Annotated in this window: 47 protein-coding genes and 3 tRNA genes; 32 read left to right on the top strand and 18 right to left on the bottom strand. The window is 73.3% G+C overall.

Annotated features, from left to right (window positions below):
- The first annotated feature begins 32 nt into the window (after positions 1–32).
- Genes CPE01_RS13345 through CPE01_RS13335 form a run of 3 tightly spaced genes read left to right on the top strand, consistent with a single transcriptional unit; the run spans position 33 to position 2838 of the window.
- The gene (locus CPE01_RS13345; RefSeq protein ID WP_146807312.1) at positions 33–1007 is read left to right on the top strand and encodes a carbohydrate ABC transporter permease; all 975 of its coding nucleotides are present in this window, start codon (positions 33–35) and stop codon (positions 1005–1007) included.
- The gene (locus tag CPE01_RS13340) at positions 1004–1930 is read left to right on the top strand and encodes a carbohydrate ABC transporter permease (protein WP_186811541.1); all 927 of its coding nucleotides are present in this window, start codon (positions 1004–1006) and stop codon (positions 1928–1930) included. Before CPE01_RS13345 ends, CPE01_RS13340 begins: the two co-directional genes overlap by 4 nt.
- A 44-nt stretch (positions 1931–1974) precedes the next feature.
- Complete coding sequence (locus tag CPE01_RS13335; RefSeq protein ID WP_146807311.1) at positions 1975–2838, top strand: EamA family transporter; 864 nt, start codon at positions 1975–1977, stop codon at positions 2836–2838.
- A gap of 129 nt (positions 2839–2967) precedes the next feature.
- Here CPE01_RS13335 and CPE01_RS13330 read toward each other — a convergent pair whose 3' ends face one another.
- Positions 2968–3561, bottom strand: a complete 594-nt coding sequence (locus CPE01_RS13330; protein WP_146807310.1) for a bacterial proteasome activator family protein — start codon at positions 3559–3561, stop codon at positions 2968–2970.
- Between the two features lie 64 nt (positions 3562–3625).
- Here CPE01_RS13330 and CPE01_RS13325 point away from each other — a divergent pair, with 64 nt between their 5' ends.
- On the top strand, positions 3626–4858 hold the full coding sequence (locus tag CPE01_RS13325; RefSeq protein WP_146807309.1) for an AGE family epimerase/isomerase: 1233 nt from the start codon (positions 3626–3628) through the stop codon (positions 4856–4858).
- A gap of 49 nt (positions 4859–4907) precedes the next feature.
- On the opposite strand, the gene CPE01_RS13320 is transcribed toward CPE01_RS13325, so the two are convergent.
- Positions 4908–5945, bottom strand: a complete 1038-nt coding sequence (locus CPE01_RS13320) for an NAD(P)H-quinone oxidoreductase (RefSeq protein WP_146807308.1) — start codon at positions 5943–5945, stop codon at positions 4908–4910.
- Positions 5946–6163: 218 nt separating this feature from the next.
- Between CPE01_RS13320 and CPE01_RS13315 the strand changes: the two genes are divergently transcribed.
- The 7 genes from CPE01_RS13315 to CPE01_RS13285 all read left to right on the top strand — a co-directional run bounded on the left by CPE01_RS13315 (position 6164) and on the right by CPE01_RS13285 (position 14817).
- Positions 6164–10939 (top strand): ATP-binding protein, encoded by a 4776-nt coding sequence (locus CPE01_RS13315; protein ID WP_146807307.1) that lies wholly within the window; start codon positions 6164–6166, stop codon positions 10937–10939.
- 82 nt (positions 10940–11021) lie between these two features.
- Complete coding sequence (locus CPE01_RS13310; RefSeq protein WP_048342676.1) at positions 11022–11471, top strand: roadblock/LC7 domain-containing protein; 450 nt, start codon at positions 11022–11024, stop codon at positions 11469–11471.
- 14 nt (positions 11472–11485) lie between these two features.
- Positions 11486–11863 carry a DUF742 domain-containing protein gene (locus tag CPE01_RS13305; RefSeq protein WP_048342677.1) on the top strand — a complete coding sequence of 126 codons (378 nt, stop codon included), beginning with the start codon at positions 11486–11488 and terminating at the stop codon, positions 11861–11863.
- Positions 11844–12455 carry a GTP-binding protein gene (locus CPE01_RS13300; protein ID WP_146807306.1) on the top strand — a complete coding sequence of 204 codons (612 nt, stop codon included), beginning with the start codon at positions 11844–11846 and terminating at the stop codon, positions 12453–12455. Before CPE01_RS13305 ends, CPE01_RS13300 begins: the two co-directional genes overlap by 20 nt.
- Before the next feature lie 112 nt (positions 12456–12567).
- The gene (locus CPE01_RS13295) at positions 12568–13023 is read left to right on the top strand and encodes a PIN domain-containing protein (protein WP_222592929.1); all 456 of its coding nucleotides are present in this window, start codon (positions 12568–12570) and stop codon (positions 13021–13023) included.
- Between the two features lie 49 nt (positions 13024–13072).
- Positions 13073–14473: a DUF2252 domain-containing protein gene (locus tag CPE01_RS13290; RefSeq protein WP_146807304.1), complete on the top strand. Its 1401-nt coding sequence runs from the start codon at positions 13073–13075 to the stop codon at positions 14471–14473.
- A 253-nt stretch (positions 14474–14726) separates the two neighbouring features.
- Positions 14727–14817: transfer RNA gene (locus tag CPE01_RS13285), tRNA-Ser, on the top strand.
- A gap of 223 nt (positions 14818–15040) precedes the next feature.
- Here CPE01_RS13285 and CPE01_RS13280 read toward each other — a convergent pair.
- Complete coding sequence (locus CPE01_RS13280) at positions 15041–15373, bottom strand: SHOCT domain-containing protein (protein ID WP_146807303.1); 333 nt, start codon at positions 15371–15373, stop codon at positions 15041–15043.
- Between the two features lie 76 nt (positions 15374–15449).
- Positions 15450–16337, bottom strand: coding sequence for a DUF6325 family protein (locus tag CPE01_RS16645; protein ID WP_222592928.1), 888 nt, complete (start codon positions 16335–16337; stop codon positions 15450–15452).
- A gap of 181 nt (positions 16338–16518) precedes the next feature.
- On the opposite strand from CPE01_RS16645, the gene CPE01_RS13270 reads away from it, so the two are divergent.
- The gene (locus CPE01_RS13270) at positions 16519–19047 is read left to right on the top strand and encodes a helix-turn-helix transcriptional regulator (protein ID WP_146807302.1); all 2529 of its coding nucleotides are present in this window, start codon (positions 16519–16521) and stop codon (positions 19045–19047) included.
- A 43-nt stretch (positions 19048–19090) separates the two neighbouring features.
- On the opposite strand, the gene CPE01_RS13265 is transcribed toward CPE01_RS13270, so the two are convergent.
- From CPE01_RS13265 to CPE01_RS13255, 3 genes are all read right to left on the bottom strand, one after another.
- Positions 19091–20629: an MFS transporter gene (locus CPE01_RS13265; RefSeq protein WP_246783943.1), complete on the bottom strand. Its 1539-nt coding sequence runs from the start codon at positions 20627–20629 to the stop codon at positions 19091–19093.
- 134 nt (positions 20630–20763) lie between these two features.
- Positions 20764–23547: a cation-translocating P-type ATPase gene (locus tag CPE01_RS13260; protein WP_146807300.1), complete on the bottom strand. Its 2784-nt coding sequence runs from the start codon at positions 23545–23547 to the stop codon at positions 20764–20766.
- 109 nt (positions 23548–23656) lie between these two features.
- Entirely contained in the window at positions 23657–24154 is a 498-nt protein-coding gene (locus tag CPE01_RS13255) for a hypothetical protein (RefSeq protein ID WP_146807299.1), read from the bottom strand.
- Positions 24155–24270: 116 nt separating this feature from the next.
- Between CPE01_RS13255 and CPE01_RS13250 the strand changes: the two genes are divergently transcribed.
- The gene (locus tag CPE01_RS13250; protein WP_146807298.1) at positions 24271–24651 is read left to right on the top strand and encodes an SHOCT domain-containing protein; all 381 of its coding nucleotides are present in this window, start codon (positions 24271–24273) and stop codon (positions 24649–24651) included.
- Between the two features lie 74 nt (positions 24652–24725).
- Here the strand turns inward: CPE01_RS13250 and CPE01_RS13245 are convergent, their stop codons facing one another.
- Positions 24726–25256 carry a hypothetical protein gene (locus CPE01_RS13245; protein WP_146807297.1) on the bottom strand — a complete coding sequence of 177 codons (531 nt, stop codon included), beginning with the start codon at positions 25254–25256 and terminating at the stop codon, positions 24726–24728.
- A 192-nt stretch (positions 25257–25448) separates the two neighbouring features.
- Between CPE01_RS13245 and CPE01_RS13240 the strand changes: the two genes are divergently transcribed.
- Both CPE01_RS13240 and CPE01_RS13235 read left to right on the top strand, forming a co-directional pair.
- Positions 25449–26864, top strand: a complete 1416-nt coding sequence (locus CPE01_RS13240; RefSeq protein WP_146807296.1) for an RNB domain-containing ribonuclease — start codon at positions 25449–25451, stop codon at positions 26862–26864.
- On the top strand, positions 26864–27463 hold the full coding sequence (locus tag CPE01_RS13235) for a YdeI/OmpD-associated family protein (RefSeq protein ID WP_146807295.1): 600 nt from the start codon (positions 26864–26866) through the stop codon (positions 27461–27463). Before CPE01_RS13240 ends, CPE01_RS13235 begins: the two co-directional genes overlap by 1 nt.
- Positions 27464–27572: 109 nt before the next feature.
- Here the strand turns inward: CPE01_RS13235 and CPE01_RS13230 are convergent, their stop codons facing one another.
- Positions 27573–29150, bottom strand: coding sequence for an MFS transporter (locus tag CPE01_RS13230; protein ID WP_146807294.1), 1578 nt, complete (start codon positions 29148–29150; stop codon positions 27573–27575).
- 282 nt (positions 29151–29432) lie between these two features.
- Between CPE01_RS13230 and CPE01_RS13225 the strand changes: the two genes are divergently transcribed.
- From CPE01_RS13225 to CPE01_RS13200, 6 genes are all read left to right on the top strand, one after another.
- On the top strand, positions 29433–29825 hold the full coding sequence (locus CPE01_RS13225) for a YchJ family protein (RefSeq protein ID WP_146807293.1): 393 nt from the start codon (positions 29433–29435) through the stop codon (positions 29823–29825).
- Positions 29826–29907: 82 nt separating this feature from the next.
- Entirely contained in the window at positions 29908–31200 is a 1293-nt protein-coding gene (locus CPE01_RS13220; RefSeq protein ID WP_246783938.1) for a threonine/serine exporter family protein, read from the top strand.
- 62 nt (positions 31201–31262) lie between these two features.
- Positions 31263–31352: transfer RNA gene (locus CPE01_RS13215), tRNA-Ser, on the top strand.
- Between the two features lie 265 nt (positions 31353–31617).
- Entirely contained in the window at positions 31618–32499 is an 882-nt protein-coding gene (locus CPE01_RS13210; RefSeq protein WP_146807291.1) for a hypothetical protein, read from the top strand.
- A gap of 75 nt (positions 32500–32574) precedes the next feature.
- Positions 32575–33330, top strand: a complete 756-nt coding sequence (locus CPE01_RS13205) for a class I SAM-dependent methyltransferase (RefSeq protein ID WP_146807290.1) — start codon at positions 32575–32577, stop codon at positions 33328–33330.
- Positions 33331–33538: 208 nt separating this feature from the next.
- Positions 33539–34690, top strand: coding sequence for an LLM class flavin-dependent oxidoreductase (locus CPE01_RS13200; protein ID WP_146807289.1), 1152 nt, complete (start codon positions 33539–33541; stop codon positions 34688–34690).
- A 105-nt stretch (positions 34691–34795) separates the two neighbouring features.
- Here CPE01_RS13200 and CPE01_RS13195 read toward each other — a convergent pair whose 3' ends face one another.
- Positions 34796–35254, bottom strand: coding sequence for a GatB/YqeY domain-containing protein (locus tag CPE01_RS13195; protein WP_146807288.1), 459 nt, complete (start codon positions 35252–35254; stop codon positions 34796–34798).
- A 151-nt stretch (positions 35255–35405) separates the two neighbouring features.
- On the opposite strand from CPE01_RS13195, the gene CPE01_RS13190 reads away from it, so the two are divergent.
- The 5 genes from CPE01_RS13190 to CPE01_RS13170 all read left to right on the top strand — a co-directional run bounded on the left by CPE01_RS13190 (position 35406) and on the right by CPE01_RS13170 (position 40143).
- Positions 35406–35478, top strand: a tRNA-Arg gene (locus CPE01_RS13190).
- 179 nt (positions 35479–35657) lie between these two features.
- Positions 35658–38135 carry a glycogen/starch/alpha-glucan phosphorylase gene (locus CPE01_RS13185; protein ID WP_146807287.1) on the top strand — a complete coding sequence of 826 codons (2478 nt, stop codon included), beginning with the start codon at positions 35658–35660 and terminating at the stop codon, positions 38133–38135.
- Between the two features lie 210 nt (positions 38136–38345).
- Entirely contained in the window at positions 38346–39299 is a 954-nt protein-coding gene (locus tag CPE01_RS13180) for an aldo/keto reductase (protein WP_222592927.1), read from the top strand.
- A 29-nt stretch (positions 39300–39328) separates the two neighbouring features.
- Entirely contained in the window at positions 39329–39694 is a 366-nt protein-coding gene (locus CPE01_RS13175; RefSeq protein WP_146807286.1) for a MerR family transcriptional regulator, read from the top strand.
- Positions 39695–39762: 68 nt separating this feature from the next.
- Complete coding sequence (locus CPE01_RS13170) at positions 39763–40143, top strand: DUF5997 family protein (RefSeq protein WP_146807328.1); 381 nt, start codon at positions 39763–39765, stop codon at positions 40141–40143.
- A gap of 57 nt (positions 40144–40200) precedes the next feature.
- On the opposite strand, the gene CPE01_RS13165 is transcribed toward CPE01_RS13170, so the two are convergent.
- Complete coding sequence (locus CPE01_RS13165; protein ID WP_146807285.1) at positions 40201–41043, bottom strand: LysR family transcriptional regulator substrate-binding protein; 843 nt, start codon at positions 41041–41043, stop codon at positions 40201–40203.
- Positions 41040–41774: a tRNA (guanosine(46)-N7)-methyltransferase TrmB gene (gene trmB, locus CPE01_RS13160; protein ID WP_146807284.1), complete on the bottom strand. Its 735-nt coding sequence runs from the start codon at positions 41772–41774 to the stop codon at positions 41040–41042. Before trmB ends, CPE01_RS13165 begins: the two co-directional genes overlap by 4 nt.
- 57 nt (positions 41775–41831) lie before the next feature.
- Here trmB and CPE01_RS13155 point away from each other — a divergent pair, with 57 nt between their 5' ends.
- From CPE01_RS13155 to CPE01_RS13145, 3 genes are all read left to right on the top strand, one after another.
- Entirely contained in the window at positions 41832–43256 is a 1425-nt protein-coding gene (locus CPE01_RS13155; protein ID WP_146807283.1) for a chloride channel protein, read from the top strand.
- Positions 43253–44269, top strand: coding sequence for a cation diffusion facilitator family transporter (locus CPE01_RS13150; RefSeq protein ID WP_146807282.1), 1017 nt, complete (start codon positions 43253–43255; stop codon positions 44267–44269). Before CPE01_RS13155 ends, CPE01_RS13150 begins: the two co-directional genes overlap by 4 nt.
- A 220-nt stretch (positions 44270–44489) precedes the next feature.
- Positions 44490–46790, top strand: a complete 2301-nt coding sequence (locus tag CPE01_RS13145) for an Ig-like domain repeat protein (RefSeq protein WP_146807281.1) — start codon at positions 44490–44492, stop codon at positions 46788–46790.
- Here the strand turns inward: CPE01_RS13145 and CPE01_RS13140 are convergent.
- The 4 genes from CPE01_RS13140 to CPE01_RS13125 all read right to left on the bottom strand — a co-directional run bounded on the left by CPE01_RS13140 (position 46783) and on the right by CPE01_RS13125 (position 50205).
- Positions 46783–47652 (bottom strand): YhjD/YihY/BrkB family envelope integrity protein, encoded by an 870-nt coding sequence (locus tag CPE01_RS13140; RefSeq protein WP_186811540.1) that lies wholly within the window; start codon positions 47650–47652, stop codon positions 46783–46785. The genes CPE01_RS13145 and CPE01_RS13140 overlap by 8 nt on opposite strands.
- A 63-nt stretch (positions 47653–47715) precedes the next feature.
- A complete protein-coding gene (locus CPE01_RS13135) occupies positions 47716–48717 on the bottom strand; it encodes an alpha/beta hydrolase (protein ID WP_146807279.1) in 1002 nt (333 codons plus the stop codon).
- Positions 48718–48874: 157 nt separating this feature from the next.
- On the bottom strand, positions 48875–49528 hold the full coding sequence (locus CPE01_RS13130) for a histidine phosphatase family protein (protein WP_146807278.1): 654 nt from the start codon (positions 49526–49528) through the stop codon (positions 48875–48877).
- 92 nt (positions 49529–49620) lie between these two features.
- Positions 49621–50205, bottom strand: coding sequence for a TetR/AcrR family transcriptional regulator (locus CPE01_RS13125; RefSeq protein WP_146807277.1), 585 nt, complete (start codon positions 50203–50205; stop codon positions 49621–49623).
- Positions 50206–50334: 129 nt separating this feature from the next.
- Here CPE01_RS13125 and CPE01_RS13120 point away from each other — a divergent pair, with 129 nt between their 5' ends.
- Positions 50335–51171 carry an alpha/beta fold hydrolase gene (locus CPE01_RS13120; protein ID WP_146807276.1) on the top strand — a complete coding sequence of 279 codons (837 nt, stop codon included), beginning with the start codon at positions 50335–50337 and terminating at the stop codon, positions 51169–51171.
- A 178-nt stretch (positions 51172–51349) separates the two neighbouring features.
- Here CPE01_RS13120 and CPE01_RS13115 read toward each other — a convergent pair whose 3' ends face one another.
- The gene (locus tag CPE01_RS13115) at positions 51350–52609 is read right to left on the bottom strand and encodes a cellulose binding domain-containing protein (RefSeq protein WP_146807275.1); all 1260 of its coding nucleotides are present in this window, start codon (positions 52607–52609) and stop codon (positions 51350–51352) included.
- Between the two features lie 351 nt (positions 52610–52960).
- Between CPE01_RS13115 and clpB the strand changes: the two genes are divergently transcribed.
- Both clpB and CPE01_RS13105 read left to right on the top strand, forming a co-directional pair.
- On the top strand, positions 52961–55549 hold the full coding sequence (gene clpB, locus CPE01_RS13110; protein WP_146807274.1) for an ATP-dependent chaperone ClpB: 2589 nt from the start codon (positions 52961–52963) through the stop codon (positions 55547–55549).
- Positions 55550–55661: 112 nt separating this feature from the next.
- On the top strand, positions 55662–56705 hold the full coding sequence (locus CPE01_RS13105) for a Gfo/Idh/MocA family protein (RefSeq protein ID WP_146807273.1): 1044 nt from the start codon (positions 55662–55664) through the stop codon (positions 56703–56705).
- Positions 56706–56711: 6 nt separating this feature from the next.
- On the opposite strand, the gene CPE01_RS13100 is transcribed toward CPE01_RS13105, so the two are convergent.
- Positions 56712–57503, bottom strand: a complete 792-nt coding sequence (locus tag CPE01_RS13100; protein ID WP_146807272.1) for an exodeoxyribonuclease III — start codon at positions 57501–57503, stop codon at positions 56712–56714.
- Positions 57504–57671 lie beyond the last annotated feature (168 nt).

Genomic DNA, 57671 nt, shown 5'->3' with positions numbered 1-57671 from the left:
CGCTCGTTCCCCCTGCTCTGCTGGGAGGTGCCATGCAAGCCGCTGACAAGCTGGTGGGGATGGTCGTCGCGCTCGTCGCGTTCGCCGTCGTCATCGGCGCCATCCTGCTCGTCGTCCACCTGCTCGAACGCCGCGGCGCCCGACGCGTCGCGTGGTGGTTCATCGGTCCGACGCTCCTGCTGATCGCCGTCGGGCTCGTCTACCCCGCGCTGCGGACCGTGTGGCGCTCGCTCTACGACGCCGCCGGGACCAGCTTCATCGGGCTCGGCAACTACACCGACATCTTCACGTCCGGCGAACAGCTCGTCGTGCTGCGCAACACGGTGCTGTGGGTGCTCGTCACGCCGTTCGTCGCCACGGTCGTCGGGCTGATCTACGCGATCCTCGTCGACGGGGCCAAGGGCGAGGCGGCCGCGAAGGCGCTGATCTTCCTGCCGATGGCGATCTCGTTCGTCGGTGCGTCGATCATCTGGAAGTTCATGTACGAGTACCGGTTCTACGACCCCGCGGTCGAGAACAACCCGAACCAGATCGGGTTCATCAACCAGATCATCGTGTGGCTCGGCGGGACACCGCAGAACTTCCTGCTCAACAGCCCGTGGAACAACTTCTTCCTCATCGCCGTGATGATCTGGATCCAGGCCGGGTTCGCGATGACGATCCTGTCCGCCGCGATCAAGGCCATCCCGAGCGAGATCACCGAGGCCGCGCGGCTCGACGGCGTGAGCTCGCTGCAGCTCTTCCGCTTCGTGACCGTCCCGAGCATCCGGCCGACGCTGATCGTGGTGCTCACGACGATCGCGATCGGGTGTCTGAAGGTCTTCGACATCGTCCGGACCATGACCGCCGGGCGGTACGGCACGTCCGTCGTGGCGAACGAGTTCTACACGCAGAGCTTCAGCGCCGGGAACCAGGGCCTGGGTGCCGCGCTCGCGGTGCTGCTGTTCGTGCTCGTCGTCCCGATCATCGTCTACAACGTGCACCACCTGCGGAAGGCGAGCCGATGAGCGCCGTCCAGATCGACACCGCGACCGTCGACGGGCCCGTCACGCCCGGTGGTGGCCGCGAGACCACCGCGGCAGCCGCGCGCCGTCGCCTGTCCAAGCCGTGGGCCTCGCTGTTCGCCGTGGTCCTCGCCGTGCTGTGGACCATCCCGACGCTCGGCCTGCTGGTCACGTCGTTCCGGCCTGCGACCGACATCAACAACAGCGGTTGGTGGACGGTCCTGACCAACCCGAACTTCACGCTCGAGAACTACGAGACGGTCCTGTCGAGCGACAGCTCGCAGTCGCTCGCGCCGTCGATCATCAACTCGGTCGTCATCACCATCCCCGCGGTCGTGCTGCCGATGTTCCTCGCGACGCTCGCGGCGTACGCGTTCGCGTGGATGAACTTCCGGGGCAGGAACGTCCTGTTCATCGCGGTGTTCGCGCTGCAGGTCGTGCCGATCCAGGTCACGCTCATCCCGCTGCTCAGCCTGTACGTCGACATCGACATCGCCGGCACGTTCTGGGCCGTGTGGCTGTCGCACACGATGTTCGGGCTGCCGCTCGCGGTGTTCCTGCTGCACAACTTCATGCAGGAGATCCCCGGTGAGCTCATCGAGGCCGCGCGCGTGGACGGCGCCGGGCACGTGACGATCTTCTTCCGCCTCATGCTGCCGATGCTCAAGCCCGCGATCGCGGCGCTCGGCATCTACCAGTTCCTGTGGGTGTGGAACGACCTGCTCGTCGCGCTGACCTTCGCCGGCTCGTCACGGGACCTCGCCCCGATGACCGTCGCGCTGCTCAACCTCACCGGCACCCGCGGGTCGCAGTGGTTCCTGCTCTCGGCGGGTGCGTTCGTGTCGATCATCATCCCCGCGATCGTGTTCCTGTCGCTGCAGCGCTACTTCGTGCGCGGCCTGCTCGCAGGGTCCGTCAAGGGGTAGCCGGGCTCGCTCGGTGCGGTGACGGGGCGGGCTAGCCTGACGGCGTGCCCGCCCCGCTGCTGTTCGTCGTCTCCGGGGTCACGCAGTACGTCGGGGCCGCCGTCGCGGTCGGGCTGTTCGCGCGGCTCGCACCCGCGAGCCTGGGGTGGCTGCGCGTCGTCGTCGCCGCGCTCGTGCTGATCGGCTGGACCCGGCCCTGGCGCACGCGCGCGCTGTGGACGTGGCCCGCGCTGCGCACCGCCGCCGCGTTCGGCGTCGTGCTCGCCGCGATGAACGCGGCCTTCTACGTCGCGATCGACACCCTCCCGCTCGGCACCGCGGTCGCGCTCGAGTTCGCCGGACCCGTGGCGGTGGCCGCGATCACCGGCCGTGGGTGGCGCGACCGCGTGGCGATCGTCGTCGCGGCCGGTGGGGTCGTGCTGCTCGCCGGGGTGAGCCTGCACCTGGGCGACGACGCGACGCGCGGGCTCGTCGCGATCGGCGTCGCCGCGACCTGCTGGGCGTTCTACATCGTGCTCGGGCGTCGCGTCGCGTCCGCGCCGACCGGCGGGCTGAACGGTCTGGGCGTCGCGCTGGCCGTCGGGGGCCTCGTGCTCGCACCGTTCCTCGCGCACGGCGCCGGGCCGGTGCTGGCGGACGCGCGGCTCGCCCTGCTCGTCGTCGTGGTCGCGCTGTTCTCGTCGGTGGTGCCGTACGGCATCGAGCAGGTGGTGCTGCGGCGCGTGAGCGCGGCGACGTTCGCGGTGCTGCTCGCGCTGCTGCCCGCGACCGCGGCCCTCGTCGGCGCCGTGCTGCTGCAGCAGGTGCCGCACGGCATCGAGATCGTCGGGCTCGTGCTGGTCTCCGGCGCGATCGCCCTGACCGCGCACCGCGACGACGCGACGCGGGAGGTCCCGCCGCCGGCGTGACGGGGTCCCTGCCGAGCGGTTCGTCGTTCGCGCACGGGTTCGTCGGGTGGCGGCGACGCACCGGTGCCGGGACGACGAAGCGCGGCGCCGGGACGACGACGCCGGGGGCGGATCAGCGGACGCGCGGGGTCAGAGGTACTGGCCCGTGCCGCCGCGCTCGTCGTCGGACGGCTGCGCGTGGCCCGTCAGTCCCGTCGGGTGGATCGCACCCGGCGGGAGCGCGCGGCGCATCTGCTGGAGCTGGGCCTGCGTGGCCATCTGCTGCGCGACGAGCGCGGTCTGGATGCCGTGGAACAGGCCCTCGAGCCAGCCGACGAGCTGCGCCTGTGCGATCCGCAGCTCGGCGTCCGACGGCGTCGCGTCCTCCGTGAAGGGCAGGGTGATGCGGTGCAGCTCCTCGATCAGCTCGGGGGACAGGCCCTCCTCGAGCTCGGCGAGCGACCGCTCGTGCACCTCCGCCAGCCGCGCGCGGGCCGCCTCGTCGAGCGGTGCGCTGCGCACCTCGTCGAGCAGCTGCTTGACCATCGTGCCGATCCGCATGACCTTGGCCGGCTGCGCGACCATGCCGCGGACGTCCTCGTCGTCGGCGTCGTCCTCAGGCCCGTCGCCGGAACCGGCACGGCCGGACCTGGTGGGGTCGTCGGGGGCGTCGTCGGACGCCTCGGGGCGGGAGCCGTCCGGCGGGACGACCAGGATGCGGGGTTCACGCTCGTCGTCGGTCACCCGGGCATTCTCGCCGAAGCCACCCGCCCGGACCAGGCGGGCACCCGGCCACTAGGGTGGCGCCATGCCATGGCTCAGCACGGCCGCGCACGCGCGCTGGCTGGAGCAGGAGACGGACCGGCTGCTCGCGTTCGGGCGCCGCTCGGCGCTCGTGCCCGGCGCGTTCGCGCGGCAGGACGACGCGGGGGAGCCGGTCGACGGCCCGTGGGAGCTGTGGATCGCGTGCCGCATGACGCACGTGTACGCGCTCGCCCACCTCCTGGGCCGCCCGGGGTCAGCGGCACTCGTCGACCACGGTCTGGCGGCGTTGGCCGGGGTGTTCGCCGACGACGAGCACGGCGGCTGGTTCGCCGAGGTCGGCCGGGACGGCGCACCGGTGACGACGACGAAGGCCGCGTACCCGCACGCGTTCGTCGTGCTCGCCGCGGCGTCGGCGACGACCGCCGCACGGCCCGGTGCGCGCGCGCTGCTGGACGCGGCGCTCGCGGTGCAGGCCGAGCACTTCTGGGACGACGAGGCCGGCATGGTCGTCGAGGAGTGGGACGCGTCGTTCACCGAGCTCGACCCGTACCGCGGCGTCAACGCGAACATGCACACGGTCGAGGCGTACCTGGCGGCAGCGGACGTCACGGGGGAGCGCGTGTGGCTGGACCGCGCCGCGCGGATCGTCGAGCGCGTCGTGCACCGCCTCGCGCGCGGCCACGCGTGGCGGATCCCGGAGCACTTCGACGCGCGCTGGAACCCGCTGCTCGAGTACCACGTCGACACGCCCGCGCACCCGTTCCGGCCGTACGGCGCGACGATCGGCCACGCGTTCGAGTGGGCGCGGCTGACCCTGCACGTGCGGGCCGCGCTCGAGGCGCTCGACGGCGCCGCGCCCGAGTGGATGCTCGAGGACGCGACCCAGCTGTTCGCCGCGGCCGTCGTCGAGGGGTGGCACGTCGACGGCGCGCCCGGGTTCGTCTACACCGTCGACTGGACCGGTGCGCCCGTGGTGCGCGAGCGCATGCACTGGGTCGCGGCCGAGGCCGTGTCCGCCGCCGCCGCGCTGCACGCCGCGACCGGCCAGGCCCGGTTCGACGCCTGGTACACGACCTGGTGGGAGTACGTCGGAACGCACCACCTGGACCGCGAGGGCGGCTCGTGGTGGCACGAGCTCGGCACCGACAACGCCGTCTCGCGCACGATCTGGTCCGGCAAGGCGGACATCTACCACGCGGTGCAGGCGACGCTGATCCCGCGGCTGCCGCTGGCGCCCGCGCTGGCTCCCGCGCTCGCGGCCGGCCTGCTCGCCTGAGCGTCCCGCTGTTCTGCTGTTCCGGTGCTTCCCCTGGTCCCGTGGGTGCTCAAGGGACCAGGACGAGCTTGCCGAACACCTCGCCGCTCGCGAGCAGCTCGTGCGCGCGCGCCGCGTCGTCGAGCCCGAGCGTCCGGTGCACGACCGGCCGCAGCCGGCCGTCGACGACGAACGGCCACACGTGCTCGCGCACCTCGGCCATGATCCGCGCCTTGTCGGCGGGCTCGCGCGAGCGCAGCGTCGTCGCGATCACCCGGCCCCGGCGGGCCATGAGCGTGCCCAGGTCCAGCGTCCCGCGGCGCCCCTTCTGCAACCCGATCACGACGAGCCGGCCACCCGTCGCGAGCACGCGCACGTTGTCCTCGAGGCCACCCGCACCGAGCACGTCGAGCACGACGTCGACGCCGCGCCCGTCGGTGGCGGCCAGGACCTGGTCCGCAAGGTCGTCCGCGCGGTGGTCCAGCGCGACGTCAGCCCCGAGCGCGGCGACGCGCGCCACGCGCTGCGGCCCGCCCGCGGTCGCGATCACGCGCAGCCCCAGCAACCGGGCCAGCGGCACCGCGATCGAGCCGATCCCGCCCGAGCCGCCGCGCACGAGGACCGTCTCGCCCGGTGCGGCCTGCGCCTCGCGCAGGTTGGACCACACGGTCGCGAGCGCCTCCGGCAGGGCGCCGGCCTCGACCGGCGAGACCGCCTCGGGCACGCGCAGCGCGAGGGCGGCGGACACGACGACGCGCTCGGCGTAGCCTCCGCCCGCGAGCAGCACGGCGACGCGGTCACCGACCGCGAGCTCGTCGGACCGCGCGCCGCGCGCCGGCTCTGCCGCGCCCTTCGTCGTCCGGCTCGTCGCGGCCTCGTCGGCCGCCGGACCGACGGCCAGCACGACGCCCGCCGCCTCGAGACCCGGCCACGGCGCGGCGCCCGGAGGCGGGGGATAGGCGCCCGCGCGCTGCAGGAGGTCCGCGCGGTTCACGCCCGCGGCCTCGACCGCGACGAGCACCTCGCCGGGACCCGGGACGGGCTCGGGGACGTCCTGCACCGCGAGGACCTCGGGTCCACCGGGCTCGGTCACGACGACTGCGCGCACCTGGGCACCATAGTCGGGACCTTCGGCACTCCCCATCACGCACATGTGGTGGTGCGCGTCCACCTCGTCCCGGTTCGTCGTATCCCTCTGGGTGAGGTCCGTGGCAAACTCTGGCGCGGGCTAATGGTCGATCGTCCAACGGCCGATACTGCGGCACGGGTGATCCATCGTCGTGTCCGCGCCGACGGAACCCCGCGTCAGGCGAGGAAGGGAACGAGATGCTGCGACGACTTGGCATTAGAGCCAAGGTGCTGGCCGTACTGGCCGTGCCGATGCTCGTGCTGGTCCTTCTCGGTGCCTACATCTCGGTGAGCGCCCTCGACGACCTGAACGAGGCGCGTGCCGCACAGAGCGTCACCTCCACGCTGCGCGCGTACATGCCGCTGGGCCAGGCGATCGACACCGAGTACATCGTGTCGATGACGAGCCGCGACCCCGAGACGATCGCCGCCGCGCAGGCCGCGACCGACGTCGCGCTCGCCAACGTGCGCAAGATCAGCGGCGACATCCCGCTCGACAAGTTCTCGGACGCGGTCGTGCAGCAGTGGGAGTCGGTGCAGGCCGACTACGAGACGACCCTGCCCGCCGCCCGCCTCGCGGTCGAGCGCGGTGGTGTGTCCTCCGTCGTCCGCGCGAACTTCCAGACGATCGAGAACGGCCAGCTCGAGCTCGTCGCCCAGATCGCGGAGACGTTCCCGAACCGTGACGTCGCCGCCGCCGTCACCGGCTACCGCACGCTCTCGCAGACGTCGACCGACCTCGTCGCCGAGCTCATCCAGGGCTCGTCGCTGCTCGCCGGAACCGTCAGCCCCGCGCTCGGTTCCGTGTACCAGGAGAAGGTCGACGCGGTCGAGGTCAGCCGGACCAACGCGGCCGTCGCGCTGAACCGCATGTCGGGCGTCGACCTCAAGCTGCCCGCCGGCCACCCCTCGTCGCAGTTCATCGCGCAGCGCGCGCTGCTCGCCAAGGGCGAGCTCGAGTCCGTCCAGAAGGTCGACCCGGCCGCCTACTCCGCGGAGATCGAGGAGCAGACGACCGCGCTCGTCCAGGTCGCCGAGAACGCGATCAAGCACGCGCAGACGCTCGCCGACGCAGACGTGGACGCCGCGACGCAGCGGACGTACCTCACCATCGCCGCGACCGTCCTCGCCTTCGCGCTGTCCCTGCTGCTCGCGCTCGTCGTCTCCCGGTCGATCGTCATCCCGCTGCGGCGCCTGACCTCGGCCGCCTCCGACGTCCGTGAGCGCCTGCCGCAGATCGTCGAGCAGGTGGCGACCCCGGGTGAGCAGCCGGACGTGCAGCTCGAGCCGATCCCCGTGACCTCGCGCGACGAGGTCGGCCGGCTCGCCCAGGCGTTCAACTCGATGAACTCCACCACCGTGCGCGTCGCGCAGGAGCAGGCCGCCCTGCGTGGGTCCATCGCCGAGATGTTCGTCAACGTCGCCCGTCGCGACCAGGTGCTCCTCAACCGCCAGCTGTCGTTCATCGACTCGCTCGAGCGTTCCGAGGAAGACCCGAACACGCTCGCGAACCTGTTCCGCCTCGACCACCTCGCCACCCGGATGCGTCGTAACGCGGAGTCGCTCCTCGTGCTCGCGGGCATCGACTCGGGTCGTCGTCTGCGCGACTCGATGCCGCTGTCCGACGTGATCCGCACCGCCTCGTCCGAGATCGAGCAGTACGACCGCGTCGAGCTCGACCTGCAGGTCGACCCGCACATGCTCGGGTTCAACGCGCTGCCCGCAGCCCACCTGCTCGCCGAGCTGCTCGAGAACGCCACGGTCTTCTCCGAGCCCGAGACCCCGGTCACCGTCACCACCGGTGTGTCCGGTCAGTTCGTCGCGGTCCGCATCCGCGACCACGGCCTCGGCATGACCGACGAGGAGATCGTCGCCGCCAACGCGAAGATCGTCTCGTCGGGTGCCGGTGACGCCCTCGGTGCCCAGCGCCTCGGCCTCTTCGTCGTCGGCCGCATCGCCCAGAAGCTCGGCGCCGCGGTGCGCCTCGCCAAGGCCGAGGGCGGCACGGGTACCGACACGACCGTGCTCCTGCCCGCGTCGCTGTTCTCCACCAACGAGAACTCGACGTACGGTGCGCCGTCCATCGAGGCCCAGGTCGCCGCAGCCGCCGTCGAGGCGCCCGAGGTCGCCCCCGTGGACCTCGCCGCGCTCACCGACGGCGAGACGGCGCTCGGTCTGCCGCGACGTCGCCGTGGCGAGGGCGAGCCGTCGGCCGACTCCGCGCCGATCCCGGTGCCGGGTGCCGCCGGCGGTCTGCCGACCCGCGGTGGCGGCGAGCTCCCGGCCCGACCGCGCAAGACGTTCGACGAGAACGCGATCGTCCTGCCCGAGACGGCCGTCCCGACCCTGTCTCCCGACCTGTCGTCGTCCGCGCCCGACTGGGCGCCCGCGACGCTGCAGGCGGCGTCCGGCTCCGGCCTCCCGAGCCGTGCCGCGCGCTCCACGACGCCCGCGGTCGCCCAGGCGGCCCCGGCCGCCCCGGTGCAGGAGGAGAAGCCCGCGTCGTCGGTGCCCAGCCCCGCCGCTCGTGCCGGCCTGTTCTCCGGCTTCCGGGGCCGCAGCGCGCTCGGCGAGGACGGTGGCAACGACCAGGTCCGCGCGCCGTGGATGGCGCTCGGCGCGCACGGTCTGTCCCCGGCCCAGCCCGAGGTCCCCGCGCTCGCCGAGGACGACGACGAGCAGCAGCCCGTCGACGAGCCCGCTCCCGCCGTGCTCGAGGTCCCCGGCCTCGCGCCCGACGACGACGACGAGCCCGCCGTCGCGCAGTCGCAGGAGTGGGCGCCGACCTTCGCCGACGACCTCGCGTCCGAGCCGCAGCCGACCGAGGCAGCCGACGAGCACGAGGCGGCCGACGAGCACGCGGCCCCCGCCGACGAGCAGGTCGCCTACCAGCCCGAGGCGTACACGCCCGAGCAGGCGCCCGCCGAGCAGGCGTACGAGCCGTACGCGCCGGTCGCCGAGCAGGCACCGGCCGAGCAGGCGTACGAGCCGTACGCGCCCGTCGCCGAGCAGGCGCCCGCCGAGCAGGCCTACGAGCCGTACGCGCCCGTCGCCGAGCAGGCGCCCGCCGAGCAGGCCTACGAGCCGGCGTCCTACGAGTCGGCGGCCTTCGAGCCCGCCGAGCAGTCGGTCGTCGACGCGCCGTCGTACCAGGAGCAGCCGTCGTACGAGCCCGCCGCCTACGAGCCCGCGAGCTACGAGCCCGCGCCGACCGGTGCGATCGAGCCCCTCGTGGCCCGTGCCGCGAGCGAGCCGTCGCACGACCTCCCGCAGTGGGAGGCGCCCGCGGTCGACCTCGCTCCGGCCGTCGACACGCAGCCGGAGCAGCAGTACGAGCCCTACGCGGCTCCCGCCGAGCAGCCGGCCGAGCAGGCCGCCGCCGAGGAGCAGGCCGCCGAGCAGCACGTCGAGCAGCACGCCGAGCCGTCGGTCGTCGACGTCCCGGTCGCGGCGCCGACGCCCGTGCCGTACACCTCGTACAGCGGGTACGCCGGATGGTCCTCGCGGGGCCGTGCGCAGGTCGACCCGTCGCAGCCGTTCGACTTCGAGCGCACGCTCGACGAGGCCCGCGCGTGGCACACGGGTGCGGTGCCGGCCGTCGCCGAGCCGGTGGCTGCCGCCCCCGCGGTCGAGGCCGAGCCCGAGGCCGAGCCGCAGGCGTACGAGCCCGCCTCGTACGAGCCGGCGTCCTACGAGCCCGCGTCGTTCCAGCCGGCGAGCGCCGAGCCGGCCCACGAGCCCGCTGCGTACCAGCCCGCCGCGTACCAGCCTGCCGCGTTCCAGCCGGCGGAGCCGCTGAGCTACGAGCCCGCGTCGTACGCGCCCGAGCCCGTGGCGTCCGAGCCCGTCGCCGAGCAGGTCGTCGAGGATCAGCCGGCCTGGCAGGCGCCCGCGTGGGACGCCCCGACCGAGCTGCTCCCCGCGGAGCCCGCCGCCGAGCCGGCAGCCGAGCAGGATGCTGAGCCCGTCGCCGAGGCGCCCGCGTTCGGGACGTTCGCGGTCCCCGGCCTCGCCGAGGACGAGCCCGAGCAGGACCCGGTCTGGGCCGAGACGACGCCCGCGTGGGGTGCTCCCGCGTGGCCGTCCCTCGCGCAGACCGAGACGCCCGACGCCCCGTCGGCGCCCACGGCCCCGGCTCCGTCGGTGTTCGAGGCGCAGCCGGCCCCGGTCGCGCCGCAGCCCGCGGCGCCGGTCGCTCCCGTCGCCGAGCAGCCCGCACCCGCCGCCGGGTGGAACGCGGGTAGCGCGGACGCCGGTCTCGGCGCAGCCGCAGGCTTCGGTGCGGCAGGCGTGGCCGACCTCGCGCCGGCCGCCGAGGAGAAGGGCGGCAAGAAGCGCTGGGGTCTGTTCGGTCGCCGCAAGGGCGAGCAGAGCGGCACCACCGGTGCGACGCCCGCGGCGAGCTTCACCCCCGCCTCCGAGCCGGTCGCCGCGTGGTCGGCGCCGGCCCCGGTCGAGCAGCCCGCCGCCGAGCCGACGCGTCAGTCCGCGTGGTCCGCGCCCGAGCCGCCGGCTCCGGTCGCCGCACCCGTGGTCCCGGCGCCCGCCCCGGCGCCCGTGCCGGCGTCCTCCGGCTCGTGGGCTCCGCCGGAGTGGGCAGCGCCCCGCCAGTCGGCGGCCGCCGCCACGGTGGACGTGCCGAACCCGGTGGTCCCGCAGTCGGTGGCACCGCGGATCGGCACGCTCGACGACAACGTCGCCGCGATGCTGGCGCTGCGCTCCGACATCCAGGAGCAGGCGCTGTCCGAGCTCAGCCAGCTCTCGACGTACCGGCCGAGCGTCGCCAGCTCGGGCGAGCGCCTGACCAGGCGCGTCCCGACGGCCATGCCGCCGATCGCCCCGGCTCCGTCGGAGTCCGCCGGCAAGGGCCCGCAGCGTGACCCCAACGAGCTGCGGAGCCGCCTGTCGAGCTTCCAGTCCGGCACCTCTCGTGGCCGTCAGGCCGCGGGCGACTCGCCTCGGAGCTCCTCATGACACCTGCCGCTGTTCCCCACATCGCCCCCGCCGTGGGGACGTACGAACCCGCAGTCGTCGACTGCACCAGCAAGGAGGAAGTGTGACCGCGCTCAGCACCGAGGCAGCCAATTTCGGCTGGCTCCTGGACAATTTCGTCCGGACCGTGCCCGGCACTCGCCACACGCTTGTGGTGTCGGCCGACGGTCTGCTCATGGCGATGTCGGAACAGCTGGACCGCACCAGCGGCGACCAGCTGGCCGCGATCGTCTCCGGCATGTCGAGCCTGACCCGCGGCGCGTCGCGGCAGCTGCGTGCGGGGGAGGTGCGTCAGGCGATCATCGAGATGGACACGCTGTTCCTCTTCCTGATGACCGTCTCGAACGGCTCCGTCCTCGCCGTGGTCGCCGACTCGAGCTGCGACGTCGGCCTCATCGGATACGAGATGGCCATGCTCGTGTCCCGCACCGAGGCGACCCTGACCCCGCAGCTCATCTCGGAGATGCGCGGCCAGCTCCCCGTCGACGGCGCTACCCGAGCCCCGGCTGTCTGAGGAGCCCATCCTTCATGAGTGAGCACATCGAGTACGTCGCCCGGACGGTGCGGCCCTACGCCGTCACCGGCGGGCGCGTGCGCTCGGCGCGCTCCGACCTGCCGATCGAGGCGTTGGTCGAGGCGCTGCCCGACGCAGTGTCGAGTCAGGGTCTGCCGCCGGAGCGGCGTGCGATCCTGCAGCACGCGGCGAGCACCTACATCTCCGTCGCGGAGCTGTCCGCACTGCTCCACCTCCCGATCGGAGTGATCAGGATCCTGGTCTCGGACATGTCCGACCAGCAACTCGTGCGCGTGCACACCTCTCAGCCGGTCGAGGTCAACACCGGTGAGTCCCCCGCCCTGTCCCTGAGCGTGCTGGAGAGTGTTCTCAATGGCATTTCCGCCCTCTGACGCCGCGGTGGCCGCTCCGGCCGGAACCGCCGGTGCAGTCGCCCCCACCGTCGTCAAGATCGTCGTGGCCGGCGGCTTCGCCGTCGGCAAGACCACCTTCATCGGATCCATCTCGGACATCGAGCCCCTGAACACCGAGGCCGCGATGACCGAGCACTCCATCGGCGTCGACGACGCCGGCGGTGTGTCGGACCACAAGACCACCACCACGGTCGCCATGGACTTCGGCCGCATCGCGCTGCCGGGTTCGCTGTGGCTGTACCTGTTCGGCACCCCGGGCCAGGACCGCTTCCTGTTCATGTGGGACGACCTGGTGCGCGGCGCGATCGGCGCCGTCGTGCTGGTGGACACCGACCGGCTCGACCAGTGCTTCCCGGCAGTCGACTACTTCGAGAGCCGTGGCATCCCGTTCGTCGTGGGTGTCAACTGCTTCGACGGCGTCGCCAAGCACGCGCTCGAGGACGTCCGCGAGGCGCTCGCCATCCCGGCGCACGTCCCGGTGCTCTACACGGACGCGCGTTCGCGTGCGGCCACCAAGCAGGCCCTGATCGCCCTGGTGCAGCTCGCGATGGAGCGCCTGCGCCAGCGCTGACCAGCGACCTCGACGGCCGGCCACCCGCATGCGGGGTGGCCGGCCGTCGGCGTTCGTGGGATCTCGCGCGGAGCGCCCGCGCCCGGCGCCGAGCGTGGGCGATCATGGGACCGTGCCCCAGCCCGCCGTCGGTCGCCCGCGTGTGTACGCGGACGGGTCGGCGCTGTCCCGGTACCTGCCCGGGGCGCCGCACCGCGCGCCGTGGCTCACGTGGGCACGGTCGAACGGCCCGCGGCTGCTGACGACCCAGCTCGGCGTGAGCGAGCTGCGGGGGACCGCCCGGATGCACGACGCCGAGGCGCGCGAGATCGCACAGCGCGTCCTGCTCGAGGTCGAGGTCGTGCGCATCTCCGACCAGGCCGTGAACCGCGCGACCGACGTGGCCGGGGTCCTGCCGCCGTTCGTCGCGATGCACCTGGGCGCGGCGCGGGCGCACCCGGACGTGACGGCCGTGGCGACGTACGACGCGCGTCTGGCACGGGTGGCCGTCCTGTACGGGCTGGAGATCGTGACCCCCGGCCGTGCCGAGCGCTGGTGGGAGGCCGACGCGACGCCCTGGCTGGCCTGACGCGCAGCGACCTCTGTCGCCCACGCCGGGGCGCCCCTACCGTGGGGCCATGAGCACCCCGCGGGTGGGCGAGGTCGAACCGGAGACGGTCCAGACGGCGCGCGGCCGCGCGGCGCGCGAGCACCTGCCGCGCAGGGCTCTCGCCGCGCTCGGCACGGACCGGCCTGGCCGGGACCCGGTGTCCGAGGTGCTGGCCCAGGAGGTCGACCGGCTGCCGGACCTCCTGCCGCTGCGGCACACGCGCATGGCGGCGTCGCCGCTCGCGTTCTACCGCGGCACGGCGGGGCTCATGACGGCGGACCTCGCGGGCGCCGCGCACACCGGGTTGCGCGCGCAGCTGTGCGGTGACGCGCACCTGAGCAACTTCGGTGTCTTCGGGACGCCCGAGCGTCGGCTGGTGTTCGACCTCAACGACTTCGACGAGACCCACCCCGGCCCGTTCGAGTGGGACGTCAAGCGGCTCGTCGCGAGCATCGAGCTCGCGGGACGGGCGTTGGGCCTGGACGCCGACGCGCGTCGGCGGGCGTGCGCGCGCACGGCGCGGGAGTACCGGCAGACGATCCGCACGTTCGCCGAGGCCCGGGCGGTGGACGTCTGGTACGAGAGCCTGGACGCCGCGGACGTCGGGCTCGGGGACCGTCTCGGTCTCGACCGCACGGCGCGCCGGGGCTGGCAGCGACTCACGAGCCGCGCGACGTCGCGCGACCACCGCCACGCGGCGGCCCGGCTGACGACGCTGACACCCGACGGCGAGCGCAGGTTCGTCGCCGACCCGCCGCTGCTGGTCCCCGCGACCTCCTACCTGGGTCCCGCCGAGGCGGTGACGTTCCGCGAGGGCATCGCGGACCTCGTCGGGCAGTGGCGCGCGAGCCTGCCCGCGGACCGGCGTCACCTGGCGGCGCAGTACCGGGTCGTCGACGTGGCCCGCAAGGTCGTGGGCGTGGGAAGCGTCGGCACGCGCGCGTGGGTGCTGCTGCTCGTCGGGGCGTCGTCGGACGACGTGCTGGTGCTGCAGGCGAAGGAGGCACGCGCGTCGGTGCTGGAGGCACACCTGCCGCCCGGCGCGTACGACCACCCCGGGCGCCGCGTCGTCGAGGGGCAGCGGCTCATGCAGGCGGCGAGCGACGTGTTCCTCGGCTGGCAGGACGGGATCGGGCTCGACGGCGTGCCGCGCGCGTACTACGTGCGCCAGCTGCGCGACTGGAAGGGCGCGGTCGACGTCGCACGCATCCGCCCCGAGGCTCTCGTGCCGTACGGGCGCGCGTGCGCGTGGACCCTGGCCCGGGCGCACGCGCGGTCGGGGGAGCGGATCGCGATCGCGGCGTACCTGGGCGCGTCGTCGCGGGCCGACGAGGCGTTCGCGCAGTTCGCGACGACCTACGCCGACCAGGTCGAGCGCGACCACGCGGCGTTCACGGCGGCCGTCGCCGACGGCGACGTCGGCTCCTGATCGTCGCCCGCCTGCTCGACGAGACTGCAGCACCCGGCGATCCCGGCCCCCGCCGCGCGTGCCGTCGACGATGGATGCAGCGAAGAATGCAGGTCGCGCGCACGCCGAGCGCCGATCTCCTGCATCCATGCCTGCACCGACGTGGCGAGTGGCGGCCGGGGGCGGGGCCTGCGCCGGCCCGGCGTCGGTGAGAGGGCGCCTCGGGGGAGAGGGGTGCTGTGGGAGACTCGGGGCCGCCGGTCTCGACCGGTGAGGAGGGCTGGCTGAGCGGCCGAAAGCGACGGTCTTGAAAACCGTTAGGGCGGGACCTCTCGTCCTCAAGGGTTCGAATCCCTTGCCCTCCGCCGCACACCCGAACATCGCGCCCCGTCGTCGCCACGTGCGAGACCGTCGACGGCGCGTGGGGTCGGACGAGCGTGGGGTCGTCAGACGAGCGCGAGGTCGTCAGCGACACCTGACGACCTCACGTCGTACTGACGACCCCGCGCCGACCTGACGACCCCGCGCCGATCGGACGAGCTGACGCTGAGCGCAGGCGACCCGCGCCGGCCCTCCGGCGGCGGTGGGTCAGCCCAGGAGCTTGGCCTTCTGGGCCTCGAACTCCTGCGGGGTGAGCACGCCCGCGTCGCGGAGCGCTGCGAGCTCCTTGAGCTGCGCGATCTTGTCGTCCATCGTCGGCTCGTCGGCCGGCGCCTCGACGGGTACCGCGTAGACGGGCTGCGCCGGTGCGTACGTGGGCTGCGGCTGCGCGTAGGTCGGCTGGGCGTAGCTCTGCTGCCCGGCGGCGGCGTCCTGCGCGGCCCACCGGCCCTGCTGGCGGCGCTGGACGCGGCCCGAGACCGCGCTGGCCGTCCCGGCGACCACTGCTGTGCGGGCCACCCCGCGGATCAGTCCTGGCACGTCGTCCTCCTGGTGGTTCCTGGTGCTGTGGTTCGGGTGGTTCGGGTGCGTGGGGCTGGGCGTCGCGCGGGCGCCGTCAGACCGCCTCGGCGGCGTCGAGCGCCGCGATGATCGCGGGGATCGGGATGCGTCCACCGGCGACGAGCTGGCCGCCGCCCTTGCGCAGCGCGGTCGCGAACGGCGCGGCCCAGGCGTTCTCGTAGACGAGCACGCCGGCGGCGGACCCGGGCGTCAGCGCGACGCCCACCTCGTCGAGGTCGTCCTGCCCGACGAGCGACGACGACGCACCCGCGAACACCGTCAGGTCGAAGTCACCGGTCACGTCGAGGTCGGTGATCTCCACACCGGACACGACCCCGTCGTGGTCCTTGCGGACGAACGCCAGGTCGAGCACGCGGATGATGCCGCGCTCGACGAGGTCGACGAGCAGCGGGAACGCCGTCCCGTCGAGCCGGTCCTGCGGGAACTCGACGACGAGGTAGTCGACGGGTCCCATCTCCTCCAGGTCGACATCCATCTTGTCCTCCTCACGCGCCGGGTCGGTCCCGGTGCCGTCGGTGTGCGGGGCGGTTCCCCGCGCTGCGGTGTCGAGGGCGTGCCCGGCCGACTCGAGGCGGGTCAGCAGGTCCGCGAGCTGGACGTCCTCGAGGTGGTAGGTGCGCGACCGGGCGTGCAGGAGCGTGTGCTCGGTGACGAGCAGCCGGCCCATGAGGGTGCCGAGCGCGCCGCGCACCACGATCTCGACCTCGGGCTGCTCGGCGGCATCCAGGGTGCGCAGACCCAGGACGTCGAGGCCGAGCGAGCCGAGCCGCTGCAGCACGCCGAACAGCGCGGCGCCGTCGCGGACCTCGGCGACGAGGACGGTGTGGGCGGCGCCGTACCGCACGCCCGACTCCTCGAGCGCGTCCATCTGCTCGTCGTCGACGGGCCCCTCGATCGTGAGCTCGATGATCCTGGATCGCACGGTGCCACCTCCCGCCGCGTCCCACTATCACCGCGAGGCACGGGTGATAAATCACCCATATGGGGTGTCCGAGCCCTACGCTGCCCTTATGGCGGCGCAGACAACTGCTGCTGGTGCGCTGAGGGGGCGTGGCGCACCGCCGTTGGCGCGCGCTCGTCGCACGGCGCCGCAGCCCGCTCACGTGGTGCGGCGCCCCGCGCTCGAGCAGCTGCTCGAGCGTGCCGCCGACCAGCGGCTGACGATCGTGTCCGCGGGTCCCGGGTGGGGCAAGACCGTCGCGGTCGCGCAGTGGGTGGCCGCCACCGAGCGTCAGGTCGCGTGGTTGTCGCTCGAGCCGCACGACGATGCACCGGGCGCCTTCTGGAGCGACGTCCTGGAGGCGCTGCGGGGCAGCGGCGCCGTGCCGGAGGACAACCCGCTGCGTCACCTGCGGGTGCCGGCAGCGGCCTCGCACGAGTTCCGCTCGCAGCTGCTGCGCGCGCTCGAGGACCTGCCCGAGCCGGTCGTGCTCGTGCTCGACGACTTCCACTACGTCCAGCGGCCCGACGTGGTCGACGGGGTCGAGGACCTGCTGCGCTACCCGCTGCCGCTGCGGCTCGTCCTGGTCACGCGCGTCGACCCGCTGGTGCGCGTGCACCGGCTGCGCGTCGAGGGCGAGCTCGAGGAGGTCGTCGCCGCGGACCTCGCGTTCGACGCGCCGACCGTCGCGGCGCTCGCCGCGGCACGTGGCCTGCAGCTGACGAGCCAGGACGTGGCGCGCGTGCTCGAGGACACCGACGGCTGGCCCGTCGGGGTGCGCCTGCAGCTGCGCTCGCCGGGCGGCTCGCGCGCCACGCGACCCGACCAGGACGCGTCGGACTACCTGGTCGCGGAGGTGCTCACGCGGCTCGACCCCGCGATGCAGCGCGTGCTCCTGATGACGTGCGTGACCCGGTTCACGTGCGCGGACCTCGTCGAGGCGATCCTGCCGGGTGGCGACGCGGTCGCGCCGTGGCGGGCGTTCGCCGAGCGCAACGACTTCGTGAACCCGCTGGGTTCGGACGGCACCTGGTTCCGGTACCACCCCTTGTTGCGGGAGATGCTGCTCGGTCGGTTGTCGGCGGACGACCCGGACGCGTGGCGCCTCGCGCACCGCAACGCCGCGACGTGGCTCGTCGGGCACGGCGAGCCGGTGCGGGCGCTCGAGCTCGCGGCGCGCATCGAGGACTGGGCGCTGTTCTGCCAGGTCTTCGTCGACTCGGCCGCCGGAGGACTGGTCTCCGTCGACCGAGAACCGGTGCTCGACCTCGTCGAGCGCGTCCCTGTCGCCGACCTGGCACCCGACGCGGGTGTGGAGCTGTGCGCGGGCGCGCTCGCCGTCCTGCGGGGCCGGTTCCACGCGGGGGCGGCGCACGTCGCGCGAGCGCGCGAGCTCGCGCCCCCCGATGCGCCCCCGCAGCTCGTCGCGCTGCTGGAGATCCTCGCGGCGAGCGCGGCCCGGGGCCTGGGGGACGCAGCGACGACGACGAGCTCGGGTGCCGCGGCGCTCGTCGTGCTCGACGCGGCGCCCCTGCCGACGCCCGCGTGGCCCGCGTACCGCACGCTCGCGGCGAACGCCCACGCGGTCGGGCTGTTCTGGAGCGGCGACCTGGTCGAGGCACGCGAACGGCTCGAGGCGCTCGTGCGGGCCACGGCAGGCGCCCCGCCGCTGCTGCCGGCGCTGAACGCGCGGTCGTACCTCGCGCTCGCGGCGGCGCTCGCGGGTGACCTCGCGCTCGCCGCGCGGGAGGCGCAGCGGGTCATCGCCGACGCGCGTGAGCTCGGCTGGGGGAGCTACCTGCAGTGCCGGTGCGCCTACACCGCGGTGGCCTGGGTCGCGGTGCTGCGCGGCGAGGCCGACGAGGCCGACCGGATGCTGGCGATGGCGCTCGCGAGCGACCTGGGCGGTGAGGAGCCCCCGACGGAGACGAACATCCACCTGCTGCAGGCGCTCGTCGCCGTGCAGCGTGGGCGGTCCCGCGCGGCCCGTGCGGCGCTGCGCGCGGCGGGCGAGATCTGCGCGTCGACGTCGCCCGTGCTCGCGGACCTCGCGTGGCGCGCGACGGCCGAGACCGCGCAGCTCGTGGGCGAGCAGCCGCCGGCTCCCGTGCTCGAGCCCTCGTCGACCCTGCTGCTCGTCGCCGAGGCCAGGGCTCACCTCATGCGTGGCGAGCCGCGAGAGGCGCTGCGCGTCGCGCGGCTCGCGCAGGAGCAGGCGCGCACGGAGGCCGACGAGCAGACCGAGGTCGAGGCGTGGCTCGTCACGGCGGCGGCCCACGAGCACACGGGTGACCACCCGCGGTGCGACCAGGCGCTCGACCACGCGATCGAGGTCGCGGCCGTCTCCGTGCTCGTCCGGCCGTTCCTGCTCGTCGGTGCTCCGGTGCTCGCGGCCCGGCTGCACGCGCGGCTCGACCGGCACCCGGGCGAGCTCGCCGACCACGTGCGCCGCATGGGCCACCACGAGTCGGCCGCCCGTGAGCCCGAGCCGCTGATCGACCCGCTCACGAGCCGTGAGCTGGCGATCCTGGGGGCGCTGCCGACCATGCAGACCAACTCGGAGATCGCCGCCGACTTCTACGTCTCGGTGAACACCGTCAAGGCCCACCTCAAGGCGCTCTACCGCAAGCTGGGTGTCGAGAGCCGGCGCGAGGCGGTGCGCCGCGCGCGCGAGCTGGGTCTGCTGGACTGAGCCGCCCCGCGGTCGTCGTCCGCGCGTGCGCGCGGTGCGGTGGTCAGCCGCCGAGCACGGACTCGGTCGCGTCGTTCGGCTCCGGGTCCGGGCGGCGTCGCATCCGCAGCGCGACGAGCACGCCCGCGACGCCGGACAGCAGCGGCACGACGAGCGCGACCTGCAGCGCGAGCGGACGGACCTCGGTGTTGATCCGCAGCACCTCGTCGGCCACGTCGGGCGGCTCGTCGGCGAGCAGCTCGGTCAGCTGGGTGTCGCTCATGACCTGCGCGTCGTCCTCGAGCGCGCGGGCGATCTGCGCCTTGTCGTCGGGTGGCAGCACGTCGCTCGCGTCGGTCCGGGCGGTGAAGCCGATCGCGAGGGACGCGAGCATGACCGCACCCGTGAGCGCGAGGCCCAGCGAGAGGCCGAACGAGCCCGTCGCGGAGTTGACGCCCGCCGCCTCGCTCACGCGTTCGGAGCTCACGGGCGACAGCGTGTAGTTGTTGAGCTGCGAGACGAGCAGCCCGAGCCCGCAGCCCGCCACGACGAGCGGCAGCGCGAGCCACCACCCGGTGTCCGCACGCGGGACGACGGGCAGCAGCGCGGCCACGCCGACGGTCAGCAGCGCGAACCCGGCCAGGATCACGACCGCGGGGCGCCGCCGACCTGCGCGACGACCCGCGAGCAGCGCGGTCGCGAACATGCTCAGCGACAGCGGCGCGATCGACAGGCCCGCGAGCATCGCGTCGTAGCCGAGCACCATCTGCAGGAAGATCGGCAGCGCGATCATCGCGCCGCCGAGCGCGATCTGCTGCAGCATCTGCCCGGTCACGCCCAGCCGGAACAGCGGTGCGCGGAACAGGTCGGGGTCGATCAGGGTCGGGTGGCCGCGCCGGTGCCGCACGACGAGCCAGCGCGCGAGACCCAGCAGCGCCGCGAGCCCGATCACGAGCAGCGCCGCGACCGACTCGCCGCCCTCCTGCCACACGAGCACGCCCAGCACGATCCCGCCCATGCCGACGACCGACAGCACGGCACCCAGCGGGTCGACCGCGCGGTCGCCCTCGTAGGGCGCGTCCTTGACGAGCCCCGCGCCGGACAGCACGACGAGGATCACCACGGCCTCGAGCCCGAACGCGACGCGCCACGACAGGTACGTCGTGATGAACCCGCCGAGCAGCGGCCCGACGGCGGCCGCGATCGACGCCGCCGCGCCGACGAGCGCGTACACGCGCTTGCGCTCGCCGCCGGGGAAGTTGCCGTGGATGAGGGACTGCATGGACGGCAGCAGCAGCGCCGCGCCGAGCCCGCCGATGATCGCCCAGCAGACCACGATGAGTGTCAGTCCCGTCGCGAACGTCATCGCCACCGCGCCGACGAGGTACCCGCCGAGCCCGAGCAGGTACGCGCGCTTGCGGCCGAACAGGTCGCCGATCTTGCTGCCGATGAGGATGAACGCGGCCGAGACGAGCGCCTCGAGGGCGATCGCGGTCTGCACGCCGCTGACGGTGGTCCCGACGTCCCGCACGACCGCCGAGATCGACACGTTCATGATCGACGTGTCGACGACGAGCACGAACATCGCCATCGCGAGCAGCATCGCGAGCCGACGCTGCGTGCCGTCGAGACGGCCCGCATCCGAGCCGGCGCCGCCCGGGCTCGTGCTGCTCTGGCTCGAGCTGTTCTGGCTCGAGCTGTTCTGGCTCGTGCTGTCCTCGGGGGCGGCGGGGACGCTCATGCGGCGACCGCCGCGTGCGCGCCGGCGTGCGGCCGCGCGGCCCCGGCCTCGGACGCGTCCTCGTCGAGGGCGCCCGGCCCGCGACGCCGCGCCACCGCCCGCAGGACGAGCTTGCCCAGCTCGGCGAGCACGAGGTACGCGAGCGTCGCGATCAGGCACGTGCGCCACTGCGGGCCGTCGAGCTCGACGGTGCCGAAGATCCGTTGCAGGCCGTCGATCGTCGTCACGAGGAACGTCAGCGCCACGACCACGAGCATGAGCAGCACGAAGCGCCCGTTGGTGAGCGTGTCGTGCGAGAAGACGCTCGCGAGCTGGTCGCGCCACTGCATCGCGGCGATCACGTGCATGAGCGACATCGTCGTCAGGCCCATCGTCGTCGCGACCGCGAGCCCGTACCGGTCCTCGCCGTACGCGACCACGACGAGCGTGCCGATCGCGATGAGCAGCCCGCCGAACGCGAGCCGCGCGCCGAGCGACCGCCCGATCACGGGTGTCTCGGGGGAGCGTGGTCGTCGCTTCATCAGGCCCGCCGTCGGCGCGTCGAACCCCAGGCCGATCGCGAGCACCACATCGATCGCGAAGTTGATCCACAGGATCTGCAGCGGGGTCAGCGGGGTGCCGTCGGCGATCGTGAAGATCCCCGCACCGACGAACGTCAGGATGAAGCCCGTCAGCACGACCATCTGGAAGCGGATGTACTTCATGAGGTTGTCGTAGAGGCCTCGCCCGCCCTCGACGGCCGCGACGATCGTCGCGAAGTTGTCGTCGGTGAGGATCATCTCGGCAGCGTCCTTGGTGACCTCCGTGCCGGTGATCCCCATGGCCACGCCGATGTCCGCGCGCGTGAGCGCGGGTGCGTCGTTCACGCCGTCGCCGGTCATCGCGACGATCTCGCCGCGCCGCTTGAGGACGTCGACGAGCCGCACCTTGTCCTCCGGGGCGACGCGTGCGACGACGCCGATCTGCTCGACCTGCGCGTCGAGCTCGTCGTCGGACATCGCCGCGAACTGCGCGCCCGTCAGCGCCCGGCCCTCGATCCCGAGCTGACGCGCGATCGCAGCGGCGGTCGTCGCATGGTCGCCGGTGATCATGCGCACGCGGATGCCCGCGTCGTGGCACTCCGCGATCGCGTCCTTCGCCTCCTTGCGGGGCGGGTCGACGATCCCGACGAGCGCGAGCAGCTCGAGTCCGTCGACGAGCGCGAGCAGCTGCTCGGGCGTCGCGCCCGTGAGCGAGCCGGCGGGCACGTCCCGCTGAGCCACGGCGAGGACGCGCATGCCCTCGGCGGCGATCGCGTCGTTCTCCGCGAGCACGCGCGCGCGGACCTCGTCCCACGTCTGCGACGCCCCCTGCGCGCCGCGGACACTGGTCGAGCGCGCGAGCAGCACGTCGGGTGCGCCCTTGACGAAGCACCGCACGGCGCCGTCGATCTCGTGGAACGTCGCCATGAGCTTGTACTCGGCGTCGAACGGCACCTCCGCGACGCGCGGGTACGTGCGGCGGGTCGCCTCGACGTCGAGCCCGGCCTTGGCGGCGAGCACGACGACCGCGCCCTCGGTCGGGTCCCCGACGCACGCGCCGTCGCGGATCACCGCGTCGCTCGCGAGCGCCATGGGCAGCGCGAACTGCTCGAGCGGCACCTCGCCGGTGCCCGCGACGGACAGGATCCGGCCGACGGTCGAGTACCCCTCGCCCTCGACCGACAGCCGGTGCCCGGCGGCGACGAGCGTGCGGGCCGTCATCTGGTTGAGCGTGAGTGTCCCGGTCTTGTCCGAGCAGATCGCCGACGTCGAGCCCAGCGTCTCGACCGACTTGAGCCGCTTGACGATCGCGCCCTTCTCGGCGAGCTGACGCGTGCCGAGCGAGAGCAGCATCGTCACGACCGCGGGCAGCCCGGTCGGGATCGCGGCGATCGCGAGGCTGATGCCGACGACGAACAGGCTGTCGAAGTCCTGCCCGCGTGCGAGCCCGAGCGCCACGATCGCGACCAGCGCGATCGCCGCCATGACGGTGATGATCACCGTGATCCGGTCGAGCTGCTTGGTCAGCGGCGTCTTGTCCTGCTCGACGCCGCTGAGCATCCCCGAGATGCGCCCGACCTCGGTCGTCATGCCCGTCGCGGTCACGACCATCTCGCCGCGACCTCGCGTGACCTGCGAGTTCATGTACGCCATGTCGAGGCGGTCACCCAACGGCACCTCGTCGCCCGGGACGGCGGCGACGCCCTTGGCGACGGGGGCACTCTCGCCCGTCAGCCCCGACTCCTCGATCTCGAGCGCCGCCGCGACCAGCAGCCGCCCGTCGGCGGGGACCTTGTCGCCCGCCTCGAAGCCCACGACGTCACCGGGCACGAGCTCCTCGGCCGGCACGATCTGCTGCTGGCCGTCGCGCCGCACCTTCGCGTTCATGACGAGCATCTGCCGCAGCGCCGCGACGCTCTCGGCAGCCTTGCCCTCCTGGTGCAGCCCCATGAGCGCGTTGAACACCGTGAGCGCCAGGACGACGACGCCCGTGGTCACGTCCCCGAGCGCGATGATGCTCACGACCGCCGCCCCCACGAGGACCAGCTGCATGAGGTCCTTGTACTGGCGCAGGAACGCCTGCCACCCGGGCTCCTTGCGTTCCTCGGCGAGCGCGTTCGGCCCGTAGCGGGCCCGCCGTTCGACCACCTGGGCGGACGTGAGCCCGACCGCAGGGTCGACGTCGAGGTCGGCGCACACCTGCGCGGGCTCGGCCGCGTACGCCTGGACGGTCGTGCGAGTGTCGGGTGCCGCGGTCATGGTTCCTCCCGGTACGTCCGGGTTCCACGCTCACAGCCCGGCCCCCGTGGGGGCCTCACCCGTCCCGGGTGACGCACGCAGCGATGCGCCCGGTCGCCGACGCGGTCGCTCAGTGCAGCGCGTGCTTGAGGACGATCATCACCACGCCGAGCAGACCCGTGACGAGCGCGGAGAGCACGAGCCGCACACCCCGCAGACCACCCGCGCGCCCCATGCGCCAGCCCACGACGACGAGCAGGACGACGTTCACGACGAGCGCGACGTCGACCCCGACCTTCGTCTGCACGCCCAGCGCGGCTTCGACGAGCAGCACGCCGACGGGAACGAGGCACGACGCGACGAGCGGCAGCCCGTCGGCGAGCACCGTGCGCTGCTCGTCGCGCGTGAGGTCCCTGCGGTGCACGGTGCGCGCCGCGATCCAGTGCGCGTAGGACTCCGCGACCCAGTACACGGTGAGCGTGAAGACGACCGCCGCGGCGACGCGGCCCAGCCCGAACTCGACGGGCGCGGCCGCGAGCACCGACCCGCTGATGATCAGCCCGTAGAGGTGCGACGCGCGCCGGCGGTGCAGCCGCTCCGGCTCCACCTGACCTGCTGAGTCGCTCATCCGTGCATCGTGGCACCGGTTGGGTGCGGCGACTACCCGCGGCGGGTGATGGGCCCGTGCCCGCGGTGTCCCGAGAGTGGTCACGTCAACGGACGCGTGGCTGTGAGGAGACGACCATGGACTTCTGGGACTGGTTCTGGCTGATGGTGTGGTGGTTCTGCTTCTTCGCGTACCTCATCCTGCTGTTCCAGATCATCGCCGACCTCTTCCGTGACCCCGACCTCGGGGGCTGGGCGAAGGCGTTCTGGGTCGTCGGGCTGATCGTCCTGCCGTTCCTGGTGGCGCTGATCTACATCGTCGCCCGCGGCCGTGGCATGGCGCAGCGGCAGCTCAAGGACGCGGTCGAGACCAAGCAGGCCACGGACGAGTACATCCGCGCGACTGCGGGGACCAGCAGATCGGCGGCATCGGAGATCGCCGACGCGAAGGCGCTGCTCGACGCGGGTGCGATCACGCCCGACGAGTTCGCGCACCTCAAGGCGCGGGCGCTCGCCTGATCCACGGCGCGTCGGGCCCGCGGGGAGCCGGGCCCGACGCGCCGCGGCCGGTATCGCGCTCTGCGGCGTGGCGCTCAGTCACCGGCTGCGTCGGGTTCCGGGGGCTCCGGTGCGGCAGGGTGAGTGGCCAGGTCGCGGTCCGCGCGCTTGATCTCGGGTGCCGCCTCCGGGTTGCGCGAGATCGTCCACAGCTTGAGGCCGGAGATCACCGCTTCGCTCCCGAAGTAGAACGCGACGACCGTCCCCACGGTCGCCGAGAACTGGTCGACGAGTGCCTTCGCGAACGCCGTCTCGGCGTTGGGCGCGAGCGCAGGGATCGTCAGCGCGAACGGCAGCATCGCGAGGAACGTCAGCACGAACGACGACCCGATCGCGACACGCGCTCGTCGGGAGGCGACGTAGAAGCCCCCGAACGACACGATGGCGACCGTCGAGAGCGCGACGCCGACGATCGGCTGCCACGCGAGGCCGAGGTCGTCGTCCAGGTCGTCGTTCGTGCCCAGCCAGTGGTTGAGCCCCAGCAACCCGTGCGCGGCCACCACGACCGCGGCGGACACGGCGGTCGTGACGACGACCGCCCGTGTGTTGTCGACCTCAGCAGCCATGGTCGCCCCCTCGTCCTGCGTCCACGATCCTCGGGCTCGTCGCGCACGTCGAGGATGAACCGGTGTGCTGGCCTGCGCGCATGCAGCGGCAGGCGGTTCTAGGCTCGGCGCGTGCCTCGTCGTCACGTACGCCTGGTTCCTGGTCCGACGCCGGGCCCGACTCCCACGGTCGCCGTCGACCGGGAGCGTGCCGTGGACGCCGCCGTCCGCCGCGGGCTCGACGCGCTGCGCGACGAGCTGGACGTGCCCGCCGCGTTCCCCGCCGCCGTGCTCGACGAGGCCCGGGCCCGGTCCGCCGCCGGGCCACTGCCGGCCGAGCGGGTCGACGCGCGCGACGTCCCCCTGGTCACGATCGACCCGCCCGGGTCGATGGACCTCGACCAGGCGCTGCACGTCGAGCGTCGCGGCAAGGGCTTCCTCGTCCGGTACGCGATCGCGGACGTGGGCGCGTGGCTCGAGCCCGGTCGGGCGATCGACGACGAGGCCCGCACGCGCGTCACAACGCTGTACGCGCCCGACGGGCGCACGCCGCTGCACCCTCCCGAGCTGAGCGAGGGGGCCGCGAGCCTCCTGCCGGGCCAGGAGGCCCCCGCGGCGCTGTGGGAGATCGAGCTCGACGACGCGGGTGCGCCGCGCCGCGTCGAGGTGCGACGGGCCGTGGTGCGGTCCACCGCGCGGCTCACGTACGACGAGGCCCAGGAGGCGATCGACGCGCGCACGGGGCTCGCGGCGGGGGACGGGCCGCTCGCGCTGCTGCGCCGGGTCGGGGAGCTGCGCGTCGCCGCCGAGCGCGCACGCGGCGGCATCACCTTGCCGATGCCCGAGCAGGAGGTCGAGCTCGGCGAGGACGGTACGTGGCGGCTCACGAGCCGGACCACGTTGCCCGTCGAGGAGTGGAACGCGCAGATCTCCCTGCTCACCGGCATCTGCGCGGCGGACCTCATGCTCGACGCGCGCATCGGGGTGCTGCGCACGCTGCCGTCGTCGCGCCCGCAGGACGTGGCCCGGCTGCGCCGCACGGCCCAGGCCCTCGGGGTCCCGTGGCCGTCCGGGGCCCAGGTCGGGGACGTCGTCGGAGCGCTCGACGCGGCCGACCCGCGCCAGGCCGCGGTGCTCGCCGAGGCGACCACGCTGCTGCGCGGTGCGGCCTACGTCGCGTTCGACGGCGAGCGGCCCGAGCGGCCCGGCCACGGCGCGATCGCCGCGCCGTACGCGCACGTCACCGCGCCGCTGCGGCGGCTCGTCGACCGGTTCACGACGCAGGTCTGCCTCGCGATCGCGGCCGACCAGGAGCCGCCCGAGTGGGTGCGCGAGGCGCTGCCCGCGCTCCCGGCGCTCATGACCGCGGGGGACCGGCGCGCGTCGGCCTACGAGCGCGGGTGCCTGGACCTCGTCGAGGCCGCGTTGCTCGCGGGGCGCGAGGGCGAGGTGTTCGACGGCGTCGTCGTCGACGCGTCCGACGACGGGACCTCGGGCGTGCTGCAGCTCGCGGATCCTGTCGTGCACGCGAAGGTCAGCGGGACCGGCCTGGAGGCCGGCACCCGGCAGCGGGTGCGGCTCGTCGCGACCGACGTCGCCGCGCGATCCGTGCGCTTCCAGGAGGCCTGATGCCCGGACCCCGTGATCCCGACGCGCTGCACGTGCACGCCGAGACGGTCGAGGAGTGGCGGGCCTGGCTCGCTGCGCATCACGACTCGGGGGTCGACGGGGTGTGGCTGGTGATGTGGCGGCCCCAGACCGGGCGACCGCGCGTGAGCTACGAGGAGGCGATCGAGGAGTCGCTCTGCTTCGGCTGGATCGACTCGCTGTCGAACCCCCTGGACGACGAGCGCACGCGGCTGTGGTTCACGCCGCGGCGGGTCGGCAGCCCGTGGTCCCGCACCAACAAGGAGCGGCTCGCGCGTGTCGAGGCGCAGGGCCGGATGACGGACGCCGGCCGCGCGGTCGTGGAGCGGGCCAAGCAGGACGGCTCGTTCACGTACCTCGACGACGTCGAGGACCTCGTCGTCCCGGACGACCTGGCGGCCGCGCTCGACGAGCACCCCGGCGCGCGCACGCACTGGGACGGGTTCTCACCCTCGGCGCGCAAGGTCGTGCTGCGCTGGATCCTCGACGCCCGCCGACCCGCGACCCGCGCCGCCCGCATCGCCGAGACGGCCCGGCTCGCCGAGGCGGGCGTCCCCGCCCACCAGCAGCAGCGCCCCTGACGCGACGGACCCGGCCGGGGCGGCTTGAGGCCGACCCGGGCCGGGTCCGGTGAGCCGCGCGACGACGCGCGTTCAGGTGCGTCTCACGTGGCGACCCGCGTGGAGGGTCTCACGCGGCGACGGCGGCGCCCTCGGTCGGGAGGTCGTCGCGCCGGGCGGCGATCACCGTGGCGGCGATGAGCAGCGCGATCACGAACATCACCGCACCGGCCAGGAACGCGACGTGGTACCCCGCGACGCTCGCGGTGGCCTGCGTCGCCGGAGCCGCCGGGTCCGCCCCGCCCGCGACCAGCGATGTGAGCTTGTCCGACGCGGCGGCCAGCGCGAGCGTGTTGAGCAGGGCGATGCCGAGCGAGGCGCCCACCTGCTGCGAGGTGTTGAGCATCGCGCTCGCGACACCCGCGTCATGCCCGCCGACCCCGACGAGCGCGGTCGAGGACACCGGGATGAACACCATCGCCATGCCGAGGCTCAGCACGACCAGCGCCGGGAACACCGTGGTCCAGTAGTCCGAGTCCGGCTGCGTGCGGGTGAGCAGCAGCATCGCGACGGTCGCCAGGACGAGGCCGGTGACCATGAGCGGCTTCGGCCCGACCTGCGGAAGCAGGCGTGCGACCACGCCGGCGAACACGATCAGCACAAGGCTGAACGGCAGGAACGCGAACCCGGCACGCAGCGGCTCGTACCCCATGACGTACTGGAAGTACAGCGTCATGAACAGGAACATCGACATGAGTCCCGCGCCGATCAGCAGGAAGATCGCGTACGAGCCCCCGCGGTTGCGGTCGAGCACGATCCGCAGCGGGAGGAGCGGGTTGCGCACCTTGCGCTCGAGCAGGACGAACGCGGTGAGCAGCACGACGGCCGCGACGAGCAGGCCGACCACGAGCGGGTCCGTCCAGCCGACGGTCGTCACGGTGCCGTCGGGAGCGGTGACCCGACGCGCGGCCTCGGTGAACCCGTAGACGAGGGCGAGCAGTCCGAACGTGGACAGCAGCGCACCGGGGATGTCGAAGCGGGTGTCGCCGTGCGCCTTGGACTCGCGCAGCACGCGTGCGCCGACGAAGGCCGTCACCAGGGCGATCGGCAGGTTGACGAACAGGCACCAGCGCCAGTCGAGGAACTCCGTGAGCGCGCCGCCGGCGATCAGGCCGATCGCCGCGCCACCGCCCGAGATCGCCCCGAACACGCCGAACGCCTTGGCGCGCTCGCGCGGCTCGGTGAACGTCACGGTCACGAGCGCGAGCGCCGCAGGGGCGAGCAGCGCGCCGAACACGCCCTGCAGCGCGCGGGCGCCGAAGAGCATGCCCGCGTTGGTCGCCGCACCGCCGATGGCCGACGCGACCGCGAAGCCGACGAGGCCGATGAGCATCGCGCGCTTGCGCCCGAGGTAGTCGGCGACGCGGCCCCCGAGCAGGAGCAGACCGCCGAATGCGAGCGTGTACGCGGTGATCGCCCACTGCAGGTCGTTGTCGGCGATCCGCAGCTCCTCGGCGGCCGACGGCAGCGCGATGTTCATGATCGAGCCGTCGAGCACGAGCATGAGCTGCGTGATGGCGATGACGCCGAGGATGCGCCAGCGGCGCGGGTCGGGCTCGAGGCCGGGCGCGCCGGTCGGGTCTGCGCCGGTCACGACGCCGGTCGCAGCACCGGTCGCGGCACCGGCGGGGGTCGGGTGGTCGGTCATGGGGTCTCCATCACGAGTGCGGGCGCGCGGATGGGCACGCGGGTTCGGGGGGCGGCGTCGTCGCCAGGAGCGGACGGACCAGACCGTAACGAGAGGGTCTGACATGTCCTGATACGTCCCGTCTCGACGTCCGGTGCTGAACCACCCTCGTCGGACGTCCCGAGCACACTCCAGGACCGCCGTGCAGGTCAACGGCAATATCCTCAGAGCAGAACTGTTGCCCCGGGCGCCGTACCCGCATGCGCGTCGTCCCGCCGTCCGACGGACGGCGATACTGGGCCCGTGGACGTCGCCCGCTGCCCCTGCTCGAGCGGCCTGACGTACGCGGACTGCTGCGCCCCGCTGCACCGCGGCACGGCCCGCGCGGGCACCGCCGAGCAGCTCATGCGCTCGCGGTTCAGCGCGTTCGCGGTCGGCGACGCGGACTACCTGCTGCGCACCTGGCACCCGCGCACGCGCCCCGCGGACCTCGAGCTCGACGACGACCTGCGCTGGTACCGCCTGGACGTGCTCGCGACGAGCGCGGGCGGCGTGTTCGACACCGACGGCACGGTCGAGTTCGAGGCGTTCCACCGCGGGCCGGGCGGCCGCGGGTCGTTGCACGAGGTCAGCCGGTTCGTGCGCGGCTCCGACGGCTGGCAGTACGTCGACGGGGACGTCACGACGAGCGGCTGACGCGCGGCTGTGACGAAGGTCGTCGGTCGACCCCGGCCGATCGGCCCAGCCGTCCGCGTCACGGCGCGTCAAGATGGGGCACGTGTCCACGCCCAGCCTCGTTCAGCCCGACGACGACGAGCTCGACCTGATCCGACGATCAGGCGCCGCGCTGCAGGTCGGCAAGCTCAGCCTGTCCGGTGGGACCGGCTCGTACCGCGTCAAGGCCTCGATGGCGCGCATCGCCCGCGCGATGGGCGTCGAGCGTCACGAGGCGCACGTGACCATCACCGAGATCACGACGACCTCGCACCGGGAGCGCTCGTTCCGCACCGAGGTCACCGAGGTCCGCGCGGTCGGGGTCAACGCCGACCGGCTCGCGCTGATCGAGCGCATGGTCACGCGGTTCGAGCGTCGGCACGCCGAGACCGGCGTCCCGGTCCCGGTCGACGACGTGCTCGACGCGGTCGGTGAGATCGCCGCCCGCCCGCCGCTCTACAACGCGTTCCTCAACGCGCTGTGGTCGGGCATCGCGTGTGCCGCGTTCGCGTTCCTCAACAACGGGGGACCGGTCGAGATCGGCGGCGTGCTCGTCGCGGCGTGGCTCGGCCAGCTCCTGCGTCGCGCGATGCTGCACCGCGGCTACAACCCGTTCGGCGTGACGATGCTCGCCGCGGCCCTCGCGTGCTTCACGTACCTGGGCCTGGTCACCGGCCTGCACGAGCTCGGTGCGATCTCCACCCGGCACGAGGCGGGGTACGTCTCGTCGGTGCTGTTCCTGATCCCCGGGTTCCCGCTCGTCGCCGGTGCGCTCGACCTGGCACGGCTCGACTTCTCCGCCGGCCTGTCCCGGCTCACGTACGCGTTGATGATCCTCACGTCCGCCGCGCTCGCGGTGTGGGCCGTGTCGTCGATCGTCGGCCTGCAGCCCGACCCGCCCCCGCCGCCCGCGCTCGAGCCCGCCGCGCTGTGGACGCTGCGGTTCGTCGCGAGCTTCCTGGGGGTGCTGGGCTTCGCGCTCATGTTCAACAGTCCGTGGCCCATGGCCCTGCTCGCGGCGACGATCGGGATGGTCGCGAACGTCGGGCGGCTCTTCCTCGTCGGGGAGGGTGTGGTCGCGCAGGCCGCCGCGGCCATCGCCGCGCTCGTCGTCGGCCTGCTCGCCGCCTACCTGGCCCCGCGGCTCGACATCCCGCGCGTGACCGTGGCGGTCCCCGCGGTCGTCATCATGGTCCCCGGCGTGCTCGCGTACCGGGCGGTGTTCCACCTCACCGATGGCCAGACGCTGCAGGCCCTCGCATACGGCGTGCAGGCGGCGCTCGTGGTGATCGCGCTGTCGATCGGCCTCGCGGTGGCCCGGATGCTCACCGACCGGACCTGGGCTTTCGACCGCTGAGCGACCCCGTCCCGGACGCGCTTTGGTCCCCGACGACCTGGCCGGGTAGCCTGTGCGCACTTGGAGACGTCGCATAGCCAGGTCTAGTGCGCGGCCCTGCTAAGGCCGTGAAGGGGTCAACCCTTCCGTGGGTTCAAATCCCACCGTCTCCGCCGAGTGAGTGGTCGGTGAGAGCCGACGCTCCCGACCCGGGTCACCGGTGCCGCGAGACGGCCCCAAGGCCCGGGTCGTCGTCTGTCCGGACCACGTCGGAACCGTGCGCGGGCCGGGCGTCGCCGCCCGCTCCGCGCCGTCACGTCGTCGTCCCGGCGTCACCGCGAGCGGACGCCGGTGCGCCGCGGCGGAGTGTGCTGCCGCGTGCGCGTGGTCCGCGACCGATACGGTGCCAACGCCCCACCGTCCGGCCGAGGAAGGCCCATGTACGAGCTGCTCACCGACGAGCTGCGGGTCGAGGTTCTCGACCCCGTCGCCGACCAGGCCCTCACCGGCCCGCGCTACTGCACGGGCGGGTACGTCTTCCAGGTCCACGACGCGCGCCTCGGACCGCTCATGACCGGCCCGACCTACCCGGACTCGTTCAACTGGTTCGACGGCCAGGGCATCCCGGACTCGTTCGCGCTCGCCCCGGTGCCGGTCGCCGACGACCCGAACCGCGCCCTGCTGCTCGGCGTGGGCGTCTGCGACCTCGAGGCGCCGGCCGTCGTCGAGCCGTGCGCCTGGACGGTCGAGCAGGCGGCTGCCGCGCTGACCTTCCGGACCACGCACGCGTGGGCGGGCCTCGACATCGCCCTCGTGCGCACGGTGTCGCTCGACGGGCGCACGCTGCGCTCCGTCACCGAGCTGGTCACCACGGTGCACGACGAGGCTGCGGTGCACGACGAGCCCGCGGTGCACGACGAGCGCGTCATTGCCGGTCACGTGCCGGCGTCGTTGCCCGTGCGCTGGTTCCCGCACCCGTTCTTCCCGCAGCCGTCGTCCGAGGCGCTGTTCCGGACCAGCTTCCCCGTCGCGGTGCCCGAGAACGAGGGGTACCTCGTCGACGACGAGGGTGCGGTGCGCCGGCGCGTGCTCGCGCCCGGGCACCTGGGCCACTACCAGCTCGTCGACCACACGGCCGACGCCCCGCTGACACTGGTCCACCGCCACGACGCCCTGGGCAGCATCACGATGACGACGAGCTACGTGCCCGGCCAGTTCGTCGTCTGGGGGAACCACTACACGGTGTCCGCCGAGCCGTTCCTCGAGCTCACCCTGCCGCCCGACACCCCCACCACCTGGACCGTCACCTACACGTTCTAGCCCGGCTCCGCGCTCCCCGTCCCCGCCCCGGCCCCCGCGTCGACCTTCGTCCGGTGGTGGTCGTACGCTCGCGGGGTGGTGGATCCGGGGCACTTCGAGCGCCACGCGGCGATCTACGACGACGCGCGTCCGCCCTACCCGCGCGAGCTGTGGGCTGCGCTCGAGAGCGGCGGGTACCTGGTGCCCGGCCGGCGGGTGCTGGAGCTCGGCGCCGGCAGCGGTCAGGCCACCGGCCCGATGCTCGCCGCCGGTCTGCACGTCACGGCCGTCGAGCCCGGCCGGGAGCTCGCGGCCCGGCTGCACGCGGCGCACCCGGACGCGACGGTCGTCGTCGGGCGCGCCGAGGACCTGGATCTCGACGAGGACGCGTTCGACCTCGTCGTCGCCGCGACGTCGATCCACTGGCTGGACCTGGACGTGGTGCTGCCGAAGGTCCGCGACGCGCTCGCGCCCGGCGGCGCGCTGCTCGTCTGGCGGAACGTGTTCGGCGACCTGTCGATCAGGACGCCGTTCCGCGACCGGGTCCACGGGATCGCCCGCGCCCGCACACGCCCGCCCCGGCCGGGTCCGGACGCCGAGGACGTGGACGTGACGGCCGCCGAGCTCACGCGCTCGGGGCTGTTCGAGATCGCTGAAGTGCGCAGGTTCGCGTGGGACGTCGACATGGGCACCGAGCAGATCCGGCGTCTGTTCACCACGTTCAGCGACTGGACCCCCGACGAGGTCGACGCCGCCGCCCGCGCCGTGGACGAGCTGGGCGGCACCGTGCGGGAGCACTACCTGTCCTGGCTCATCGCCCTGCACCCGACGCCCCCGCCCGCCACACCCTGACCCGCACGGGGCCTCACCGCCCGCTGCGCGCCGCCCGCTGCGCGCCGGATGCTCGTCCCGGCTCCCTCGCCGCAGGCTCGATGCAGGGATGGATGCAGCCTGCGTGGCCTGGATGCCGGTCGATCCTGCATCCATCGCTGCAGCCCTCGGTGGTGGTCGAGGAGCGGAGGCGGGGGTGCGGTGGGATGTTGGGGCGGAGGTGACGAGCATGGCGGATCAGACGGGCGGCGCTCAGACGGCGCCGGAGGCTGGGCAGCAAACGGATGGCGGGCAGGCTGGGCCGCCGACGGAGGGTGCGGAGGCCGGGCGGGGGCCGGGAGCGGTGCGGGTGACGTTCGGGCTCGACACGTTCGGGGACGTGACCAGGACGAGCGACGGTCGGCCGGTGCCGCAGCACCAGGTGCTGCGTGACGTCGTCGAGCAGGGCGTGGCCGCGGACCGCGCGGGTGTCGACCACTTCTCGGTCGGGGAGCACCACCGCGACGACTTCGCGGTGTCGTCGCCCGACGTGGTGCTCGCCGCGATCGCCGCCCGCACGCAGCACGTGACGCTCGGCTCGGCCGTCACCGTGCTCTCGTCGGACGATCCCGTGCGCGTCTACGAGCGCTTCGCGACGCTCGACGGGATCTCGGGCGGGCGTGCGGAGATCCAGGTGGGGCGAGGGTCGTTCGTCGAGTCGTTCCCGTTGTTCGGCTACGACCTGGCCGACTACGACGAGCTGTTCGAGGAGAAGCTCGACCTCCTGGTGCGGCTGCGCTCGGAGGGGCCGGTCACGTGGGAGGGCCGCACGCGTGCACCGCTGTCGGGCCGACGAGCGTGGCCGACGACCCAGCGCGGCACGTTGCCGGTGTGGGTCGGGGTCGGCGGGACGCCCGAGTCCGTGGTGCGCACCGCGCGGCACGGGCTGCCGCTCATGCTCGCGATCATCGGCGGGGCGCCCGCGCGGTTCGCGCCGTTCGTCGAGCTGTTCCACCGGGCGGTGCGCGAGCTGAACGGTGCGGACGCCGTGGTGCCGCCCGTGGGGGTGCACTCGCCGGGGTTCGTCGCGGAGTCCGACGACGAGGCGCGCGAGCTGCTGTTCCCGCACTTCAAGGCCAACCGTGACCGCATCGGTGCGGAGCGGGGCTGGCCGCCGATGACCCGCGACGACTTCGAGGCCGAGGCCGACGAGGGCGCCCTGTTCGTCGGCTCACCCGACACCGTGGCGCGGCGGATCGCCGACGTGGTGCGCACGCTGGGCGTGCAGCGGTTCGACCTCAAGTACGCGCACGGCCCGCTCCCGCACGAGCACCTCGTGCGCGCGATCCACCTCTACGGCACCGAGGTCGCCCCCCGCGCCCGAGCCCTCCTCGCCACCTGACCCGCGCCGCCACGGCACACGCGCACGCGCTGCCGGTCCCGCTGTGGGTGGAGAACCGCTCGCTCAGCGAGCGCATCTCCACCCACAAGCGGCCGCACGGTGCGGTCAGGCGGTGAGGGACGCGCGGACCAGGGTGGAGAGCTTCTTGCCGTCGGCGGCCAGGCCGGCGCGCGACGTGGCCTCCTTCATCACCGCGCCCATGTCCTTCATGCTCGTCGCGCCGAGGTCGGCGACGACGGCCGTGACCAGCGACTGCAGCTCGTCGTCGGACAGGCGGGCCGGCAGGTACGCCTCGATCGCGTCGGCCTCGGCGGTCTCGTTCGCGGCGCGCTCGGGGGCGTTCGCGTCGGTGTAGATCTGCGCGCTCTCGCGGCGCTTCTTGACCTCGCGGTTGAGCACGGCGAGCACGTCGTCCTCGGTGAGCTCCTTGACCGTGGACCCCGACTTCTCCTCGGCGCGCACCGCGGCGATCACCTGCCGCAGCACGCTCGTGCGGGCGGTGTCGCGCGCCTTCATGGCGGTGGTGAGGTCGGCGGTCAGACGGTCCAGGGTCGGGGTGCTCATGCGCTCATCGTCTCGCGGTCGCGTGCGCGGCGGCCACCGCATACCCGCGCGCGAGCCGGCCAGGCCAGGGCGGGTGCGCAGCGTCACGTCGGCTCGGTTTGGGCGTCCCGGCCCCGGACCTGTATCGTCTCTTCCGGCCCGCGAGGGTCGTGCGCCCGTAGCTCAATGGATAGAGCATCTGACTACGGATCAGAAGGTTGGGGGTTCGAGTCCCTTCGGGCGCGCAGGATGACGGCCCTTCACCGGAGACGGTGAGGGGCCGTTTTTCGTCGGTCTGGTCGGTTCGTCACCCGGGACCTTGGTCGCCCGAGTGGGTGAAGATGACCGACGTCTCACGATCATTCGCAAGAATTGCAAGCGTTTGCGTCACTCATGGGACACACACCCTGGCTACGGTGGGTGTGTGACGGCAGAGACGACACCACCCATTGCGACGCGCGAGCACACCGTCGAGGGCTTCGTGCGGGAGTTCCTGCGCGAGCTGAACTTCGGGCAGGGCGTGGACCTGACCCGGGCGTCGGTGAACGACAAGTACCTGGCGATGGCACGCACCGTGCGCCACTACCTCATGACCCGCTGGCTCTCGACGCTGCGCAGTCAGGCCAAGCTGCAGGCGAAGTCGGTGGCCTACCTCTCGGCGGAGTTCCTCCTGGGGCGCCAGCTCGACAACGCGCTGCTCGCGTCCGGACTCGAGGACATCGTCAAGGAGGGCCTCGCGAGCCTCGGCATCGACCTGGAGGAGCTGCGCCAGGCCGAGATCGAGCCCGGGCTCGGCAACGGTGGCCTCGGACGGCTGGCCGCGTGCTTCATCGACTCGCTCGCGACGATGAACGTGCCGTCGATCGGCTACGGCATCCGCTACGAGTACGGCATCTTCAAGCAGACGTTCGTCGACGGCTGGCAGGTCGAGAAGCCCGACGACTGGCTGCGCCTGGGCTCCCCGTGGGAGTTCCCGCACCCCGAGGCCGCGGTCAAGGTCGGCTTCGGCGGGCACGTCGAGCAGTACCAGGACGACGACGGCGTCGTGAAGCGGCGCTGGGTCCCGGGCTGGTCCGTGCTGGGCGTCCCGTACAACTACATGGTCCCGGGCTACGACGCCGGCCGCGTCAACACGCTGCGCCTGTGGAGCGCCCGCGCGACGCGCGCGTTCGACCTGGAGATCTTCAACTCCGGTGACTACGCCGAGGCCGTGCGCGCCCAGACGTTCGCGGAGAACATCTCCAAGGTCCTGTACCCGGAGGACTCCACGCCCCAGGGCAAGGAGCTGCGGCTGCAGCAGCAGTACTTCTTCGTCGCGTGCTCGATCAAGGACTTCGTCGACCAGGTGCTGCCGGCGGACTTCGACCTGCACAAGCTGCCGGACCGGATCGTCTTCCAGCTCAACGACACCCACCCGGTGATCGCCGTCCCCGAGCTCATGCGCGTGCTCGTCGACGAGAAGGGCTGGGAGTGGGACGAGGCGTGGGCCGTGACGAAGCAGTGCTTCGCGTACACGTGCCACACGCTGCTGCCCGAGGCGCTCGAGGTCTGGCCGGTCGAGCTGCTCGGCCGCCTGCTGCCCCGGCACCTGGAGATCATCTACCGCATCAACGACGAGTTCCTCGCCGAGCTGCGCGTCGCGTACCCGAACGACGAGCTGCGGGTGCGCCGCATGTCGATCATCGCGGAGTACCCGGTGCGCGCGGTGCGCATGGCGTACCTCGCGACCGTCGCCGGCACCAAGGTCAACGGTGTCGCCGAGCTGCACAGCCAGCTGCTGCGCGACAAGGTGCTCGACGACTTCGCGGCGTACTGGCCGGACAAGTTCACGAACGTGACCAACGGCGTCACGCCGCGCCGGTTCGTCAAGCTCTCGAACCCGGGCCTGTCGGGGCTGATCACCGAGGCGATCGGCGACGGGTGGGTCACGGACCTCGACCAGCTCAAGGGCCTCGAGCCGCTGGCCGACGACGCCGAGTTCCGCCGCCGCTTCCGCGAGATCAAGTACGCGAACAAGCAGCGGCTCGCGGGCGTCCTCGCGGAGCGCGACAACATCGTCGTGAACCCGGACACGCTGTTCGACGTCATGGTCAAGCGCCTGCACGAGTACAAGCGCCAGACGCTCAAGCTCCTGCACATCGTGTCGCTCTACGAGAAGATCACGACCGGCGAGCTCGCGATCGGTGACGTCACGCCGCGCACGTTCGCGTTCGGTGCGAAGGCTGCGCCCGGCTACGTGATGGCCAAGCAGATCATCGGGCTCATCAACGCAGTGGGTCGCACGATCAACGACGACCCGGCGCTCGAGGGCCGGCTGCGGGTCGCGTTCCCGGCGAACTACAACGTCACGCTCGCCGAGACGCTCATCCCGGCCGCCGACCTGTCCGAGCAGATCTCGCTCGCCGGCAAGGAGGCGTCCGGCACGGGCAACATGAAGTTCATGCTCAACGGCGCCCTGACGATCGGCACGGACGACGGCGCGAACGTCGAGATCCGCCAGCTCGTCGGCGACGAGAACTTCTTCCTGTTCGGGCTGACCGAGCCGCAGGTCGCGGAGGTCGTCGAGCGCGGCTACCACCCGTCGGCGTACTACGAGACGAACCTGGACCTGCGCAACGCGCTCGACCTCATCGCCTCGGGTGCGTTCTCGGGCGGGGACCGGGCGGTGTTCGAGCCGATCGTGTCCAACCTGCTCAACGAGGACCGCTTCCTCGCGCTGGCCGACTTCCAGGCGTACGTCGACGCGCAGGCGCGGGTCGACGCCGCCTACGCGGACACCGACGACTGGACGCGCCGCGCGGTGCTCAACGTGGCACGCGGCGGGTTCTTCTCGTCCGACCGTTCGATGCGTGACTACATCGAGCGCATCTGGCACACGTACCCGGTCGCGCCGGAGGCCTGAGCCGTCCCGACGAACGCCCCTCGCCCACCTCGGGCGCAGGGGCGTTCGTCGTCCGACGAGGCCACGTGCACGACGCGCGTGCGACGACGAGGCCGCGCGCGACGACGCGCGTCGTCGCCGGCGCGCGCGGCACCGGCCGACGAACTCGCTCGCGACCGTCCCGCGCGAGCGCTTGACCTGGAGCGCGCTCCAGGTTGCAGGCTCGTCGTCATGGAGAAGAACCGGACGGACACCCGCAGCGTCGAGCCCGTGCTCGGCGCCATGTACTTCGGCACGCGCGCCGACGACGCGCTGTCGTTCGACCTGCTCGACGCGTTCGTCGACCTCGGCGGCCGCTGGATCGACACGGCCAACTGCTACGCGTTCTGGGAGGACCCGTCGGGCGTCGGCGGGCAGAGCGAGCGCGTGCTCGGCCGCTGGTTCGCGGCACGGCCCGGGATGCGCGAGCGCGTGCGCCTCGCGACGAAGGTGCGTCACCAGCCGCTCGTGCCGCACGAGTGGCCGTCGTCGGCGGAGGGCCTGTCGGCCGACGCGATCGCACACGGGTTCGCCGCGTCGCTCGACCGGCTCGGGCTCGACTCGGTCGACCTGCTGTGGGCCCACGCCGAGGACCGGACCGTGCCGCTCGCCGAGACCGTCGAGGCGTTCGGCGCGCTCGTCGCCGACGGCCGCGTCCAGCGCCTCGGAGCCTCGAACCACGCCGCGTGGCGCGTCGAGCAGGCGCGTGCGATCGCCCGCGAGCAGGGCGTCGAGCCGTGGACGGCCGTGCAGCTGCGCTACTCGTACGTGGTCCCGCGGCCCGGCGTGACGCTGCCGGAGGGCGGTCACGTGCACGCCGAACGCGACCAGCTCGACCACGCGCGCACCGAGGGCCTCGACGTGTGGGCGTACTCGCCGCTGCTCACGGGCGCGTACGTGCGCCCCGACCGCCCGCTGTCCGAGGGCTACGACCACCCGGGCACGCACCGCCGCCTCGAGGTCCTCGCGCAGGTGTCCGACGAGCTCGGCGTCACGCGTAACCAGGTGGTCCTCGCCTGGTTGCTGGACCAGGGCGTCCAGCCGATCCTGGGCGTCAGCTCGGTCGAGCAGCTCACCGAGGCGATGGCGGCACGCGACCTCGACCTGTCGCCCGAGACGCGCGACCGCCTCAACGAGCCCGCCTGAGCACCGACGCACCGGGAAGGAGTGGCACCATGACCGCCGTGACGGGGTACGCACCGGGTGAGGTCGCCCAGCGCACGGGCCTGAGCCTGGACACGCTGCGCTACTACGAGCGGGAGGGCCTGGTCGGTCCCGTCGGGCGCTCGGCGGGCGGGCAGCGCCGGTACGACGAGGACGACGTCGCCTGGATCGGGATCGTCACGTGCCTGCGTGACGCCGGGCTCGGCATCGCGGACCTGCGCCGCTTCACCGAGCTCCTGCGCGCGGAGGCCGGCGCCGACGACCGGGTCGCGTTCCTGCGGCGGCGACGCACCGAGCTGCTCGACCAGGTCGAGCGCATCCGCGCCGCGATCGACGTCCTCGACGGCAAGATCGCCCACTACGCCACCGAGCCCTGAGCCGGGCCGGCGCGGGGGCCGGGTGCGTTCACGCGTAGGGTGTCGGCGTGGCCAAGAAGACGCAGGAGATGAAGCCGTCGACGGCGGCAGCGAAGCTCGACGTGTACCTGCCGGCGACGCCCGAGGAGTTCCGGACCGGCACGGTGACGCGCGACGAGCTCGCCGAGCTGCAGAAGAACCCGCCGCAGTGGCTGACCGACCTGCGCCGCAACGGTCCGCACCCGCGCAACGTGGTCGCCGCGCGCCTGCGGGTCTCGACGTCAGGCCTGGCGCGTGCCGGGATCACCGACCCGCTCACGACCGACGAGATCAACGCGCTGATCGCCGAGCCGCCGCAGTGGCTGGTGCGCGAGCGGCAGACGTTCGAGGAGGTGCGCCGCGAGGAGCGCCGCCTCGAGGCCCGTGAGGCCGACCGCCGCGCCGAGCAGGCGCGCCGCGAGAAGGCCTGACCGCAGCACCGGTCGCCGCCACCCCGGGTCAGGGGCTACCTCACGCGCGGCGAGAGGTCAGCGCTTGCGGCCCCTGCTGGGTCCGGGCTTGCGACCGCCGGACGTGCGCGGACCGGCGCCTCGTCGGCCGCTCCCCCCGGAACGGCCCGCTCCCTGACCGCTCGTCGCGGCCTTGCCCGAGCCCTTCGTCGTCGCCTTCGTCGAGCCCTTCGTCGAACCTTGGGCGGCACCCCGGGGTGAGGGCTTCGTCGGTGCCGGGTCGGTCGCCCCGCGGCCGCGGGACGAGCTCGCGGTGCGGCCGCGGACGATGCCGATGAGCTCCTCGGTGAGGTCGTCGTAGGCCTCGGTGAGCCATGCGAGGCCGACCGCCGAGCCGGGCGCGTCGACCACGGGTCGCGTGGTGACACCGCGGCGCAGGTGCAGGCGGGCCACGGAGTGGGGTGCCACGAGCACCGCGTGGCCCGCGGCGACGAGGTCGACCGCGTCGCTCGTCGTCGCGACCGTCCCTGCGAACCGGTCGCCGGGCGCGTCGGTCCAGCGCAGCACGTCGTCGTCCGGGACGACCAGCGTCTCGTCGGCGAGGTCGGCGGCCGTGATCTCCTCGGCGGCGGTGAACAGGTGGTCCTTCGGGACGACGACGACCGTCGCCTCGGTGTACATCGGGATCGCGTCGATGCCGTCCCGGTCGACGGGCAGCCGCAGGATGCTCGCGGCGACGTCACCCGACCGCAGCGCGGCGACCGCGTCCGCCGCGGCGACGGGCACGAGCTCGAGCGTGTGGTCGCGGATCCGCTCCTTCCAGACACGCGCCCACCGGTCAGGGTTGACGCCGGGGACCATGCCGAGGCGGAACGCTGCCCCCGGGCTGTCGGGAGCCTGCGCGGGGTCCTGCTCGCTCATGCCGTGCGCCTCGCGATCACGTCGGTGGAAGGGCGGCCGGTCGCGATCGCGCGGGCCTCGAACTTGGTGACCGGGCGGTGCGGCGGACGGGGGACGGGACCGGCCGAGGCCAGACCCTCGTCGGCCGCGAGCACCTCGACCATCTGCTCGGCGTACGGGGCCCAGTCCGTCGCGACGTGCAGCGTGCCGCCCGGGCGCAGCCGCGAGCGCAGCAGCGCGACGTGCTCGGGCTGGATCAGCCGGCGCTTGTGGTGGCGGGCCTTGGGCCACGGGTCGGGGAAGAACGCGTGCACCGCGTCGAGGCTGTCCGGCGGCAGCGCATGGCGAGCGAGCTCGAGCGCGTCACCGTGCGCGACGCGCAGGTTCGTCAGGCCGAGGCGTTCGACGAGCAGGAGCAGGTTCGCCAGGCCGGGCAGGTGCACCTCGACGGCGAGGTAGTCGCGGTCCGGGTCGGCCTGCGCCATCGCGGCGGTCGTCTCACCCATGCCCGGGCCGATCTCGAGCACGAGCGGCGCGCGCCGGCCGAACAGCGCGGCGGTGTCCAGCAGGCCGTCGGACGTGCGGGGGAAGGGCGCAGCCTCGTCGTGGACCGAGAAGCCGAACCGGGGGAACAGGCGGGTCAGCGCGTCGCTGCGGTCCCGGCCGAGCGCGGCGCGGCGCGGGTGGAACGTGCGCAACGGCTCGTGCGGGCGCGCGGCCTCGTGGCGGAACGCGTCGGACGGCTGGCTCACGAGCAGCAGCCTACGGACCCCGCGCGGCCCGGTCGTCGCGTCGCTACAGTCGGCAGCATGCCGCAGACGGGCGGCGAACCCGCCTCCGTGCCACCGCGCGACCTGGTGCGCCTCACGGCCTTGGGGGCGCTCGTCGGCCTCCCCGCCGGGTTGGTCGCGTTCGCGTTCATCGGGGTCGTGCACGAGCTCGAGACGTGGCTGTGGGTGGACCTGCCTGCGCGGCTGGGGGCCGACGCCCCGCCCTGGTACCTGGTGCTCGGCCTGCCCGTGCTGGGCGGGTTCCTCGCGTACCTCGCGCGCATGCTCCCCGGCGACGGCGGGGAGCCGCCCATCCACGGCCTGAGCATGGGGGAGACGCCGCGGCCCAGGCACGCGTGGGGCGTCGCGCTCGCGGCGCTCGCGACCCTGCCGTTCGGGATCGTGCTCGGCCCGGAGGCGCCGCTCATCGCGCTCGGCGCGATCGTCGGGACGTGGGTCACCTCGTGGGCGCGCCTCGACCGGCGCGCGGGCGTCGTGGTCGCGACCGCCGGGTCCGGGGCGGCGATGTCGACGCTGTTCGGCGGGCCGCTCGTCGCGGGCCTCATGCTCCTGGAGGGCGGCGTCGGCGCCGGTGCGCTCGTCATCCCGCTGCTCGTGCCCGCGCTGGTGTCCGCGGCGGTCGCGTACACGCTCGTGACGGGCCTGGGGACGTGGACGGGCCTGTCGGTGGCCGGGCTCGCGCTGCCCGGGCTGCCGGTGTACGAGACCGTCCTGCTGCGTGACCTGCTCGTCGCGCTGCTCGTCGGGATGCTGGCCGCGGTCGTCGCACGGCTCGTGCGGCACGCGGCGACCACGTTGGCGGGTCTCGAACCCCGGCTGGGCCGGGCGCCGCTGCTGCTCGCGGGTGGCCTCGCGGTGGGCGTGCTCGCGCTCGTCGCGCGCGCGCTCGGCGCGGACTCGCAGGCCGTGCTGTTCTCCGGTCAGTCGGCGATCCCGGAGCTCGTGGCGAGTCGGTCCGCGCTCGTCGTGCTCGTCGTGCTCGTCGCGAAGGTGCTGGGCTACGCCGTCAGCCTGGGCGCCGGGTTCCGTGGCGGACCGATCTTCCCGGCGATCTTCATGGGCGTCGCGTTCGCGTCGTTCGGGATCGTGGCGTTCGACATGTCGCCGACGGTCGCGATCGCGATCGGCGCCGGCGCGGGGATGACCGCGATGACGCGCATGGTCGTGGCGCCCGTGCTCTTCGCCGCGCTGCTCGTCGGCCGGCCGGGGCTCGACGCGGTCCCTGTCGCGGTGGTCGCGACGGCCGCGGCCTGGCTCACGTCCGCCGTGCTCGACCACCGCGAGCTGCACGGTCGGCGTCCGGTCGACGCGGACGAGGCGGCCACCGCGATCGCCCCGGCCGGGACGGCGCTGCCTGCTCCCGTGCTGCCGCCGCACGCCCCGGACGCCGTCGCCCCGGAACCCGGGGCGCCGGTGGACCGGCCCGACGAGGAGCGCGGATGACCGAGCCGCGAGACACCCGACCCGCACCCGACGAGCTCGGCGGGCTCACGGCACTGCAGGCGTCCGACGACGGGCGCGGCGAGTCGGGGCTCACCGTCGTGCTCGCGTTCGGCGCCAACCTGCTGGTCGCGATCGCCAAGACCGCCGCCGCGATGATCACCGGGGCCGCCTCGATGCTCGCCGAGGCCGCACACTCGTGGGCGGACGCGGGCAACGAGGTCTTCCTGCTCATCGCGCAGCGCAAGGCCGCGCGTCCCGCAGACCGCACGCACCCGCTCGGCTACGGCCGCGAGGTGTACGTGTGGTCGATGTTCGCCGCGATCGGGCTGTTCGCGGTCGGGGCGGGGGTGTCCATCACGCACGGGATCTCCGAGCTCCGGCACGGCGAGCCCGCGAGCGACTTCGGCGTCGCGTACGCGGTGCTGGGCCTCGCGTTCGTCCTCGAGGGCGTCTCGTTCCTGCAGGCCGACCGGCAGGTGCGGGCGGCGGCACGACGACGCGAGAGCGGCGTGCTCGAGCACGTCCTGCTCACCTCCGACCCCACGGTCCGCGCGGTGTTCTTCGAGGACGCCGCCGCGCTCGTCGGCATCGTCATCGCCGCCGGCGGGATCGCGGCGCACCAGGTCACGGGGTCCGCCGTGCCCGACGCGATCGGTTCGATCCTCGTCGGCGTGCTGCTCGGGGTGGTCGCTGTGGTGCTCATCGAGCGCAACAGGCGGTTCCTCGTCGGGCAGGTGGTCGACGACCGGCTGTGGAACTCCGCGCTCGCGCTCGTGGCCGCGCAGCCCGAGGTCGCGCGCGTGACCGACCTGCGCCTCGAGCTCGTCGGTGCACGGCAGGTGTTCCTGTCCGGTGCGGTCGACCTCACCGGCGAGCCGGGGGAGACCGTCGCGTCGCACCAGCTCGCCGCGCTCGAGCGCCGCATGCGCGACGTCCCGGGCGTCGTCGGCGCGATCCTGTCGCTCTCCGAGCCCGAGGAGCCGGCGCTGACGCCGCGGCCCGTCCGCCGCTGAACGGACGACCGCGGCTGTCCTCAGCGCGTCCCGGTCGGTGAATCCGCAGGTCATCGACGCATTCCGACATGTGGCACCGCTCTCGCCGGCACGTCGCGAATCGTTACAGTCCGGACATCCGCGCCGGATCCTGCGCGAACGACCGACGTGCCCTGGACCCGCCCCCGGGTCGCCCGACCCGAACGCGCCGCTCCAGCCGGCCGCCGACGAGAGGTAGCCCATGCCCCTGACCACGTCCGTGGCCACCACCGCAGCGGCCGCAGCGCCGCTCACCCGCGCCCGCCGCGCGCTGCTCGCCCTGACCGCGGCCGTCGCGCTGCTCGTCACCGGGCTCGTCGTGCCCGCCCGCGCGGCCGACCCGCTCGACATCACCGGGCGCGTCGCCTTCCCGTCCGGGTACACGTACTCCGCCGCGGCGCCCCCACGGTTCGAGGTGCGGTACCCGGCCACTGCCACCACCACCGAGGCGGTGCGCTACCCGGTCCTGTACGTCACGGTCGCGGCCGACGGGACGTTCACCGTCCCCGGCACCCGGCTGCAGTCGACGCGCCAGTACTACCTCGTGCTCGAGGACGGTCAGCAGAAGCTGGTCAGCGGGTACGTGACGGCCTCCGGCGGGATCGCGCAGCAGCACCCGGGCGGCGCGCTGTTCTCCCCGGGTCGCACGGGCGTCGTCGTCACCGCCACGATCGGCCAGCAGATCACCGGCCGCATCGTGCTGCCGAGCGGGTACACCGCGGACCCCGACCGGCCGCTGAGCCTGTACGCGAACGTCGGCAAGCCGTACGACGGCGCGGAGCGGTGGACCTACGGCAAGGTCGCGTCCGACGGCACGTTCACCGTGGGCGGCTTCCCGTCGGGCCAGGAGGTCCGGATCTCGGTCCTCGACCCGCAGGAGAAGCTGTACGACGGGGCCTGGAACCCCTCCGACGGGTACTTCTCGCCGTCCCGGCTGAAGGCGGGCACGGTCACCGCTCCCGCGAGCGGGCTGGTGCTGCGCCCCAACCTGGCCGGCAGCATCTCCGGGCGGGTCGTGGCGGACGCGGCGATCCTCGCCAACGCCTCCGTCTCGCTGGACGCGGTCGTCGACACGTCCGGCATCAAGGAGGGCGTTTCGCACTACGCGGCTTCCGACGGCACGTTCACCATCCCGGACCTCGACACGGGCCGCTCGTACGCGATCAGCATGTTCAGCTTCGGGCCGCTGCAGTCCGGGGCGCTGCGTGCCGACGGCGAGTGGTCCCCGTTCGCGCGCGATGACGCGGGCTTCGCCGCCACCTGGTCGAGCCTCAGCAAGATCCGCCCGACGACCACGGGCGTCGTCCTGCGCCCGACGGCCACCGTCGGCGTGCGCGGCTTCGTGACCGTCCCCGACGGCTTCCAGTTCGACCGCTGGGACCCGGACGCCGCGAAGGTCCAGCTGTGGCGGCGCGGCACGGACGGGGTCTGGGCGCCGACCGACGACAGACTGGTCGAACCGAACGGCTGGTTCTCGCTGGCGGCCTTCAACGAGTCGGAGCGCACCGAGGACCACCTGCTGTACTTCCAGCCGAACGCAGCGGCGAACGCGACGAACGCGCGGTTCACTGCCGGTTTCTGGACGGGGAACACCACGCCGCTGACGGGCGACCCGGCGAAGGCCAAGGTCGTCAAGCACACGACCGGCGTCGACGTGCGGATCCCGCTGCTGGTGAGCAACCTGACGAAGCCGACGATCTCGGGGACGGCGCACGTCGGCAGGACCCTGACCGCGACCACGGGCACGTGGGACCCCGCGTCCGCCACGACGAGCTACCAGTGGCTGCGTGACGGCACGGTCATCAGCGGGGCGGCGTCGAGGACGTACAGGCTCACGGCGGCGGACGGCGGGACCAGGGTCTCGGTGCGCGTGACCGGCGAGGGCGGCACGGGTTGGCTGTCGACGACGGTGACGTCGTCGAGCGTGAGCGTGGTCAAGCCGATCACGAACGTCACGCGCGCGACGATCTCCGGGACGTTCGCCTACGGCCGGACGCTGACGGTGAGCACGGGCACGTGGTCGCCCACGGCGTCGAGCACGAGGATCCAGTGGCTGCGCGGCGGAGTCGCGATCTCCGGGGCGACCTCGAGGACCTACACGGTCACGAAGGCGGACATCGGCGCGACGATCACCGCGCGCGTCACGGCACGCGGGGCGGACGGCAGCGAGGCGACGTCGACGACCACGGGCAGGAAGGTCGGCAGGGTGACGCCGACGGTCAAGGTCACGGCTCCCTCGGTCAAGGCAGGCGCCCCGGTCAAGGTGACGGTCACGGTCACGTCGGGCCCGGTCGCCCGACCGCTCGGGACCGTGAAGGTGACCATCGGCTCGACCTCGACCAGCGTGACGCTCAAGGCGTCGCACGCCGGGAAGATCACCGTCACCCTGCCGTCGAAGGCCAAGGGCTCGTACACGGTCACCGCGACCTACACGCCGACCGGGACCTCGGCGACCTACCTGCTCAAGCGGACCTCGTCGGGCGTGACCCTCAAGGTCACCTGACGCCGACCGGTCCGGACGTGGGCCCGCCGTCGCTCGCCTCGTCGGGCGGCGCGGGCACCGCGTCCGGACCGGTGCCGCGCACCCACCGGCCCACGGGCCCGTCGTCGCACGCGCACGCGTGCCCGATCGCCATCGCGGCGACGACGACGAACGACAGCGCGAACAGCCAGCCCAGGTAGGCGAACACGACACCCAGCACACCGAACTGACGCGCGCCGGCCGTCAGCGCGAGCGGCAGGTAGACCGACCCGGCCTGGCCGAGCAGCGCCATCCCGATCCCGGTCAGCACCCCGGTCACCACGACCGGGCGGCGCGGGAGCTGGCGCCGTAGCAGGAGCTGGGGGACCAGCGTCCACACCAGCGACCAGATCAGCGCCTGCACCGCGAGCTGTGTGATCCCGCGCCACGACGCGGTGACCACGTCCCGCGTGAACGCGACGATCGACGTGGCGAGCGCGACCGCCAGCACCGTCGCCAGCCAGCGCCACGCGTTGCGCACCCCCGGGCGTCGCGCGCCCCAGACGCGCACGTAGATCCGCTCGAGCGCCCGAGCGAACGACGTCGCGGACAGCAGTGCGACGAGCAGGCCCAGGATCCCGATCGCGCTGGCGACCTCGCTCGAGTCGGGCACGGAACCCGCGAGCGCGTCGCGTGTCTCGGGCGACAGGCCGAGCGTGCTCGCGACGTGGCTCCCGACGCCGTCGCTGTTCGGCCGCAGCGCGGCGGTCACGAGCAGGAGGGGCACGATCGACGTGAACGCCTGCGCGGCGAGCGTCATGGCGCGGTCGAACAGCTCGATCGCGACGAGCTCGCGCGCGATCCGTTCGAGCAGCCGACCGGTCGCGGTGCCACGGACGTCCACCCAGCGGCGCAGACCCCAGGCGCGGGCCGCCCCGACCTGTCGTGCGAGCCCGCCCGCCACCGCCTACCCCCGTGCGGGGACGTGCTCGTCGAGGAACCGCACCACCTCGGCCAGGTAGCGCTCGCGGGCGGGGCTCGGGGACAGGGCCAGGTCGTGCGCACCGCCCGGGACGACGACGAGCGTGACGTCCGGTCCGAGCAGCGGCGCCCGTGCGGCGATCTGGTCGACGTCGAGCACGGAGTCGGTGGTGAGCACCGCGTCGTGCTCGCGGTCGTCGGGACCGGTGGCGTCCGACGTCAGCACGAGCACCGGCTCGGTGATGTCGAGGCCCCGGCCGACCCGCGCGTGGCCCTGGCGGATCGCGCGGGCGAACGAGGCCCGCGCCGGGAAGCCCTCGTGCGGCTTCCACGCGAGGTCGAACTCCCACTCGCCGCCCGACGTCGCGTGCAGCGCGCGCCCGTAGTGCGGCTGGACGCGGCCGACGACGAGGTCGGGCGCGACCGCGGCGAGCGGGCCGAGCGCGTGCGTGACGACGTGCCGCTCGAACCACGAGCCGCGCAGGTCGAGCCACGGGGAGTTCAGGACGACCGCGTCGACGACGCCTGGACGCGCGTCGGCCCACAACGCCGCGACGAGGCCGCCGGTCGAGTGGCCGAGGAGCGCGACGTGGTCGTGGTCCTCGCGCAGCAGGGCGACCGCGGCGTCGATCTCCTGGGCGTAGGTCGCGAGCTCGCGCGTGTGGTTGGCCGGGCGTCCGGGCCGGATCGAGCGCCCGTAGTCGCGCAGCTCGAGCGCGTACAGGTCCCAGCCCGCGGCGTCGAGCGCGTCCGCGACGTGGGGGTGGAAGAAGTAGTCGACGAACCCGTGCACGTAGAGCACGGCCCGACGATGCCGCGCGGGCCGGTGCACGAGCGTCGCGACGGGGTCGACGCCCTCGCGGGCCGTCTCCGCGTCGGGCGGCAGGTGCAGCGTCCGCGCCACCCACGGCTCCCCGAGCAGGTCGGGCTGCTCGTCGTCCCAGCCGGTCGCCCCTGTGCGGGCGGCGTCGCCCGTTGCGTCACCCATGCGGGCATCGTCGCACCTCGTGCCGCGATCGGTCGCACTTCCGCTCGCTGAGCGAGCGCCGCCCCACCTCTCGCCGCCGACGGGTGGACTTCCGCTCGCTGAGCGAGCGCAACCCCACCCGCTCCGGCTCGCGTGCGGGCGAGCCGGAGCGGTCCTGCTACGCGACCGGCGTCAGCGCGTGGGCCGGGCGGGCAGCGAGCAGGCCCTGGCCGGCGACGTCGTGCGCGAGAGTCGTGATGCGCACCGCGCGGGTCTCGTCGACCTCGACCGTGGTGACCGAGGCGTTCGGCAGGGCGACGAGGCCGATCGGCTCGAGCGTCGCCAGGTACGCGCCCAGGGCCAGGCCGTGGCCGACGACGAGCACGTGCTCGTCCGTGCCGAGGTGCCGCTCGACGATCCGTGCGAACACGCTCGTCGTGCGTGCCATGAAGTCCCGCGCGTGCTCGCCGCCCGGCAGCCCGGGATGCGTCCCGTCGAGCACGCCGGCGACGAGCACCGGCCACGCCACCACCGCGTCGAGGCTCTCCTCGGGCCGCCGCTCGAAGCTCCCGAAGTGGTACTCGCGTAGGTCGGCGTCGGTGCGCAGCCGGACGTCCTCGTGGTGCCGCAGGAGCTCGACCGCCGTGCTGACCGCCCGCCCGGAGGGCGACGACCATGCCGCGGTGAACGGCGTGGTCGCGAGGTGCCGCGCCGTGGTGCGGACGCCCGCGCGGCCGTCGCGCGTGAGCGGGGAGTCGCAGCGGCCCTGCAGGACGCGGCGCGCGTTGAAGTGGGTCCGCCCGTGCCGCACGAGCGTGAGAGTGAGGGTCATCGTCGCCCTTTCGTCGTCTGGTGCTCGCGACGCTACGGGCGTGAGGTGACCGGCCGACGACGGTCAGGCGTCGTGTGGGCGACGACTCGGCGTCAGCGCTGGGCCAGGGCCGCGTCGATGAGGACCTCCGCGGCGCGGTGGGCGACCTCGGCGGAGTCGCCGCAGCCCGCGATCGCCGCGGTCGTCTGGGCGCCCTCGGCGAGGAGGGCGAGCTGCGCACCGAGCGTCTCGTCGGCGCCGGCGTCCCGGGCGAGGCGGGCGACGTAGTCCTGGAAGGCCTGCTTGTGCGCGCGCGTCGCGGCGGCGACGGACGGTGACGTGGCGCCGAGCTCGCCGAAGGCGTTGATGAAGCCGCAGCCGCGGAACGAGTCGTCGGCGAACCAGTCCTCGAGGAAGTCGAACACCGCGAGCAGCCGGGCGCGCGGCTCGTCGGCCTGCTCGACCGCCCGGGCGAGCCCGGTCTCCCACTGCTCGCGACGCCAGTCGAGGACGGCGAGCACGAGCTGCTCCTTGCCGGGGAACTCGGCGTAGAGGCGCTTGAGCGAGACACCCGCGGCGCCGCGCACCTCGTCCATGCCCACCGCCTGGATGCCGCGCGCGTAGAACAGCTCGGCCGCGGCGGTGACGACCCGCTCGCGTGGCTCGAGGGCCGCCGGCTCGGCTGCCGTGCTCGTCATGATCGATGCCCTTCTTGTCCGGATCCAGAGCAGTTCGCCCTCAGGTCTTGCGGTGAGAACGATCGTTCTCTACTGTAGTCCACATCGGCGGAGAACGAGCGTTCTCCCGGACTGGAGAAGAGGGGCACCATGGGTCGCATCAAGGTCGGGACCGAGAACTCGGTCGACATCGAGCTGCACTACGAGGACAAGGGGACGGGTCAGCCCGTCGTGCTCATCCACGGCTTCCCGCTCGACGGCAACTCGTGGGAGGGCCAGACCGCCGCGCTCCTCGACGCCGGGTACCGGGTCGTGACGTACGACCGCCGCGGGTTCGGCCAGTCGAGCCAGCCGTCGGTCGGGTACGACTACGACACGTTCGCCGCGGACCTCAACACGGTCCTGGAGACGCTCGACCTCCACGACGTCGTGCTCGTCGGCTTCTCGATGGGCACGGGAGAGGTCGGTCGCTACCTCGGGACGTACGGCTCGGCGCGCGTCGCGAAGGCCGCCTTCCTCGGCTCGCTCGAGCCGTACCTGACGAAGACGGACGACCACCCGGACGGGGCCGCGCCCGCCGAGTTCTTCGAGGGCATCGCGGCGGACGTCCGCAAGGACCGGTACGCCTACTTCACCAGCTTCTACCAGGACTTCTTCAACCTGGACGAGAACCTGGGCTCGCGCATCAGCGAGGAGCAGGTGCGGCACGCCTGGGACGTCGCCGCCGGCTCGGGCTCGGTCGCCTCGGCCGCCGCGCCGCTCACGTGGGGCACGGACTTCCGCGCCGACATCCCCAAGATCGACGTGCCCGCGCTGATCCTGCACGGCACGGCCGACCGCATCCTGCCGATCGACGCGACCGCCCGCCAGTTCGCCAAGGCGCTGCCCGACGCCACCTACGTCGAGATCGAGGGTGCGCCGCACGGCCTGCTGACGACGCACACGGCCGAGGTCAATGAGGCGCTGCTGAGCTTCCTGGCGGGCTGACGACGCCGGTTGGCAGACGGGTGGGGCGGGTGGACGTACCCGCCCCACCCGTCTGCCACCGGCACGACGACGAGGCGTCCTACCCCCTGTGGGACGGCTCGTCGTCTTTCACCGTCCGGGTGCGGTGCGCTGCGCCGGTTCCGCGCGAGCGGCGCAGCGCCGCCTCCCGGACGACGTCTCAGGCCGCCCGGCAGGTGACCGTCGCGCCGGCGCCGTCGCCGACGCCCTGGAACCCGAAGGTCGCGCTCTGCCCCGCACCGAGCGTGCCGTTCCACGGTGCGTTGGTGATGGTCGGAGACCCGCCCGGGCCGGACTGCACACCGTTCCACGTGTTGCTCGCGGTCGCGCCGTTCGCGAGCGTGACCTGCACGACCCAGCCGGTCAGCGACTGGCCGGCCTTGACGTCCACCTGCGCGACGAAGCCTCCGGGCCACTGGTTGGCCACCGCGTAGGTCGCGGTGCAGCCGCCGCCCGTCGGGGGCGGGTCGCTCGGCGTGGCGGTCGGCGTCGGGGTGGGCGTCGGGGTGGGCGTCGGAGTCGGAGTGGGGGTCGGCGTCGGGGTGGGCGTCGGCGTCGGGTCGACGATGGACAGGTTCTTGCGCTGGACCGACCACTGGGCGCCGTTCGCGCACAGCCCGCAGCCCTGGTCGACGAACACGCGGCCCGCGCTGACGTCGCCCTTGAGCTGCCACTTGAGCCACAGCACGGCCGCGCGGCCGAACTCGCCGCCGTTCTGCTGGTCGTACGTGCCGCCGTGGCCGACGTTGAGGTTGCCCATGAACGCCGGCAGCCCGGAGGGCAGCTTGCCCCAGTCGTCGATCGCGTTCGGGTAGGCGATGTCGCTCGGGCCGCCGATGATGTACGCGATCGGGTGGTCGAGCCGGCGCAGCTGGTAGTCGTCGCCGTCGTTGAGCAGCCCGCTGCTGAAGATCATCGTCGTCGACACACGCGCGTCGCCGGACACCGCGTAGGCCTCCAGGCCGCCGCACGAGAAGCCCGCCACGGCGATCTTGCTCGTGTCGATCCGGTCGCGCAGCGGGCTGCCGCTGCGCGAGTTCTCGGCGACGGCCCAGTCGATGGCCTGCGTGAGCATCGCCGAGTTCGTCGAGCCCGAGCCGTTCGGCCTGCCGGTGGAGATCGCGAGGAAGCCGTGCGAGGCGATCTCGCGCAGGAAGTTGTAGGCGGACGTGCCGTTGGCGGAGCACGCGCCGTTGCCCCACACGAAGACCGGCAGCTTCGCCGACGGCAGGTTCAACGGCCGGTAGATCGTGTGGTTGGGCAGCGAGCTCGACGTCTCGTAGTCCGCCGGGTACGGGCCGGAGCCGCCCGCCGCGGCCGAGGCCGGAGCGGCGGTCAAGGTCGTCACGAGCAGGGCCGCGGCGAGCGCGGCGCCGATCGCGCCGGCGGCCGCTCGCAGCGCCCGTACGGGTCGTCTCATGGTGCAACCTCCCAGGTGGTGGGGTCCGCGTGCAGCGTCGGCGGCGGCTCTGCACGCCGACATGGGCTGCGCGCCTCCACGGTCGCGAGAGCGCCGCCGGGTGTCGAGCGGATCGGCTCTCCTTCGATGAAGAAAATCGATTCGCACGCGGCGCTGGTCGGCTCGGGGCGGGGTGCAGGAGGCTCGTGCGGGTCGGCGCGACCGCCGCCCGGGGCGCGCCGGCGGCGCGACGGTGGCACGGTGGGAGCGCGGGCCGGATGAAGTTGAGCGGAATAGACTCAACTTTGTCGCGTTGAGACGAGCAGCACTGCAGAATCGTCGATGCGCGAGTCGTTCGCACAAGGAGGTCACGTGGACGCGAAGTTCACCACCCGCTCGCAGGAGGCTCTCGGGAGCGCCTTCCAGTCCGCGAGCGCCGCCGGCAACCCCCAGCTCGAGCCGGCGCACATCCTGGACGCCCTGCTCCAGCAGGAGGGCGGCGTCGCCAACGGCCTGCTCGACGCCGTGGGCGCCGACCGGGCGGCGCTGGGCCGGGCGGTGCGCGGCATCCTGGTCAACCTGCCGTCGTCGTCGGGCTCGACCGTGAGCCAGCCACCGGCGTCGCGCCAGACGACCGCCGCGCTGCTCGCCGCGAACGACGAGGCGCGCACGCTGGGCGACGACTACGTCTCCACCGAGCACCTGCTGATCGGCCTCGCGGCGGGTCAGTCCGGTGTCGCGGACGCGCTGCGCGCCGCGGGGGCCTCGCGCGACGCGCTGCTCGCGGCGCTGCCGAGCGTGCGCGGCAACGGCCGCGTGACGTCGGCGAACCCCGAGGGCACCTACAAGGCGCTCGAGAAGTACGGCCTCGACCTCACGCAGCGTGCCGCCGAGGGCAAGCTCGACCCCGTGATCGGGCGCGACGCCGAGATCCGCCGCGTCGTGCAGGTCCTCTCGCGCCGCACCAAGAACAACCCCGTGCTCATCGGCGAGCCCGGTGTCGGCAAGACCGCCGTCGTCGAGGGGCTCGCCCAGCGGATCGTCGCCGGCGACGTGCCGCAGTCGCTGCGCGGCAAGAAGCTCGTCGCGCTCGACCTCGCGTCGATGGTCGCGGGCGCCAAGTACCGCGGTGAGTTCGAGGAGCGGTTCAAGGCCGTCCTCGAGGAGATCACCGCCTCCGACGGTGAGGTCGTCACGTTCATCGACGAGCTCCACACGGTCGTCGGCGCGGGTGCCGGCGGCGAGGGCGCGATGGACGCGGGCAACATGCTCAAGCCGATGCTTGCGCGCGGCGAGCTGCGCCTCGTCGGCGCGACCACGCTCGACGAGTACCGCGAGCACATCGAGAAGGACCCCGCGCTCGAGCGGCGGTTCCAGCAGGTCTACGTCGGTGAGCCGTCGGTCGAGGACACCGTCGCGATCCTGCGCGGCCTCAAGGAGCGGTACGAGGCGCACCACAAGGTGACGATCTCGGACGCAGCCCTGGTGGCCGCAGCCGCGCTGTCCGACCGGTACATCACCGGGCGCCAGCTCCCCGACAAGGCGATCGACCTCGTCGACGAGGCCGCCTCGCGCCTGCGCATGGAGCTCGACTCGTCGCCCATCGAGATCGACGAGCTGCAGCGTGCCGTGACGCGCCTCGAGATGGAGGAGGTCGTCCTGTCCGAGTCGGACGACCCCGCCTCGCTCGACCGGCTCGAGCGGCTGCGCAAGGACCTCGCGGACCGTCGCGAGGAGCTCGCGGCGCTCAACGCCCGGTGGGAGAAGGAGAAGGCCGGCCACAACCTCGTCGGTGACCTCAAGGCCCGCCTCGACGCGCTGCGCTCCGACGCCGAGCGGCTGCAGCGCGAGGGCGAGCTCGAGAAGGCCGCGCGCATCCTGTACGGCGAGATCCCCACGCTCGAGCGGCAGATCGCCGACGCCGAGGCCAGCGAGAGCGAGCAGGACGTCGTCGACGGCCCGCCGATGATCGCCGAGAAGGTCGGGCCCGACGAGATCGCCGAGGTCGTCTCGGCGTGGACCGGCATCCCCGCCGGCCGCATGCTCGAGGGGGAGACCGCCAAGCTCCTGCGCATGGAGGAGGTGCTCGGTGAGCGCCTGATCGGCCAGACGAAGGCCGTCGCTGCGGTCTCCGACGCCGTCCGGCGCGCCCGCGCGGGCATCTCCGACCCGGACCGTCCCACCGGCTCGTTCCTCTTCCTCGGCCCCACGGGCGTCGGCAAGACCGAGCTCGCGAAGGCGCTCGCGGACTTCCTGTTCGACGACGAGCGCGCGATGGTCCGGATCGACATGTCGGAGTACGCCGAGAAGCACTCGGTCGCGCGGCTCGTCGGCGCCCCTCCCGGGTACGTCGGCTACGAGGAGGGCGGCCAGCTCACCGAGGCCGTGCGGCGACGCCCGTACTCCGTGGTCCTGCTCGACGAGGTCGAGAAGGCCCACCCCGAGGTGTTCGACGTGCTGCTGCAGGTGCTCGACGACGGGCGCCTGACCGACGGCCAGGGACGCACGGTCGACTTCCGCAACGTGATCCTCATCCTCACGTCGAACCTCGGCTCGCAGTTCCTCGTCGACCCGATGCTGTCCGAGACCGAGAAGCGCGAGGCCGTGATGGGTGCGGTGCGCTCGTCGTTCAAGCCCGAGTTCCTCAACCGGCTCGACGACGTGGTGCTGTTCGACCCGCTCTCGCTCGAGCAGATCGGCTACATCGTCGACCTGCAGGTCGAGCTGCTCGCCAAGCGGCTGCAGGACCGCCGCCTCACGCTCGAGGTCAGCCCGGCCGCCCGCGAGTGGCTCGCGATCGAGGGCTACGACCCGGCGTACGGCGCCCGCCCGCTGCGCCGTCTCGTCCAGCGCGAGATCGGCGACAACCTGGCCCGCGCCCTGCTGTCCGGCCAGATCCACGACGGCCAGACGGTCGTCGTCGACCGCGGAGAGACGGGCCTGACCATCACGGGCGCCTGACCGCGCCGGCTCGCCACGGCACCGAGGGTTCGGTCCTCGGTGCCGTGGCGCATCTGTGCCCGTCCGAGGGTCGGATCAGGGGGTTGACCTGGGCGCGTGCGAGAGTGTGGGCGTGACGTTGCGACTGCCTGAGCCCCGGTTTCCCGACCCGCGTGATGCGCCCGTGCTGCGGTGGGGGGTGCTCGCGCCGGGGTGGATCGCCGGGCACTTCGTCGGGTCGCTGAAGCGGCACACGAACCAGCGCGTGGTCGCGGTCGCGAGCCGGGACGCGTCGCGCGCGCAGGCGTTCGCCGACGAGTTCGGGGTCGAGCGCGCGCTGTCGTCGTACGACGAGCTCGTGAACGATCCCGAGGTCGACGTCGTCTACGTCGCGAGCCCGCACAGCCACCACCCGGACCAGGCGCTCGCGGCGATCGCGGCGGGCAAGCACGTGCTCGTCGAGAAGCCGATGGCGCGCAACGCGGCCGAGGCGCGCGCGATCGTCGAGGCGGCGCGCGCGGCGGGGGTCTTCGCGATGGAGGCCATGTGGACGCGGTACCTGCCGCACATCGACGTGCTGCGCCAGGTGCTCGAGGGCGGCACGATCGGTCAGCCGCGCTGGGTGACCGGCTCGTTCGCGACGCGCACGGTCGTGCCGGACACGCACCGGCTCATGGACCCGGCGCTCGCGGGCGGGGTGCTGCTCGACATCGGCATCTACCCGCTGTCGTTCGCCTCCTTCGTCGCGACGACGACCGGTCTGCCGGCCGCGCCCACGGACCTGCAGGTCATGGGCTCGCTCGCGCCGACGGGCGTCGACGCGCAGGTCGCGTTCCAGGTCGCGTACCCGGGCCTGCAGGCACAGCTGTTCACCTCGATGCTCACGCCCGCGGACGACGCAGCGCGCGTGCACGGTGAGGCGGGCTGGGTCGCCACGGGTCCGCAGTTCCGCGGCCCGACGAGCGTGCACCTGCACGTGGGCGACGAGACCGCGACGTGGGACGACAACCGCATCGAGGACCTCGACGGACTGTGCTTCCAGGCCGCAGCGCTCGCGCGCTACGTGGACGCCGGGCTCACCGAGTCGCCGCTGCACCCGCTGGACGAGGTGGTCACCGTGCTGGAGACGGCCGACGAGATCCGTCGCCGCCTCGGGGTGGTCTACCCGGGGGAGTGACCGGGGTCAGTCCGCGAGGTCGAGCACGACGGGCACGTGGTCGGACGGCTGCTTGCCCTTGCGCTCGTCGCGCTCGATCGTCACGCCCGTGACGCGCGCGGCGAGCGCGGGGGAGGCGTAGGTGAGGTCGATGCGCATGCCCTTGTTCTTGGGGAAGCGCAGCTGCTGGTAGTCCCAGTACGTGTAGGTGTGCTCGGCGGGCACGTGCACGCGTGAGACCTCGGTGTAGCCGACCTCGGCGATGGCCGTGAACGCGTCGCGCTCGGCGGGCGTGACGTGCGTGCGGCCCGCGAACCACGCGGGGTCCCACACGTCGGTGTCGAGCGGGGCGATGTTCCAGTCGCCGACGAGCGCGACCTGGGCTGCGGGGTCGTCGGCGAGCCACCCGGCGGCGGCGTCGCGCAGGCGTGCGAGCCAGTCGAGCTTGTAGACGTAGTGCGGGTCGTCGATCTCGCGGCCGTTCGGCACGTACAGGCTCCACACGCGCACGCCGCCCGCGGTGACGCCGATCGCGCGCGCCTCGGCGGCCGCCGGGTCACCCCACGTCGGCATGCCGGGGAAGCCGATCTCGACGTCGTCGATCCCGAGGCGGGACACCACGGCCACACCGTTCCACTGGCTGTAGCCGACGTGCGCGACCTCGTAGCCGAGCGCCTCGAACGCCTCGTGCGGGAACTGCTCGTCCTTGCACTTGGTCTCCTGCAGCGCGAGCACGTCGACGCCGGACCGCTCCAGGAACGCCACCGCCCGTTCGGTACGGGCACGGATCGAGTTGATGTTCCAGGTGGCGACGCGCATGGCGGGAGGTTACCCGCGGCCGTCCACAGGTCCCGCACCGATCCCGTGTGCGCACCGATACCGGACATGTAGGGTTTCGGTGTCTGTACCGAAACTAGGGAGTTGGGCGCATGAGCGCGCACGGTGCCACGGCGGTCGCCACGAAGGCGACGAGCCACGACGAGGCTC

This window comes from Cellulomonas persica, assembly GCF_007989825.1.
Classification (GTDB): Bacteria; Actinomycetota; Actinomycetes; order Actinomycetales; family Cellulomonadaceae; genus Cellulomonas; species Cellulomonas persica.
The sequence above is the reverse complement of the archived record's forward strand: the minus strand, read 5'-3'. Positions and strand labels throughout refer to the sequence as shown.

Excerpts from the sequence above, each read along its gene's own strand:
- CPE01_RS13250 (WP_146807298.1), top strand. The coding sequence starts at position 24,271 with ATGGACTTCTGGGACTGGTTCTGGCTGATGGTGTGGTGGTTCTGCTTC.
- CPE01_RS13210 (WP_146807291.1), top strand. The coding sequence starts at position 31,618 with ATGTACGAGCTGCTCACCGACGAGCTGCGGGTCGAGGTTCTCGACCCC.
- CPE01_RS13235 (WP_146807295.1), top strand. The coding sequence starts at position 26,864 with ATGCCCGGACCCCGTGATCCCGACGCGCTGCACGTGCACGCCGAGACG.
- CPE01_RS13165 (WP_146807285.1), bottom strand. The coding sequence starts at position 41,043 with ATGAGCGAGCAGGACCCCGCGCAGGCTCCCGACAGCCCGGGGGCAGCG.
- CPE01_RS13340 (WP_186811541.1), top strand. The coding sequence starts at position 1,004 with ATGAGCGCCGTCCAGATCGACACCGCGACCGTCGACGGGCCCGTCACG.
- CPE01_RS13180 (WP_222592927.1), top strand. The coding sequence starts at position 38,346 with ATGGAGAAGAACCGGACGGACACCCGCAGCGTCGAGCCCGTGCTCGGC.
- CPE01_RS13290 (WP_146807304.1), top strand. The coding sequence starts at position 13,073 with ATGAGCACCCCGCGGGTGGGCGAGGTCGAACCGGAGACGGTCCAGACG.
- CPE01_RS13300 (WP_146807306.1), top strand. The coding sequence starts at position 11,844 with ATGGCATTTCCGCCCTCTGACGCCGCGGTGGCCGCTCCGGCCGGAACC.
- CPE01_RS13265 (WP_246783943.1), bottom strand. The coding sequence starts at position 20,629 with ATGCTGCTCGCGATGGCGATGTTCGTGCTCGTCGTCGACACGTCGATC.
- CPE01_RS13260 (WP_146807300.1), bottom strand. The coding sequence starts at position 23,547 with ATGACCGCGGCACCCGACACTCGCACGACCGTCCAGGCGTACGCGGCC.
- CPE01_RS13155 (WP_146807283.1), top strand. The coding sequence starts at position 41,832 with ATGCCGCAGACGGGCGGCGAACCCGCCTCCGTGCCACCGCGCGACCTG.
- CPE01_RS13170 (WP_146807328.1), top strand. The coding sequence starts at position 39,763 with ATGAAGCCGTCGACGGCGGCAGCGAAGCTCGACGTGTACCTGCCGGCG.
- CPE01_RS13115 (WP_146807275.1), bottom strand. The coding sequence starts at position 52,609 with ATGAGACGACCCGTACGGGCGCTGCGAGCGGCCGCCGGCGCGATCGGC.
- CPE01_RS13255 (WP_146807299.1), bottom strand. The coding sequence starts at position 24,154 with ATGAGCGACTCAGCAGGTCAGGTGGAGCCGGAGCGGCTGCACCGCCGG.
- CPE01_RS13195 (WP_146807288.1), bottom strand. The coding sequence starts at position 35,254 with ATGAGCACCCCGACCCTGGACCGTCTGACCGCCGACCTCACCACCGCC.
- CPE01_RS13150 (WP_146807282.1), top strand. The coding sequence starts at position 43,253 with ATGACCGAGCCGCGAGACACCCGACCCGCACCCGACGAGCTCGGCGGG.
- CPE01_RS13100 (WP_146807272.1), bottom strand. The coding sequence starts at position 57,503 with ATGCGCGTCGCCACCTGGAACATCAACTCGATCCGTGCCCGTACCGAA.
- CPE01_RS13230 (WP_146807294.1), bottom strand. The coding sequence starts at position 29,150 with ATGACCGACCACCCGACCCCCGCCGGTGCCGCGACCGGTGCTGCGACC.
- CPE01_RS13325 (WP_146807309.1), top strand. The coding sequence starts at position 3,626 with ATGCCATGGCTCAGCACGGCCGCGCACGCGCGCTGGCTGGAGCAGGAG.
- CPE01_RS13200 (WP_146807289.1), top strand. The coding sequence starts at position 33,539 with ATGGCGGATCAGACGGGCGGCGCTCAGACGGCGCCGGAGGCTGGGCAG.
- CPE01_RS13135 (WP_146807279.1), bottom strand. The coding sequence starts at position 48,717 with ATGGGTGACGCAACGGGCGACGCCGCCCGCACAGGGGCGACCGGCTGG.
- CPE01_RS13315 (WP_146807307.1), top strand. The coding sequence starts at position 6,164 with ATGCTGCGACGACTTGGCATTAGAGCCAAGGTGCTGGCCGTACTGGCC.
- CPE01_RS13305 (WP_048342677.1), top strand. The coding sequence starts at position 11,486 with ATGAGTGAGCACATCGAGTACGTCGCCCGGACGGTGCGGCCCTACGCC.
- CPE01_RS13130 (WP_146807278.1), bottom strand. The coding sequence starts at position 49,528 with ATGACCCTCACTCTCACGCTCGTGCGGCACGGGCGGACCCACTTCAAC.
- CPE01_RS13125 (WP_146807277.1), bottom strand. The coding sequence starts at position 50,205 with ATGACGAGCACGGCAGCCGAGCCGGCGGCCCTCGAGCCACGCGAGCGG.
- CPE01_RS13345 (WP_146807312.1), top strand. The coding sequence starts at position 33 with ATGCAAGCCGCTGACAAGCTGGTGGGGATGGTCGTCGCGCTCGTCGCG.
- CPE01_RS13120 (WP_146807276.1), top strand. The coding sequence starts at position 50,335 with ATGGGTCGCATCAAGGTCGGGACCGAGAACTCGGTCGACATCGAGCTG.
- CPE01_RS13245 (WP_146807297.1), bottom strand. The coding sequence starts at position 25,256 with ATGGCTGCTGAGGTCGACAACACACGGGCGGTCGTCGTCACGACCGCC.
- CPE01_RS13145 (WP_146807281.1), top strand. The coding sequence starts at position 44,490 with ATGCCCCTGACCACGTCCGTGGCCACCACCGCAGCGGCCGCAGCGCCG.
- CPE01_RS13175 (WP_146807286.1), top strand. The coding sequence starts at position 39,329 with ATGACCGCCGTGACGGGGTACGCACCGGGTGAGGTCGCCCAGCGCACG.